This window comes from Rhodoferax ferrireducens, from assembly GCF_003347515.1.
GTDB lineage: Bacteria > Pseudomonadota > Gammaproteobacteria > Burkholderiales > Burkholderiaceae_C > Rhodoferax.
In genome coordinates, this window is record NZ_QEII01000272.1 from 111,188 (window position 1) to 167,926 (window position 56,739).

The following is a 56,739-nucleotide window of genomic DNA, read 5'->3' on the forward strand; positions in this document are numbered from 1 at the left end:
GCCGCGCCAGCGCCTTTATTTTGTCGATCGATGATGAGGAGTTCACCCCCGGCCCCGATCTGGACCCGGCGGTGCTGAACCTGCGCCATTTCATTGAAGAAGTTCGTCGCAAAAATCTGGATGTGCCTATCTACATCTATGGCGAGACCAAGACCTCGCGCCATCTTCCCAATGACATCCTGCGCGAGTTGCATGGTTTCATTCACATGTTCGAGGACACGCCCGAGTTTGTGGCGCGCCACATCATTCGCGAAGCCAAGAGCTATCTGGAGGGCGTGCAACCTCCTTTCTTCAAAGCCTTGCTGGACTACGCGGAGAACGGTTCGTACTCGTGGCATTGCCCGGGGCACTCCGGCGGTGTTGCCTTTCTGAAAAGCCCGGTGGGTCAGATGTACCACCAGTTCTATGGCGAAAACATGCTGCGCGCCGACGTTTGCAACGCGGTGGAAGAACTCGGTCAACTGCTGGACCATGACGGCGCCATTGGCAAGAGTGAACGCAATGCAGCGCGCATCTTCAATGCCGACCATTGCTTTTTTGTGACCAATGGCACCAGCACCAGCAACAAGATGGTGTGGCACCATACCGTGGCGCCCAATGACATCGTGGTGGTGGACCGTAATTGCCACAAGTCGAACCTGCACGCGATCATCATGACCGGGGCGATTCCCGTGTTCTTGAAGCCCACGCGCAACCATTTCGGCATCATCGGACCGATTCCGAAAAGCGAGTTTGAGCCGGCCGCCATCAAAGCGAAAATCATGGCCAACCCCTTGATTCGAGAGCACCTGCAGGGCGTGGACGTCAGCAAAATCAAACCCCGCATCCTGACCCTGACCCAGTCCACTTACGACGGCGTGTTGTACAACACCGAAACCGTCAAAGGCATGCTCGATGGCTATGTGGAGAACATCCACTTTGACGAAGCCTGGCTGCCGCACGCCGCGTTTCACCCGTTCTACGGCACCTACCATGCCATGGGCAAGAAGCGGACGCGCCCCAAACACGCCATGGTGTATGCGACGCAGTCGATCCACAAGCTGCTGGCCGGCATCAGCCAGGCCAGCCAGGTGCTGGTGCAAGACTCGCAAACCGTCAAGCTGGACAAGCACCTGTTCAACGAGGCGTATCTGATGCACGCCTCGACCTCGCCGCAATACAGCATCATCGCCAGTTGCGACGTGGCCGCCGCCATGATGGAACCCCCCGGCGGCACTGCGCTGGTGGAAGAAAGCATTGCGGAGGCACTGGACTTCCGCCGTGCCATGCGCAAGATCGATGAAGACTACGGTGACGACTGGTGGTTCAAGGTCTGGGGCCCGGACAAACTGGTAGACGAAGGCATTGGCCGTGCGGACGACTGGATCATCAAGGGCGAGTCCGCCAAAGCCAAGGCCGGTGTGAACTGGCATGGTTTCGGCAAGATGGCGACCGGATTCAACATGCTGGACCCGATCAAGTCGACCATCGTGACGCCCGGCATGGACTTGAACGGCAAGTTCGCCAAGACCGGCATTCCGGCCAGCATCGTGACCAAGTTCCTGGCCGAGCACGGCGTGGTGGTCGAGAAGACCGGGCTCTACAGCTTTTTCATCATGTTCACCATCGGCATCACCAAGGGCCGCTGGAACAGCATGCTGACCGCCTTGCAGCAATTCAAGGACGACTACGCCAAGAACCAGCCCATGTGGCGCATCCTGCCGGAGTTTTGCCAAAAGCACCCGAAATACGAAAACATGGGCTTGGCCGACTTGTGCCAGCACATTCACCAGCTTTACGCCAAATATGACATTGCGCGCCTGACCACGGACATGTACCTGAGCGACCTGACGCCGGCCATGAAGCCCAGCGATGCCTACGCCCACATTGCGCTGCGCAAGACCGAGCGCGTGGAGATTGACCACCTGGAAGGCCGCATCACGGTCGGCTTGGTGACGCCGTATCCGCCCGGCATTCCATTGCTGATTCCGGGCGAAGTGTTCAACAAGAAAATCGTGGACTACCTGAAGTTCTCACGCGAGTTCAACGCGCAATGCCCGGGTTTCGAGACCGACATCCATGGACTGGTGGAAGAGGAAGGCGTTGACGGACAGTTCCGCTACTACGCAGACTGCGTCAAGGTCTGACGCAGTCACTATTGTTTTAATAGCTTCTAGCGCTCTGTTTACGAGGGCTAGCGGCATTTTTCATCAAGAATTAGGCGATTCCACCACGGCCACGGCGGTCTGGCTGACGCCGCAGTCCACATAGGAAATCTGGCCGGTCACGCCGGAGGCCAGATCGCTCAGCAAAAAGGCGGCGACGTTGCCCACTTCTTCAATCGTCACATTGCGTTTGAGGGGCGACGCGTTGGCGGAGATGGCCAGCAGGCGGCTGAAGTCCTTGATGCCGCTGGCGGCCAGGGTCTTGATCGCGCCTGCGCTCAGGCCGTTAACGCGCATGCCACGGGAACCAATGGCATCGGCCAGGTAACGCACCGACGATTCCAGCGAGGCCTTGGCCAGGCCCATGGTGTTGTAGCTCGGCACGACGCGCACGCCACCCAGGTAGGTCAGGGTGAGGAGGGAGGCCTTGTCGCTGAGGTAGGGCAGGGCCGCCTTGGCCATGGCGGGAAAGCTGTAGGCGCTGATGTCGTGGGCGATTCTGAAATTTTCGCGCGTCAGACCGTCCAGGAAATTGCCGGCAATGGCTTCGCGTGGCGCGTAACCAATGCTGTGAACAAAGCCGTCGAAGGTGGGCCAGTGCGCTGACAAGTCCGTGAACAGCTTTTCAATCTGCGCGTCGTCACCGACATCGCAGTCAAATATCAATTCCGAGCCGAAATCCGCGGCGAACTCGGTAATGCGTTCCTTGAAGCGCTCACCGACGTAGCTGAAGGCCAGCTCGGCACCTTGCTCGTGGCAAGCCTGCGCAATGCCGTAGGCAATGGAGCGTTTGGACAAAACACCGGTTATCAGCAGTTTTTTTCCTGTCAGGAATCCCATATCGTCTCTCTTTTATAAGCAGGTGGATCACCGCCTTATCGGCGGCGGAAGTTGATGCAGAATTGTCGCATGCGAAGTCTGCTATTTTTTCTGCTCTGGGGACTATCCGCTCCGTTATGGGCGGCGCATGGTTACGCCCTGTGGGGCGACGTGAAGTACCCGGCCAATTTTTCGCACTTCGACTACGTGAATCCCGATGCGCCCAAGGGAGGCGAATTGCGGCTGGTCAGCAATCTGCGGGTCTCTACTTTTGACAAGTACAACCCCTTCACCATCAAAGGCACGTCGCCCGCCTATCTGGCAGATTTGATGTTCGATTCGCTGCTCACCGGCTCGCTGGATGAGACCGGCTCGGGCTACGGCCTGCTGGCCAATGATGTCGACGTGGCGACCGACGGCATGAGCGCCACCTTCCGCTTGGCACCGCAGGCGCGCTTTCACAATGGCGACCCGGTGCTGGCCGCCGACGTGAAATACAGCTTCGACACCTTGATGGGGCCCTACACCTCGCCCGCGTTCAAGACTCTGCTGGCCGATGTGGCGGGCCTGGATGTTGTGAACGAGCGAACCGTGCGCTACCGTTTCAAGAAGCCCAATCGCGAGCTCCCGCTCACCGTGGGCGGCCTGCCGGTTTTCAGCCGTCAGTGGGGCATGGAAAACGGCAAGCGCAAATCGTTTGACCAGGTGGTGACGGATATCCCGATTGGCAGCGGTCCCTACAAAATTGGCCCGGTTCGCTTCGGCAAGGACATCACCTATGTGCGCGACCCCAACTACTGGGCGCGGGACCTGAATGTGAAGCGCGGCAGCAACAACTTTGAACGCATCACAGTCAAGATTTACAAGGACGGTACCGCCCGGCTGGAAGCCCTGAAGGCCGGTGAGTTCGACCTGATGCGGTTTTTTTCGGCCGGCGACTGGGCGCGGCGGGTCAATGGCAAGCGCTTTGACACCGGTGAGCTGGTCAAGAGCGAGTTCCAACACCGCTTGCCTTCGGGCTTCCAGAGTTACGTGATCAATACGCGGCGCGACAAGTTCAAGGATGTGCGCGTGCGTCAGGCGCTCGGGCTGGCGCTGGATTACGAGTGGATGAATCGCCAGATGTTTTACAAGGCCTACCAGCGGGTCAATGGTCTATTCGGCAACACCGATTGCCAGGCCACGGGCGTGCCCGGCCCGGAAGAGCTCGCCTTGATGGAGCCCTGGCGCAAAGACATTCCTTCCGCCGCATTTGGGCCGATGGCGGTGGCGCCGCGCACCGACGGCGACTCCTCGCTGCGGGCCAATCTGCGCCAGGCGCATGCCCTGTTGCAGGCCGCCGGCTGGACGGTACGCGACGGCGCCTTGCGCAATGCGCAGGGCCAGGCGTTCGAGATTGAGTACCTCGACAGCAATGAAGGCAGCGCGCGGGTGATCGCGCCCTGGGCGCGCAACCTCGAAAAACTCGGTATCCAGCTGCACTTTCGTCCAGTGGACTTCGCCCTGTACCAGCAACGCCTGCAAAAATTCGAGTTCGACATCACCTCGCTGGCCTACGGTGGCACGCATAACCCGGGGCAGGAATACGCTGACATCTTTGGTTCGGCAGCGGCAGATATTGAAGACTCCGGCAACCTGGCGGGCGTGAAAAACCGGGCCATCGATGCCTTGATCGGCAAGATAACCGGCGCCAAAACCAAGGCCGAGCTGTTACCGGCCTGCCGCGCGCTGGAGCGGGTTATCGCCCACAGCCACCTGCTGATTCCCCAATGGACGGCCGGCACCCACCGTATCGTCTACAACAGCTGGCACCTGCAAAAGCCCGCGACCGTGCCGCCTTACGCGCAGGGCGAGGGTTGGGCGATTGACACCTGGTGGGCCAAATAAATCATGCTGAGCTATATCCTCAAACGACTGTTGCTGATGGTGCCCACGTTGCTGGGCGTGTTGCTGCTCACCTTTGTCGTGGTCCAGTTCGTGCCCGGTGGCCCGGTGGAGCAGTACCTGGCCGAGGCCAAGGCCGGTGCCGGCAGGAGCGCCGAGGGCGGTGGCCTGAGCTACCGGGGCGCACAAGGCGTGGACCCGAAACGACTGGAGCAGATCAAGGCCTTGTATGGTTTTGACAAACCGGCCCACGAGCGTTTCTTTCAAATGCTCGGGCAGTTCGCCCGCTTTGACCTGGGCAAAAGCTTTTTCCAAAACAAGGATGTTTCACAGCTGCTGTGGGAGAAGTTGCCGGTCTCCATCAGCCTGGGACTGTGGACGTTTTTCATCAGTTACCTGATTGCCGTGCCGCTGGGCGTGGCCAAGGCGGTGCGGGCCGGGTCGCGCTTTGACTTCGTCACGACCTTGCTGGTGCTGGTGGGCTATGCCATTCCCGGCTTCGTGCTGGGCGTTGCCTTGCTGGTCATCTTTGGCGGGCAGTTGCAGTGGTTCCCCTTGCGGGGTTTGACCTCCAGCAATTGGGACGAGTTGAGCTGGGGCGCCCGCATCGTGGATTACCTCTGGCACATCGCCATGCCGGTGACGGCCATGGTGCTGGGCAGTTTTGCCGTGACCGCCATGCTGACCAAGAACGCATTTCTGGAAGAGATTCGCAAACAATACGTGGTGACGGCGCGGGCCAAAGGGCTGGATGAGCGCCAGGTGCTGTGGAAGCATGTGTTTCGCAATGCGCTGATTCCGATCATCACGGGTTTTCCGGCCGCGTTTATTGGTGCATTTTTTACCGGCTCGCTGTTGATCGAGACGCTGTTTTCGCTCGACGGGCTTGGACTGCTGAGCTACGAGAGCGTGATCCGGCGTGATTACCCGGTGGTGCTGGGCACCTTGTATTTCTTTACGCTGATCGGCCTGGTCACCAAGCTGATTTCCGACTTGTCCTATGTCTGGGTGGATCCGCGTGTCAAGTTTGATTAAGCCCCCCGAAGGGGCGTCTCCATCGCCCGGCCGCCGGGCTTGGATGCGCTTCAAGCGCAACCGGTTGGGTTATTGGAGCCTGCTGGCCTTTTGCACGCTGGTTGTGCTGAGCCTGTTTGCGGAACTCATCTCGAACGACCGTCCGCTGCTGGTGCGCTACCAGGGCACGACTTACTTCCCGATGCTCAAGGACTATTCGGAAAAGACTTTTGGGGGTGACTTCGACACCGCAGCCGATTATCTGGACCCCTACATCCGCGAGCGCCTGTCCAGGGACGACAACTGGGCGCTGTTTGCCCCCAACCCCTACGGCCCGAAAACCCTGAACTATTTTGCCAAGGAGCCGAATCCGTCGGGCCCCAGCCGCGACAACTGGTTTGGCACGGATGACCGCGGCCGCGACTTGTTGGCGCAACTTATTTACGGTTTTCGCATTAGTGTGCTGTTTGCGTTGGCGCTCACCGCCACCGGCGTGCTGCTTGGCGTGATGACAGGGGCGGTGCAGGGTTTTTTCGGTGGCAAGACGGACCTGGCCTTTCAGCGCTTCATCGAAATCTGGAGTTCCATGCCCGAGCTTTACCTGCTCATCATCTTCAGCGCGGTGTTCGCGCCCAGCCTGGCCCTGTTGTTGATCTTGTTGAGCCTGTTTGGCTGGATGGGTTTATCGGACTATGTACGCGCTGAATTCCTGCGCAACCGGCAACTCGATTTCGTGCGTGCGGCGCGGGCGCTGGGGGTGAGCAACTGGCAGATCATCGTGCGCCACTTGCTGCCCAACAGCCTGACTCCGGTGGTCACGTTTTTGCCCTTTCGCATGAGCGGGGCCATTCTGGCGCTGACCTCGCTGGATTTTCTGGGTTTGGGGGTTCCGCCCGGTACGCCGTCTCTTGGGGAACTGCTGTCCCAGGGTAAAAACAATATTGACGCCTGGTGGATATCGCTTTCCACGTTTGGCGTACTGGTGCTTACCTTGCTGTTGTTGACCTTCATGGGCGACGCCCTGCGCGACGCGCTGGATCCGCGGAAGGCAGAACAATGACGGCCCCCATGCGTGGCGTGCGGCTCCCCAATGTAGGCCAAACACTTGGGGGCGGCCCGTCGTCGTCTGATCCATTGCTTATCGTCGCGGACTTGCGTATCTCGTTTGCCGGCAGGGACGTGGTGCATGGCATCAATTTCTCCATCGCACCCGGTGAAAAACTGGCGTTGGTGGGCGAGTCGGGCTCTGGAAAGACGGTGACCGCGCTGAGCCTCTTGCGCCTGGTGCAGAACGCTACCCTCAGCGGCCGGGCCGTGTTCATGGGGCGTGACCTCCTGTCGATTCCAGAGCGCGAGTTGCGCGGCCTGCGCGGGCAAGACATTGCCATGATCTTCCAGGAACCCATGACGGCACTCAACCCGCTGTTCACGGTGGGCGATCAAATTGCCGAAGTTTTAGAGCTGAAACAGGGCCTGGCCCGCTCGCACTGTGCGCAAGAGGCTATTAGATTAATAGCGGAAACCGGTATCACCGAGCCTGAGCGGCGTGTCAAAGCGTATCCGCATCAACTCAGCGGTGGCCAGCGTCAGCGCGCCATGATTGCCATGGCCTTGGCCTGCCAGCCCAAATTACTGCTGGCGGACGAGCCCACGACCGCGCTGGATGTGACCCTGCGTGGGCAAATACTGGACTTGCTGGCCAGTTTTCAGAAAAAAAATGGCATGGCCGTGCTTATGATCACCCATGACTTGAACCTGGTGCGACGCTTTGCCGATCGCGTCATCGTGATGGAAAACGGCCATATCGTGGAGCAGGGTGCGGTGGCCGAGGTTTTTGCCCATCCGCAACACAGTTACACGCGCCGCCTGATTGACAGCAAGCCGGTGCGCGATGTGGCAGAGGGCGAGCTTGATGCTGGCGCGCAACCCGTCATGCAGGCGCGCGCACTGCGGGTGGCCTATCCCACGCCTCGGCCGGGTTTCAAGGGCTGGTTCAGCCACGGGGAGTTCGTCGCGGTGCAGGGTGCTGACTTCCAGCTCCAGGCAGGGCAGACCCTGGGCGTGATGGGCGAATCAGGGTCGGGCAAATCCACGCTGGCGCTGGCCGCCTTAGGGTTGTTGCCTTTTACAGGTGAAATGCAGGTCACAGGACAGGCTTGGGGTCTCAGCGCGGCGCATAACAAATCCATGCGGCGCGTGGTCCAGGTCGTGTTTCAAGATCCATTTTCGTCCCTGTCGCCGCGTCTGACCGTGGAGGAAATTGTGGGCGAGGGATTGCTGGTGCATGAACCAGGTCTGTCGCAGGCGCAGCGCCGCGCGCGGGTGTTGCAGGCGCTGCTTGACGTCGGCATGGGTGTTGGCCTGGATGAGGCCCGGTTTTCGAGCCTGATCCAGCGTTACCCCCATGAATTTTCGGGCGGACAGCGCCAGCGTCTGGCCATTGCCCGGGCGCTCATCGTCCAGCCCCGGATACTGGTACTGGACGAGCCGACCAGTGCGCTGGATGTCACGATCCAGAAGCAGGTGCTACAGCTGCTGCAGCGCCTGCAGCGGGAACGTGGCTTGAGTTATCTGCTCATCACCCACGATGTGGACGTTATTCGGGCCATGGCCCATCACATCGTGGTCATGAAAGACGGTCATTTTGTGGAGACCGGGCAAGCCGCGGAGCTTCTGGCTGCGCCCAAGCACAAATACACCCGAACGCTGCTGGCGGCCGCTGGATAAATCCTTAGGAATCAAGGCACTTAAGCCAGTTTTGGGATACAATCCAAAGCTCACGACCAAACGGGCGGGTATCTACCGCCCGTTTTTTTTGGTCGATTGTTTTTGAACGTTTTTTGAATTGCATCTGAACACACGTGGCACTGAAAGAAATTGTTGAGCAAACCGTGGCCGGTCTGGGCTACGACCTGGTGGAAACCGAGCGTTCTGCCGCTGGGTTGCTGCGCATCACGATTGACCTACCTTGGACGCCGCAGGCCGAAGGTGCCGGTGCCGAGCAATTCGTGACGGTTGAAGACTGCGAGAAGGTCACCCGCCAGTTGCTGTTTGCGCTGGAGGTGGATGGTGTTGAGTACAAGCGGCTTGAGGTGTCCTCGCCGGGTATTGATCGCCCCTTGCGCCATGAAAAAGATTTTGAACGTTTTGTAGGGCGCGAGATTGATGTCACGCTGAAGGCGCCCATTGGTGCGGCGGCGGCAGGTCAAGTCAGTGCCACGCGGAAAAAGTTTCGCGGCACGCTGGAGCGTACCCAAGTTGAGGGTGGGGCGTTGGGCTGGCAAATCGTCTGGAGCGATGCGCCGGTGGGCAAGCCGGGTCAAAAAATAAGCAAGAAGCGGCTACCGGCGCCGGTACAGGCTCTGGGGTTTGCGTTGGATGAGCTGCGCGAGGCGCGACTGGCACCCATCGTCAGCTTCAAAGGTCGTGGCACCAAGCCCGACTCAGAAACAAATTTGGATTGAATTGAAACAGGAGAGTTATGGCATGAATCGCGAAATGTTAATGCTGGTAGAAGCCATCTCACGCGAAAAGAACGTGGAGCGTGATGTGGTGTTTGGCGCTGTCGAGGCAGCGCTGGCACAAGCGACGAAGAAGCTTTCCCAGGGCGATGTGGATATCCGCGTCGCCGTTGATCGCGACAGCGGTACCTACGAAACGTTTCGTCGCTGGCATGTGGTTCCGGACGAGGCTGGCCTGCAATTGCCGGACCAGGAAATCCTGTTGTTCGAAGCCAAAGAGCAGATCCCCGATATTGAGGTGGACGAGTACATCGAGGAAACGGTGGAATCCGTGCCGATTGGCCGTATTGGCGCCATGGCAGCCAAGCAGGTCATTTTGCAAAAAATTCGCGATGCCGAACGTGAGATGTTGCTCAACGACTTCATGTCGCGCGGTGACAAGATTTTCGTCGGCACCGTCAAGCGCATGGACAAGGGTGACCTGATTGTCGAAAGCGGCCGTGTCGAAGGCCGTCTGCGCCGCAGCGAGATGATCCCGAAGGAAAATCTCCGCATGGGTGACCGCGTTCGCGCCATGATCATGGAAGTGGACTTGACCCTGCGCGGCGCGCCGATTATTCTGTCGCGTTCGGCGCCTGAATTCATGATTGAGCTTTTCCGTCAGGAAGTGCCCGAGATTGAGCAGGGCCTGCTGGAGATCAAATCCTGCGCCCGTGATGTCGGCTCCCGCGCCAAGATTGCCGTGTTGTCGCATGACAAACGGGTGGACCCCATCGGCACCTGTGTTGGTGTGCGTGGCACGCGTGTCAATGGCGTCACCAACGAGCTGGCCGGTGAACGCGTGGACATTGTGCTGTGGAGCGAAGACCCCGCCCAGTTTGTGATTGGTGCCCTGGCCCCGGCCAACGTGACTTCCATTGTGGTGGACGAAGAGCGTCACGCCATGGACGTGGTGGTGGACGAGGAAAACCTGGCCATCGCGATCGGTCGCGGCGGTCAGAACGTACGCCTGGCGTCGGAGCTGACCGGCTGGAAGATCAACATCCTGGATGCTGCTGAGTCGGCACAGAAGCAGGCCAGCGAGACAGATTCTGGCCGCAAGCTGTTCATGGAAAAGCTGGATGTGGACGAGGAAATCGCCGATCTGCTGATTGCAGAAGGCTTTACCAGTCTGGAGCAGGTGGCCTATGTGCCGCTGGAAGAAATGCTCGAGATCGAGAGCTTCGACGAAGACACGGCCAACGAACTGCGCACCCGCGCCAAAGACGCGTTGTTGACCATGGAAATTGCGCACGAAGAGAGTGTTGAAGAGGTTTCGCAGGATTTGCAAGACCTTGAAGGCCTCTCACCCGAACTGATCGGCAAACTGGCAGATGGCGGCGTTCACACGCTTGACGACCTGGCCGATTTGGCCGTTGACGAACTCACTGAAATCACCGGCCAGTCTGCGGACGAGGCCAAGACCTTGATCATGAAGGCGCGCGAACATTGGTTTACCAATGACGCCGCTTCTCAAGAGTAATGGTCATGAAAGGTTACACAACAAATGTCCAGTACGACCGTCGCCGAGTTTGCAACAGAACTCAAAAAATCAACCGATACATTGCTTGATCAGCTGAAATCGGCAGGAGTGGCCAAATCGACCGCTTCTGACAAGCTGACAGATGCTGACAAGCAGCATTTGCTGAGCTATTTGCAGGCCAGCCATGGCACTGCCAGCGCTGAGCGCAAGAAAATTACCCTGGTCAAGAAATCGACCAGCGAAATCAAGCAGGCCGACTCCACCGGCAGGGCGCGCACCATTCAGGTGGAAGTGCGCAAGAAGCGTACGTTTGTGCGTCGTGAAGACGGCATCGAGGTGGCTGTCGAGGCGCCTGAGCCAGAGCAGGAACAAGAGACCGCGCCGCTGATCGATAACGCCGAACTGGCGCGCCGCGAAGAAGAGGCTCGCCGTCAAGCTGAATTGATTCGTCGCCAGGAAGAAGAACTGACCGAGCGTCGGCGTGTGCGTGAAGAGCAGGAAGCCCGCACGCGTGAAGCGACTGAAAAGGCCGCCGCCAAGGCCGCTGAAATCGCAGCAGCCCAAGCGGCCGAAGAGAAAAGCAAGCCAGTAGCGCCCGTTATACAAGCGCAAGACGCTATAGATAGCGCAGCAGTCAAAGCTCAGGAAGCCGCGGAAAAAGCGGAAGGCGTGGCCAAGGCCCAATTGGTAGAGCGTGAAAAGGCAGCAGCCGATTCAAAGGCGCGGGCCGCCGAAGACGTCGCACGTGCGGCTGATCTGGGTGACCGCAGGCGCAAGGCCGAGGCGGAAGCCGCTGCCATTCGCTTGATGATGTCGTCCCCTGCCAAGAAAGCACCGGTCGTCAAAAAGCCGGAAGAAATCAAGGCCGAAGCCGCTGCCAAGGCGGGCATGAAGGGCACGCTGCACAAGCCGGCCGCTGGCACGGTCGCCGCAAAACCGGCCAAGCCCGGCGTTGCCGGCGCACCCGGCACAGCCGCCGCGCCCGCAGGTGCAGGAAAAGAAGTCAAGTCAGCCAAACTCTCCAGCAGTTGGGCGGGCGATCCGGCCAAGAAGAAGGCCATTCCAACCCGTGGCGCCACCGGTGCTCCCGGCCGTACCGGCAACTGGCGTGCCCCGGCACGCGGTGGCCGACGCGGCAGCAACGATAGAGACCGTGATGACAACCGGGTGCAGGCAGCACCGGTCGAGGCACGCATCATTGAAGTGCATGTGCCTGAAACCATTACCGTGGCCGAGTTGGCGCACAAGATGGCCGTTAAGGCTTCGGAGGTGATCAAACACCTGATGAAGCTCGGCCAGATGGTCACCATCAACCAGCCGCTGGACCAGGACACCGCCATGATTCTGGTGGAAGAAATGGGCCACAAAGCCATCGTGGCAGCGCTGGACGATCCGGAAGCCTTTACCGATGACGAAGTGTCACAGCAGCAGTCCGAATCGTTGCCACGCGCACCGGTGGTGACGGTCATGGGCCACGTCGATCACGGCAAGACTTCCTTGCTGGATTACATCCGTACCGCCAAAGTGGCGTCGGCCGAAGCCGGTGGCATTACCCAGCACATTGGGGCCTACCATGTGGAAACGCCACGCGGCATGATTTCCTTCCTCGATACCCCGGGTCACGAAGCCTTTACGGCCATGCGTGCCCGCGGCGCCAAGGCCACCGACATCGTGATTCTGGTGGTCGCGGCGGATGACGGCGTGATGCCGCAAACGAGAGAGGCCATCAAGCACGCCAAGGCGGCTGGTGTTCCTATCGTGGTGGCGATCAACAAAATCGACAAGCCGGATGCCAATCCAGAGCGCGTGAAAAACGAGCTGGTGGTGGAAGAAGTGGTGCCCGAAGAGTTCGGTGGTGATTCACCTTTCGTCACGGTATCGGCCAAGACCGGTCAGGGCATTGACGCCTTGCTGGAACAAGTGCTGCTGCAAGCCGAAGTGCTGGAACTGCGTGCACCGATTGATGCCATGGCCAAGGGTCTGGTGATCGAGGCGCGTCTTGACAAGGGTCGCGGCCCCGTGGCCACCATTCTGGTTCAGTCCGGTACCCTCAAGACTGGCGATATCGTGCTGGCAGGTTCCACCTATGGCCGTGTGCGCGCCATGCTGGATGAAAACGGCAAGACCATCAAAACCGCAGGTCCTTCGATTCCGGTCGAAATTCAGGGTCTGACGGAAGTACCGCAAGCCGGTGACGAGTTCATGGTGATGTCGGACGAGCGCCGGGCTCGTGAAATTGCCACCTACCGTGCCGGCAAGTTCCGCCACACCAAGCTGGCCAAGCAGCAAGCTTCCAAGCTGGAGAACATGTTCACCGACATGGCGGCAGGCGCGGTCAAGATGGTACCTATCATCATCAAGGCCGACGTGCAGGGTTCGCAGGAAGCGCTGGCGCAGTCGCTGCTCAAGCTGTCGACCGACGAGGTCAAGGTGCAGCTGGTTTACACCGCCGTGGGCGCGATCAGCGAATCGGACGTGAATCTGGCGATTGCCTCCAAGGCCGTCATCATCGGTTTCAACACCCGTGCCGACGCCGGTGCGCGCAAGCTGGCCGAGAACAACGGCGTGGACATCCGCTACTACGACATCATCTATGACGCCGTGGATGAGCTCAAGCTCGCCATGTCGGGCATGCTGACGCCGGACAAGAAGGAAGAAGTCATCGGTACCGCCGAGATCCGCCAGGTGTTCAAGGTGTCCAAGATCGGCTCGATTGCCGGTTGTATGGTCACCGCCGGTATCGTCAAGCGGACTGCCCGTCTGCGTCTGCTGCGCGACAACGTGGTCATCTTCACCGGTGAACTCGAATCGCTCAAGCGTTTCAAGGACGATGCCAAGGAAGTCAAGGAAAGCTTCGAGTGCGGCTTGAATATCAAGAACTACAACGACATCCAAGAGGGTGACGTGCTGGAATTCTTTGAAATTCGCGAAATTGCCCGTACGCTTTAATTCCCCTTCGATGGATCAGAGATAAATCGTGCGACTCAAGTCAAAAACCCCTAACCGCGCTTTCAAGGTAGCCGATCAGATCCAGCGTGATCTGACCGAGCTGATTGCGCGCGAACTCAAGGATCCGCGGGTGGGCATGGTGACGATTCAGGCCGTGGAGGTCACGCCTGACTACGCGCACGCCAAGGTGTTCTTCAGCCTGCTGGCGGGAGACCCAAAAGCCTGTACCGAAGGTTTGAACCAGGCGGCCGGCTTTTTGCGGGCCGGCCTGTTCAAGCGTCTGCATATTCACACCGTCCCGACGCTGCATTTCCTGTTTGACCAGACCACCGAGCGCGCCGCCGACATGAATGCCTTGATTGCGCGGGCCGTGGCCTCGCGGGCCAAAGAGGACTGAGCCGATGAATGCGCCGCGTGCACGGGTTGCCAGGCGCCCCGTGCATGGGGTGCTGCTGCTGGACAAGCCTTTGGGCTGGTCCAGCAATGATGCTTTGCAGAAAGTCAAATGGCTGTTGCGCGCCGAGAAGGCGGGCCACACCGGAACGCTGGACCCGCTGGCCACCGGCGTGTTGCCCCTGTGTTTTGGTGCGGCAACGAAGTTCAGTCAGCTCCAGCTGGATGCGGACAAAACGTATGAAGCGGTGGCGCGACTGGGTCAGAAAACCAGTACCGGGGACGCCGAGGGCGAGGTGATTGAAGAGCGGCCCGTCAATGTAACCGAGGCAGACCTCGGCAACGTGGTGGCCCGCTTCAGCGGGTTGATCCGGCAAATCCCGCCGATGCACAGTGCATTGAAGAAGGATGGCAAAGCCCTGTACGAATATGCGCGTGCCGGCATTGAGGTGGAGCGGGAAGCCCGCGAAGTGACAATTTATGAGCTAAAACTGGCTCTAGTCCCCGTGGATATTGCGCAACCAGCTATTAAAATGATAGTTAAGTGCAGCAAAGGCACGTACATCCGTACGCTCGGGGAGGATATTGGTGAAGCCTTGGGCTGCGGCGCCCACCTGAGCGCGCTGCGCCGGGTGGAGACCGGGGGCTTTCATGTCGCGCAGTGTGTGACGCTGGAAGCCCTGGAGGCCATGACGGAGGTCGAAAGATTGGCCTGCCTGATGCCGGTGGACTCGCTGCTGCGCGAGCACACGGTTGTCATGCTGGACAGCGAGAATGCAGGGCGTTTCCTGAGTGGCGTGCGCCGCCGGGGAAGTTGGCCTGATAACGGGCAAGTAGCCGTCTATGGCGAAAAACCTCGTGCCCTCTTGGGCACAGCCCATGTGGTGGCCGGTGAGTTGATACCGGGGCGGCTCTTGAGTCCGCTTGAGATTGAGCAAATATTGGGAGATTGCGGATCGGAGTCCAGCGTGTTGCACGCAGCCCCGCCTTCAGCCACCCAGAAAACAGACTTTGACGAGATTTAAGAGAAAGTGAATCATGAGCATTAAGCAAATTCGTAACATCGCCATCATCGCCCACGTCGATCATGGCAAGACCACCATGGTCGACCAATTACTGCGCCAGTCCGGCACCTTTGCCGAGCACGAGAAAGTTGTCGACACCGTGATGGACAACAACGCGATCGAAAAAGAGCGTGGCATCACGATTCTGGCCAAGAACTGCGCCGTGACCTGGGAAGGCACGCACATCAATATCGTTGACACCCCTGGACACGCCGACTTCGGCGGCGAAGTGGAACGCGCACTCTCCATGGTTGACGGTGTGGTGCTGCTGATCGATGCGCAGGAAGGCCCCATGCCCCAGACCCGCTTCGTGACCAAGAAGGCGCTCGCCTTGGGCCTGAAGCCCATTCTGGTGGTGAACAAGGTGGACAAGCCCGGTGCGCGCCCTGACTGGGTGGTCAACGCCGCGTTTGATTTGTTCGACAAGCTTGGCGCCACGGATGAACAGCTGGATTTCCCCGTGGTCTACGCCTCGGGCATCAACGGCTGGTCGTCGATGGAAGAGGGCGCACAAGGTGAGCAGTGGGGTCCCGACATGTCGGCCCTGTTCAACACCATCCTGAACCACGTGCCTCACCAGCAAGGCGATCCGGCAGCACCGCTGCAACTGCAGATTTCCGCGCTCGACTTTTCGACCTTTGTGGGCCGGATCGGTGTCGGCCGCATCAGCCAGGGCACGATCAAGCCCATGATGGACGTGGTGGTGATGGAGGGCCCGGACGGCAAGGCGATCAAGGGTCGCATCAACCAGGTCTTGACGTTCCAGGGCCTGGAACGCGTGCAGGCCACGGAAGCCGGTCCCGGCGAAATCGTGCTGATCAACGGGATCAATGAAATCGGGATTGGCGTGACCATCACCGATCCCGTGAATCCGACGCCGCTGCCCATGCTCAAGGTCGATGAGCCCACCCTGACCATGAACTTCTGCGTCAACACCAGCCCGCTGGCCGGCCGTGAAGGCAAGTACGTCACCAGCCGCCAGATCTGGGATCGTCTGCAAAAAGAACTGCAACACAACGTGGCTTTGCGCGTCAAGGAAACCGACGAGGAAGGTATCTTTGAAGTCATGGGTCGCGGCGAACTGCACTTGACCATTCTGCTGGAAAACATGCGGCGCGAAGGTTTCGAGATGGCTGTGTCCAAGCCGCGCGTCGTGATGAAAGACGTGAACGGCGAAAAGCACGAGCCGATCGAAATGGTGACCGCCGACATCGAAGAGATCCACCAAGGCGGCGTGATGCAGGCTTTGGGCGAGCGCAAGGGCGACCTGGTCAATATGGAATCGGACGGCCGTGGCCGCGTGCGCCTGGAGTACCGCATTCCGGCACGTGGCCTGATCGGCTTCACCAACGAATTCCTGAACTTGACCCGTGGTTCCGGCCTGATCGCCAACATCTTCGACAGCTATGAGCCGCACAAGGGCGACATCGGCGGCCGCAAGAATGGCGTGCTGATTTCCATGGATGCGGGTGAAATCTTCACCTACGCGCTGGGCAAGCTGGACGAACGTGGCCGCATGTTTGTCAAGCCCAATGACCCCGTGTACGAAGGCATGATTGTCGGTATCCACAGCCGTGACAACGATCTGGTGGTCAACGCCACGCGCACCAAGCAGCTGACCAACTTCCGCGTTTCGGGCAAGGAAGATGCCATCAAGATCACGCCGCCGATTGATGCGACACTGGAATACGCAGTGGAGTTCATTGAGGACGACGAGTTGGTCGAAATCACGCCCAAGTCGATCCGTCTGCGCAAGCGCTACCTGACCGAGAGCGAGCGCAAGCGCGCTGGCCGCTAAAACCTTCAACGCGGTCGCTCAGGCCGCGAAGTTTGGCGAATCCCGGACTTGATCCGGGATTTTTTTTGTTGTGTGCCGAGAATCTTTTTATATGAAGCTAACCCACAACCGAGCGGTCTTTCTGATGGTTGCCGTGGCCCTGATGTGGTCAACGGCAGGTGTTGTCACCCGGCATCTGGAGTCGGCGCGCAGCTTTGAAATCACCTTCTGGCGCTCCGCGTTTACCGCCTTGTCGCTGCTGGTGATCTTGCCGTTTTTCCAGGGCCGTCAGGTGTTTCGGAAAATCCGCCAGGGCACGGCCGCGTTCTGGGTTTCCGGGGTCTGCTGGAGCGTGATGTTTACCGCCTTCATGGTGGCGCTCACCCTGACCAGCGTGGCCAACGTGCTGGTCACCATGGCCATCGGACCCTTGCTCACCGCCCTGATCGCACGGCTATTCATCGGCCACCGCATTCCCGCACGCACCTGGGTGGCCATTGTGGCGGCCGGTGGCGGCATTGTTTACATGTATGGCGCGCAGCTGGCGGATGCCTCGCTCGCCGGCACCCTGGTCACGCTGTGCGTGCCCCTGGCGGGCGCTGTGAACTGGACCTTGACGCAGCATTCCCACGCCCAAGGCCACGAGGTGGATTTGATTCCGGCGGTTCTGGTGGGTGCGCTTATTTCCTTGGCCCTGACATTTCCCTTGGCCTTTCCCTTTCAGGCGACCGCCCACGATCTCTACCTGCTGGCTTTTTTGGGATTGGGGCAACTGGCCATCCCCTGTGTGCTGTCGGTGATGTGCGCACGCGTTCTCAAGGCGCCGGAAATCTCCCTGCTGGCTTTGCTGGAAGTGATTTTTGGCATTCTGCTGGCCTGGGTCGGCGCGAATGAAGTTCCGGCCGCGTCGGTTCTCATCGGTGGCGCGGTGGTGATTGGCGCACTGGTCCTCAATGAATTTATTGGCTGGAGAAGCAGACCGTGACAACACAAAGCACAAGCACCGGGGATGATGCCGAAGAAGTCTTGACCGAGATTCGCGGGCACGTTGGCCTTGTCACGCTGAACCGGCCGAAAGCGCTCAACGCCCTGTCGTTGCCGATGATTCGCGCGCTCACCGCCTGCCTGCTGGCCTGGCGCCAGGACGATCGGGTCAGGGCCGTGGCAATACGTGGCAGCAACAAGAGCGGACCTTTCGGCGCCTTTTGCGCCGGGGGTGACATCCGCTTTTTCCATCAGGCGGCGCTGGCGGGCAACCCTGAGCTGGACGATTTTTTCACCGAAGAATATGCCCTCAATCACCTGATTCACAACTTCCCCAAGCCCTACATCGCCTTTCTGGCCGGCATCGTCATGGGCGGCGGCATGGGTTTGAGTGGGCACGGACGGCAGCACGCCGCCGCGACCGGGCAGGGCAGAACCACCCTGCGCATCGCCACCGAGGCAACCCGGATGGCCATGCCCGAGACGCACATCGGCCTGTTTCCCGATGTGGGCGGTGGCTATTTCCTGAGTCGTTGCCCGGGGCGCATCGGCGAGTGGTTGGCGCTGACCGGCGAATCGCTCGGGGCAGGGCAGGCCATGGCGTTTGGCTTGGCCGATACGTGTTTTGACGCGGCCCGATTGGCCTCGGCATGGGATGCTTTGGCCAGCCTGGACCTTGATCAACCCGATGCCATCAATCGCTGGAATGCTATTTATTCAGTAGCTACTTCCGCTTATTCAACGGGGGCTAGAGGCCAAATTGATCATTATTTTTCAATGAACACCGTGTCCGACATCGTGCAGGCACTGGAGGCCGATGGGGATACGTGGGCGCAGCAAACTGCCGCCACCTTGCGCAAACGCTCGCCCTTGATGCTGCATGTGGCGCTGGCCCAGATTCGCCGGGCGCGCAGCCTGTCGCTGGCCGACGATCTGCGCATGGAGCGCGACATGGTTTACCACTGCTTTCATCCCCGGCATCTGGGCCGCAGCGTCAGCCAGGGCGAGACGGTGGAAGGCATTCGCGCCTTGGCCGTGGACAAGGACAGCAGCCCGCGCTGGAACCCGGCCCGCATTGAAGAGGTCACCCCGGACATGGTGGAGCCCTTCTTCAGCAGCCCCTGGACACCGCAGACGCATCCGCTGCGCGACCTGAACTGAACTGAAGTTTGCCGGGCTGATCAAAGCTGGCGGTAAACCGCTTCGGCCAGTTTCATGAGCGCGTCGCGCGGTACCGGACCTGCCAGCGCATAGCCAAAGCCCTGGTCGATCCAGTAAAAGCTGGGGATCGGCCCGTCAGTGGAAAAGTGGAAACCGGTCTCACGGCTGTTCGCTCCACCTGGCACGGTGTCCAGAGCCCCGAGATACAGCGTGATGCGGGTGCCTGCCGTGTTTTGGAACATGAATTGCGCCCGCGCACCGGCTTCGCCCGGCAACAGGCGTCCACCCATCAGCTCATAGCCCTGAGAAGCCAGATTGGGGACCTTGAGCGGCTTGCCGACGCGCTTGGACAACCATTGCACCAAGTGCTCCTGCTCGGCGGCCGTGACCTCCACCGGATGACGAGTCTCGGGGGAATACACCACATGGGCAAAGCTTGCCTGACGGACAAAATCCCGCTCGGCCCGGGCTTTTGCCAGCCCTGCTGCGGGCGACCGGAATGGCGAATCGCCTTGCCAGGCTGTGTGCGAGAACCAGCCCACGCCAAATGCCAGCATCACCCCGGCGGCCATGCCGCCCCAGCGCCACCATTGATTGAGCTCCTGCTGCGAGGCGGCCGTTTGACTCGCTGCGGACCTCAGCACGGACGGTACCGGCTCGTCCAGCACATGCTGGTGCAAACCGCGCAGGGCGTCACGCTGTTGCTGCCACTTCAGCACGCTTGCCTGGGCGTCAGGGTCCTGCGCCAGACGCGCCTGCAGGGCGGCCAATTCGCCGGCTGCAAGTTGACCATCCACCAACGCGTGGATCTGGTCTTCGGTGAGCGGCTGGGAAGTGTTGCTGTCCATGGTTGTATTCCGGGGGCTCATTTCAGGCGATGCAAATTGCTGACCGGGGTGCAGGCGACAGGCGGCTGACCGGCAGCTTTGGCCGGGGCATCCAGCAGTGCCTGCAGGCGGCTGCGCCCCCGCGAGAGACGCGACATCACGGTGCCAATGGGAACGCCGGTGATTTTGGCGACATCGGCATAGCTCATGTCCTCCACGCTGACCAGCAGCAAGACAGCGCGCTGGTCGGGTGGCAAACGCAGCAGGCAACGCTGCAAATCCATGGCCTGGCCAGGATGGGTATCGGGTGCGACCAACTCGTGCGCTACCTCGTCGATGTCCACCGTGCCGCCCGATGCCTGTCGTGTAGCGCGGCGCATCTGGTTGGCAAACAGGTTGTGCATCACGGTGAACAGCCAGGCCCGCAGATCGGAGCCGGCGGCCCACAAACGCCACTTGCTACAAGCGCGCTCCAGCGTGTCCTGCACCAGGTCGTCAGCGGCCCATGTGTCGCCCGTCAGCGCCCGCGCATAGCGGCGCAGCGCTGGAATTTGGTCGACGATGGGCTGGCGATTCACAAAGATGCAATCAGGTCAATAGCCGCTCATCCGGGGCGCGGGCTTGGCAAGCTGCCACACCTGATTCACGCCATCACCGGTCTTGTCGCCGGGCTTGCTGTCCTTGGACCAGTAATACAGGGGCTTGCCCTTCATGGCCCATTGCTTCGTGCCATCGTCGCGCGTGACAATGCTGTAGTCGCCTGACGCTTTGTCAGACGCGGCAGCCATCAAGGGCGGCCAGTTGGTCGCGCAGGGACCATTGCAGACCGATTTTCCGCTGCCGGCAACGTCTCGGTCAAATGTATACAGCGTCATCTTGTTGGGGCCCACCAGCACGCCGTCGGCGACCGTGGCCGGGGCCGCATACATGGATGCGCAAGCGCCCAAAAGGACAAGCGTCAGGGAGAGGGCCAAGGGTGCACGCGAGACAAGTTTCATGATGGACTCCTGAGTTAATGAAGGCAAACAAGTATTTGCACCCACATAAACACGGGCAGCACCCCGTTTATTCCCCGCTGGGCAAAAAATTACCGGCGGTGCACCTTCATCGCTCGCTCGACTTCGCGTTTGCCCTCGCGGTCCTTGATGGTGTCGCGCTTGTCATGCTCAGCCTTGCCTTTGGCCAGGGCAATCTCGCATTTGATCTTGCCAGCTTTCCAGTGCAAATTGATCGGCACCAGCGTGTAACCCTTTTGCAGCACTTTGCCCGTCAGACGTTTGATCTCTTCCTTGTGCAGCAAGAGTTTGCGCGTGCGCACCTTGTCGGGACTGATGTGGGTGGAGGCGGTGTTCAGGGGATGAATCTGCAGACCGATGATGAACAGCTCGCCATTGCGCACGACGATATAGCCGTCGGTCAGCTGCACCTTGCCTTCGCGCAGCGACTTGACCTCCCAACCTTCCAGCACCAGACCGGCCTCCAGGCGTTCTTCAAAAAAATAGTTGTAGGCGGCCTTTTTGTTGTCGGCGATGCGGGTAGCGGTTTCGGGTTTCTTGGCCATAAGGTAAATGTGGGGGTTGTCAGGGGTGCGTACAAGGCTTGTCTACAATCCCGCGCAGACCCCCATTCTATGAAAACCATCGCGAAGTCCGTCCTGCTCTGGTACAGCCCGCAAGAAATGTATGTTCTTGTGACCGAAGTCGACCAATACCCCAAATTTCTGCCCTGGTGCGATCGCGCCCGCGTGGTTAGCTCGGACGCGGGTGGCATGACGGCGGAAGTCGGTATTTCTTTCAGCGGCATCCGCCAGACCTTCACCACCCGCAACGAACACACGCCGGGTCGCACCGTGGCCATGAAATTGGTGAACGGTCCTTTTTCACGGCTGGATGGCGAGTGGAACTTCGTGCCGCTGGGGGATGGAACGCAGCGCGCCTGCAAAGTGGAGCTGACGCTGCACTACGGCTTTGACAACGCCACGCTGGGCAAGCTCGTCGGACCGGTGTTTGACAAAATTGCCGGCAGCCTGGTTGACGCCTTCGTCAAGCGAGCGGTTCAGGTCTATGGCGAATGACATGCGTATTCAGGTGACGGTGGTTTATTCGCCGGTTGCCCGGGATGTGCGGGAGGTGGTCTTGAACCTGGCGCCCAACAGCACGGTGCTGGACGCCCTGCAGGCCAGCGGCCTTTTGACTCTGTTCCCAGCGATTGATCAGCCCGCGACAATACTTGGCGTGTGGGGCCGCAGGGCGAGCCTGGATCAGACGCTGCGGGAAAATGACCGCGTGGAGATTTATCGCCCGCTCACCGTGGACCCCAAAGTGGCACGCCGGGAGCGTTTTGCCAAGCAGGGAGCGCGGACGGCCGGGCTTTTTGTCAAGAAAAGGGCAGGCGCCAAGGCCGGCTACTAAGCGCTTATTTGCAGTCGGCGTCGATGATGGACTGGATACGTTTCACCTCGGTGGTACGGGCCACCTCATCCATCACTTCGCGTTCGCCCTTGTCATTGGTCCGGGCAATCCGCACGCCGGAGTCAAAGCCGGCTTTGGCCTGTTTGGCGCGCGTGCAATTCTCGACTTTTGCTTTTGCGACCCGTTCTTCTTCGGCCTTGCGCTTGAGCGCTTCGGCTTCTTCGGTTTTCTTTTTCTTTTCGGTCAAGTCTTTGTCAACGCCGCTCAATTTGGGGGCACTGGCTGCTCCCTGAGGTGCCGAAGCCGCCATCGCGACGCCAGCCACAGCGGACGCCTCCGTCGGACGGGCCGTTGCGCCTCGCCCGCCGGGTCGTTTCAGAATATTTTTTTCCAGAATGTCGGCGGGTGGCGCACGGTCGCTGAAGACCTTGCGTCCATCCTTGTCAGTCCATTGCCACTGGGCGGACGCCGCCATCGAGATCAGGCAGGCGGCTCCCATCAAAAAATTGCGGATTCGATTCATGGCTGGAGTTTAGCCCGCGCCAGACTGATTACTCAATTGCGCACCTCCATGGGGCCGCACCTCAAGGCCATTCCCACACGGTCGACGTGTCCGTGGCGCGGGTACAATCCGCCATTTGGAGCTTAGACATGCGCCTAATCGGCAAAGCGCTCACCTTCGACGACGTCTTGTTGGTGCCCGCGTTCTCCCAAGTCCTGCCAAAGGACACATCCCTCGCCACCCGTTTCTCCCGCAACATTGCACTGAATTTGCCCCTGGTGTCTGCCGCCATGGACACCGTCACCGAAGCCCGGCTGGCGATTGCCATCGCGCAAGAAGGCGGCATCGGCATCGTCCACAAAAACATGTCGGCCCAGGAGCAGGCCGCGCAGGTCGCCAAGGTCAAACGCTATGAATCTGGGGTGTTGCGTGACCCAGTCGTGATCACGCCCCATCACACCGTGCGCCAGGTCATGGACTTGTCAGCGCAACTCGGCGTGTCGGGCTTTCCGGTATGCGATGGCGGCAAAGTGGTCGGCATAGTCACCGGACGCGATCTGCGCTTCGAGACCCGTTACGACCTGCCGGTGAGCCACATCATGACGCAGCGTGACAAGCTGGTCACCGTGCCGGACGGCACCACGCTGGCCCAAGCCAAAGTCTTGTTGAACCAGTACAAGATCGAGCGCCTGCTGGTAGTCAACGACGCGTTTGAGCTCAAGGGTTTGATCACCGTCAAGGACATTACCAAGCAGACCAGCTTCCCCAACGCGGCGCGTGACGCCCAAGGCAAACTGCGCGTCGGTGCTGCCGTCGGCGTGGGCGAGGGCACGGAAGAGCGGGTTGAAGCGCTGGTGCGTGCCGGTGTCGACGCCATCGTGGTGGACACCGCCCACGGCCATAGCAAGGGCGTCATTGAGCGCGTGCGCTGGGTCAAACGAAATTATCCGCAGGTTGACGTGATCGGTGGCAACATTGCCACCGGCGCCGCAGCGCTAGCCCTGGCCGAAGCAGGTGCCGATGCGGTCAAGGTTGGTATCGGCCCTGGCTCCATCTGCACAACGCGCATCGTGGCCGGCGTGGGCGTACCCCAGATCATGGCCATTGACAGTGTGGCCACGGCGCTCAAAGGCAGCGGCATCCCCTTGATTGCCGACGGCGGCATTCGCTACAGCGGGGACATCTCCAAGGCATTGGCCGCTGGCGCCAGCACCGTGATGATGGGGGGCATGTTTGCCGGCACCGAAGAGGCGCCTGGTGAAGTCATCCTGTTTCAGGGTCGCAGCTACAAGAGCTACCGTGGCATGGGCAGCATTGGCGCCATGCAGCAGGGCAGTGCCGATCGTTATTTTCAGGAATCCACCACCGGCAACCCCAACGCCGACAAGCTGGTGCCCGAAGGTATTGAAGGGCGAGTGCCCTACAAGGGCTCCATGGTGTCCATCGTGTACCAGATGGCCGGTGGCGTGCGCGCCAGCATGGGCTATTGCGGTTGCGCCACGATTGAGGCCATGCAGAACGAGGCTGAGTTTGTGGAAATCACCACCGCCGGTATTCGCGAAAGCCATGTGCACGACGTGCAAATCACCAAAGAAGCGCCCAACTACCGAGCCGACTGATGCACCAGAAAATCCTCATCCTTGACTTTGGCTCCCAGGTCACCCAGCTGATTGCGCGTCGCATCCGCGAAGCGCATGTGTTTTGCGAAGTTCATCCCTGTGATGTGAGTGACGACTGGGTGCGCGCTTATGCGCGCGACGGCAAGCTCAAGGGCATCATCCTGTCCGGTAGCCACGCCAGCACCTACGAAGAACACGACCTGCGGGCGCCGCAGGTGGTCTATGAACTGGGTATTCCGGTGCTGGGCATCTGTTACGGCATGTTCACCATGGCGGTGCAACTCGGTGGGCTGGTCGCGCCCAGTAGCAAACGCGAGTTTGGTCACGCCGATGTGCGGGCGCATGGACACACCCAGTTGCTTGAAGGCATTCAGGACTACAAGACGCCCATGGGCCACGGTATGTTGCAGGTGTGGATGAGCCACGGTGACAAGGTGACCGAGTTGCCGCACGGCTTCAAGCTGATGGCCAGCACCGACAGTTGCCCGATTGCCGGCATGGCCGATGAAGAGCGCCGCTTCTACGGTGTGCAATTCCACCCGGAAGTGACGCACACCAAGCGCGGTGCGGCGATTCTGGAACGCTTTGTGCTCGATATTTGCGGCACCCGGCCCGACTGGATCATGGGTGATTACATCAGCGAAGCGGTGGAACAGATCCGCGCCCAGGTCGGCACGGATGAAGTGATTCTGGGTCTGTCCGGCGGGGTCGATTCATCGGTGGCGGCGGCGCTGATTCACCGCGCCATTGGCGACCAGCTCACTTGCGTGTTCGTTGACCATGGCTTGCTGCGCCAGGACGAAGGCGACATGGTGATGGAGATGTTTGTCGGCAAACTGCACGCCAAGGTGATCCGGGTCGATGCCGCGGACCAGTTCCTGGGGCATCTGAAAGGCGTGAGTGAGCCTGAAGCCAAGCGCAAGATCATTGGCCGCGAATTCGTGGAAGTGTTCAAAAGCGAGGCCGGCAAACTGAAAAATGACCAGTCGCGCCATGTGGCCTGGCTGGCGCAGGGCACCATCTATCCAGACGTGATCGAGTCGGGCGGTGCCAAGACCAAAAAAGCGGTGGTCATCAAGAGCCACCACAACGTGGGTGGCTTGCCGGAGCTGCTGGGCCTCAAATTGCTGGAGCCGCTGCGCGAGTTGTTCAAGGACGAAGTGCGCGAACTGGGTGTGGCGCTGGGCTTGCCCTACCACATGGTTTACCGCCACCCGTTCCCGGGACCGGGCCTGGGCGTGCGGATTCTGGGTGAGGTCAAAAAGGAATACGCTGACCTGTTGCGCCGGGCCGATGCGATCTTCATTGAAGAGCTGCGCAACTTCATCGACCCGGACAGTGGCAAGAGTTGGTACGACCTGACCAGCCAGGCCTTTACCGTGTTCTTGCCGGTCAAGAGCGTGGGCGTGATGGGCGATGGCCGCACTTACGATTACGTGGTGGCCCTGCGCGCCGTGCAGACCAGCGACTTCATGACCGCCGACTGGGCCGAGTTGCCGTATGCACTGCTCAAGAAAGTCTCCAGCCGCATCATCAACGAGGTTCGTGGTATCAACCGTGTGACCTATGACGTTAGCAGCAAGCCACCTGCCACCATTGAGTGGGAGTGATTCCCGGGCGCCGTCACGTTCCTTCGACGGCATGACGGCGCCATAAGCCCAACGGCCATGAATGACGCCCATTTCATGGCGCTCGCACTGGCGCAGGCCCATGTCGCCATGGCGGCCGGTGAAGTGCCGGTGGGCGCTGTCATGGTCTGCGAGGGTCAGGTGATTGCCGTCGGCAGCAACGCCCCCCTGGGTCGTCACGATCCGACCGCCCATGCTGAAATTGTGGCTCTGCGGGCCGCGGCCCTGGTCTTGGGCAACTACCGCCTGACGGATTGCGAGTTGTTTGTCACGCTGGAGCCCTGTGCCATGTGTGTTGGCGCCATGCTGCATGCACGCCTCAAGCGCCTGGTGTTTGGCGCCTCAGACCCCAAAACCGGTGCAGCCGGCTCGGTTCTGGATTTGTTCTCCAACCCCCGATTGAATCACCACACGCTCGTGCAGGGAGGGGTGATGGCAGTTGAGTGTTCAGTTCTCTTACAGAACTTTTTCAAACAAAAGCGCGAGCAGATTCGCAGTAGCACCAGCCCGGTGCGCGATGACGCCGTGCGAACGCCGGACGCGCAGTTTGGAAAGCTGCCGGATTACCCCTGGCCCCCTCATTACCTCAGTAATTTGCCGACACTCGCCGGGCTGCGGCTGCATTACCTCGATCTTGACCCCGAGCCCAACACTGGCAAGGCAGCGCGGACCTACCTTTGTCTGCATGGCAGTTCGGCCTGGAGCTACCTGTTCCGAAAAATGATTCCAGCCTGGCTGGCAGCCGGGAGCAGGGTGGTTGCGCCTGACCTGATCGGCTTTGGCAAGAGTGACAAACCCAAGAAAGACGTTTTTCACCAACTCAGCTGGCACCGCCAGGTTCTGCAGGAGTTGGTGGAACGACTGGATCTGACAAACGTGGTCCTGGTGGTGCAGGATGGGGACGAATGGCTGGGCCTGACGTTGCCCATGACCGATGAACGCCGTTACTGTGGCCTGCTGGTGCTGAATGCGGCCGTGGATGCCGGTGACCCAGCGTACGAAGCACCCTTTCCAGATCGCGGCCACCGCGCCGCCGTGCGGGCCTTCCCGCGCATGGTGGCAGAATTCGTGAATGCCAATGGTGCCGCCGTGGCACAACAGACCCGCGAATTCTGGCAGAAGCGCTGGCCGGGCCAAACCCTGACAGCGCCGCCGGGCACCTTCATGCAAGACCAGGGCGAATCCATCGCCCGGACTGCCATCGAGTATTTTGTATCTCCCCAACCTGTCTGACGCCTTCGTGAAAAAACACATTTACATTTATTCCCCTTCCGGCGCCGTGCGCGACAAGGCCGCTTTTCGTCGTGGCGTGGCGCGTCTGAAAACCTTGGGACATGAGGTCGAGATTGATGAGGCGGCGCTGGCCAGCCATCTGCGCTTTGCGGGCGACGACGAGACCCGGCTGGCGGCTATCCATCGTGCGGCCGCCAGCGGTGCCGATGTGGCCCTGGTTTCGCGGGGCGGCTATGGCCTGACCCGTATTCTGGGCGGCATTCACTATAAGCAAGTCGCGAAAGCGATCGATGCGGGCATGCTGTTTGTTGGCATCAGCGATTTCACGGCGTTTCAGAACGCTGTGCTGGCCCGCACCGGCAGCGTGACCTGGGCCGGACCGGCGCTGTGCGAAGGTTTTGGCGTCGGCGGCAAGGCGGACGTGGCCGATGGTCAAGATAGCGGCGAGAAACAGTTGCCAGATGACATCATGGAAGCCTGCTTTGACGATCTCGTCCAGGGACAAGGGGAGGGCGCAGGCTGGCGGCAAAACCGTGAGACAACCCGGATTGCTTCAAATTCAATAGCTGCTTCCGCAATCAATACGGGGGCTACAACCGAATTTAGTGTAAAAAAAGCAGTCATGTGGGGTGGCAACCTGACGGTTTTGAGCGCCCTGGTGGGCACGCCTTATTTCCCGGATATCAAAGGTGGCATCCTGTTTCTGGAGGATGTGGCTGAGCACCCCTATCGCATCGAACGCATGCTCACGCAACTGCTGCACGCCGGTGTGCTGGGGCGTCAAAAAGCCATTCTCATGGGCCAGTTCACCGAGTTCAAGCTAGTGCCGCACGACCGCGGTTACAAATTGCAGAGTGTGGTGGACTGGCTGCGCCAGCAGATCAAAGTGCCGGTACTCACCAACTTGCCCTACGGTCATGTCGCCACCAAAGTGATCTTGCCAGTGGGGGCCAAAACCGATCTGCTGGTGGAAGGGCGCGATGCCTTGCTCTTTTGGGGCCACAGCTGACAGGCTGGGGATATGCCCTAAACTGTGCCCATTTTCAAGAAACGGACCCGTTGGGAATGAGTGTTCACACTACGGTCGTATTTGCCGATCTGTTTGGCAGCACAGGGGCTTTTGAAGCCTTGGGCAATGTCCGTGCGACGCAGGCCGTGACGCAGGTAACGACGTGGATTGCAGGGGTTGTTGAATCACATGGCGGACGCGTTGTCAAAATGCTCGGCGATGGGGTACTGTCCTTGTTTGGGGACAATCCGTCCGCCATCAATGCCGTGGTGGAGATGCAGCGCACCCACCAACAACGCATCACCCAGATACCGCTGGCCCACCGCATGCCCATCCGTATTGGCGTTGCCGGCGGAGATGTTGAAATTGTGGATGGTGACTGCTATGGGGATGCCGTCAATATCGCATCGCGTCTGAGCGATCTTTCTGGTCCGCACCAGATCTGGGCCAACAGCGCGGCGCTAAAGGGCACCGATGAAGCAGAAGGCGTGCGCTTTCGTATGTTGGGTCCCATCAGCATTCGGGGCCGAGCCGAGCCATGTACGGTTTACCAGGTTGAGTGGCAAGAAGACGTCACGTCGGATTTTCTGACCGTGCAGGCAGATCTTGATTCCCCGCTGGAGGGTGTTCAGACAGATGTGTTGGGTGGGCAGGTCGAGCTGACCTGTCTGGAGACTAGCAAGACTTTCAAAGCATTCGAACTTCCGATTCACATTGGTCGAGCGCATCAAGCTGAGTTTGTGGTCAGTGAACCTCGCGTATCCCGCATGCACGCGCGCATCGACTGGCGCAATGGCAGCGTCATGCTGGTCGACGTCAGCTCCTATGGCTGTTGGGTACGGTTTTCAGGCGGCGGCTCAGACTTGCTGCTGCGGCGGGAAGAATGTGTCTTGCATGGACACGGGGAAATTGCCCTCGGCTCATCGTTTGCTGATCTGAGCGCGCCTACGGTACGCTTCAGCGTTTCCTGACTCAGGCATAGACGGATCTGGCCTGCTTCAAATCAATCAAGCCAGCCACTACTTTCTCCAGCGCATCCTGGCGCAAGGTGCGCATGCCCGCCCTGGAGGCCTCGGCAAAAATCTCTGAAGTCGGTGCACGCGCCTGTATTTTGTGTTTCATGTCACCCACGTTCTCCAGGACTTCATAGATGCCTGTCCGGCCTTTATAGCCCCGGCCACCGCAGTGTTCGCAACCCACCGCGTGACAGGTGGAAACTTGCGATGCGGACGGGGCGCCAGATGTTGACGGGGCCGCAGCCAGCAGTCGCTTATGTCCTTCTTCAGGTGTCAAAGCCGTTCCGCCGATGTATTCATGCACCAGCGATTCATACTCGCCACGCAAAAGCACCTTCGACATGGCGCAGTGTTTGCACAAACTTCGAACCAGTCGCTGGGCGACGATACCGATCAGGGAGTCCCCGAAGTTCAATGGATCCATGCCCAAGTCCAGTAGACGGATCACACTCTCCGCCGCACTGTTGGTGTGCAGCGTGGACAGCACCAGGTGACCGGTGAGTGAGGCTTCGATGCACACACGTGCCGTCTCTTCGTCACGCACTTCTCCAATCATGATCACGTCCGGATCTGCGCGAAGGAAAGCCCGCATGGCCGTGGCGAAGGTGACGCCGATTTTTGGATTGACCTGGAGCTGCCGCAGACCTTTTTGGGTGATTTCAATCGGATCCTCGGCGGTCCATATTTTCCGGTTGTCGGTATTGATATGGGCCAGAAGCGAGTGCAGGGTGGTCGTTTTTCCCGAACCGGTGGGCCCGCAGGCCAGGATCAGACCGAACGGACGCTCGCTCAGGCGTTTGATAATCCGGTCGTCGCGAACAGAAAACCCGAGTTGCTGCAACGGGATGGGTTTGCTGGACGCCAACAGGCGCATGACGACATCTTCCAGGTTGTCATGCGTCGGCAATATGGCCACGCGTAATTCAAGCTTGATGTCGGAAAACTCATTGAAATTGATCTTTCCGTCTTGCGGCCGCCGCCGCTCGGAAATATCCAGCCGGCTCATGATCTTGATTCGCGACACCACCGCGGCCCGCAGGGAAAACGGCAGCAGCAGATAGTCCTCAAGGTCACCGTCTTTGCGAAACCGGACGCGCGAAATATCGTCACCCGCATTGGTTTCGATGTGAATATCTGACGCCTTTTGCTCGTACGCGTCAATGATCATCTGGTTGACCAGTTTGATGACGCTGGAGCTTTCGTTCACCGCGTTGACCTGCTCCTGGTCGCCTGCGCTTTTCATTTCGATCAGCGCCTCAGTCAGCAGGGCGTGCACGTCCAGTTGCGGGTGCTCCGACGTGTCCGTGTGTGTGTCGCGCGCATTGTCTGGCCCGCCATTTTGCGGAGCCTGAGCGTGACTTTCCAGCGCCAGTCGTCGATCAATCTGGGCTTTTGGAGCCCACACCAGCGACACGATGCAGTCCGCGATCACATTCAGCTGTAACTCCAGTTCACGCTTGAGGGGCGTCGGGGAAGCCGCATAAAGAACGCCATGGTCCAGCCCCAAAGGCAGGACGTGATGCTTGAACGCCACCGACCATGGCAGGCGATCCAGCGCTTCTGGTTCAACCTGGAAAGCGAGGGCATCAACCTCGGGCGTGCTCAGCATGTGCGAACGGGCATGTTCAAGCTCCAGCTCTGTCACGAGTCCTGACTCCCGCAGCGTGAGCTCGGCAGCCCGATTACCGTCCGATGCTTTGAGGTGGAGCTTGGCGAGGGATTCGACATCCGCCATCTTCAGATCAACCAGTGATGTGGCAAGACTCGTAAACGGTGCGATCCTGGCCTCCAAAAGCAGCACACCCAATTCGTTCATGTTTTTGGCTGGCACAAGAACGGGGGCTGACTCTGTGTCCGACTGCAGTCAGTTTGACCATGGCTGAATTCACCTAACCTATTGAGTTTCATGGGAATTTCAAAACCTGGTGGCCATCCGCTCTTCACGAGGTCCAGAAGTTGCATTAACCAGTTCCTAGCGGATAGAAGTCCCGTTGGCCGGGCCGTAACCAACAGTATGTCTCGGCAACCATGATTCATCCATCAGTCATTCAATCTGACCAGCATTTGATCGACGACCGCAAGCAGTGTCTCACACCGGTGGCCTGTAAGGACGCTGAAATCCAGATCAAAGTTCCAGTCAAGGTAGATCGGGTTATAAATCATGGGCGGGCGCCTGGATTTCAGAATAGGCACTAGCATCGACCAATATACGTTCGTGCCACGTTTCATGGCAGTAACGAAATCCTCGCTATACCCATTGGGGCAGGATCGAACCATTGGCTCAAAGAGTCCACATGGCACATAGTGGCCATAGAAGTTCAGCCACCGACACATATTCTCCGCTCGATCCTCAAGGTACATGGACCCAGAGCGCATTCCGTTCGGGTCCACAAAAGCGAACAGGTTTACGAGCATCGACATGCGAGCCATGCTGACCGCGGTCTCATCAAGCATTTCGCCCCAATAAATCGGTAGGATGTGTTCGACGAAAAATGGGTATAACAGGTAGCCAATTCCCCGCTGCTGAAGCTCTTCACCCAGCAGCAAGAGCAACTGAAAGATACTGTGCGAAATGGTGGACATTGCATCCACACAGTCGAACTTTTTAGCTTCTCTTAGAAGCAAGGTAAAGACGGCGAGTGTAGTCAGTCCCGGCTCATTGCGGAGGCAATCTTGACACCAAGTATAGATTTCCGAGTCATTGGGAACTGGGCGGCGCTGAATCTTGGTGAATATTTTGAAAGCCTTTTTCCGAGTCTCAACACTCAGGGATTTCAGCATGGCCATCGTCTTCTCCCCCTTAAGGGGAACGGTAACGTCCAACGAAAACCATAGCATTTGGTTCACTTCATGCCTCAGCTTAACGCCGCAAATTGCCTCGACCTTGGCTATGGTACTTTGACGGGGCATATGCAGTCCCCTTGCGTAGCCGCGCCATTTTTTGCTGTGATTGAGTTTGCCGAATTCGTCAAAGTGAAATGAATTTGGTTCGAACATGCGCTGAAGGCTGTGGTGCGTCGTGCCCCCCGCCAAGCGCCGCACACAGCCGTAAAAGTTCTGAATCTGCATTCGCTTGATGCAAGCATGAACATCGCTGACGTCGAAGTCGGGTGATGCGGCACAGGCCTGACAGAAGTCCAAGGCGCTCGAGAAAACTTCTTTGTAATCAAGCAGTTGCAAAACTGGTGAAGCATTTTTGAGGGGTAAATTGCTTCTTGAATTTACCGGTTTGTACATTGTGGTGGGACTGACTACCATGCTTCGATGAAGAACAGTGACTGGACGAAGATTGAAACAACGACGAGCCTGCCCGCGTTAGCACGTGCGTTGGAGGAGGATTTGCTAACGTTGCATGGACCTATTCTGAGCGGAAAAGCCTTGAGCGCGGCGCTGGGATATCCAACAAACAATGCCTTCCGCCAAGCTTTGGCGCGTAACACAGTTCCAGTGGCCGTCTTTTCAATTGACCACAGACGAGGTAAGTTTGCGTTATCCAAGGATGTGGCAATTTGGGTGGCAACCCAACGGCAGGGGGCAAGTACGGTTGCTTGTGGACCGTCATGCAGCCAGAAGGAGATGCCCATGAAGACTTGACCAAAGATTCGACCTGGTAGAACGACAAACGGCCCGTTGTTGTAGCAACGAGCCGCTGCCTGCCCTATCGGGCAGGATTCACTCAAATCATCGATAAGAAGCGATGCGTTCATTGTGAATGTCCAACGGCTGACTGTCAAGTGGTCCGCCCGGTCCTGCTCAACTCGCTGAGCTACCTCCGGCGAGTTGCTGCCTCAAGCACAAGCGGAAGACTGCTGTGTGTTTGATCATTTTAGTTCTTAGCATGAGGATTTTTACAATGAAACGACATCTCGGGTCGTTCGCTGTTGCGCGTCATCACGCGCGCAGCGTTGCGAACCTTCATTTAGGGGGCTGCCATGTGGGCCGCGCGTGACATCCGCTACGGCGGGCTCAACAAACGGTACAAGGCAAAAAAAGGTCGTCTGATCCGAATGATCGACCCATTCACAGCTCAACCAGTCGAATTTTCAACGACTTTGCGTGCAGACAATTGGCTGATGCGCAATTTCTGCCCCGGTGTGGTTCGCTGTGTTGTCCAGCCCGACACCCTTGGTTTTTTCGAAAAGGGTGTGGCCCATCGGACGAAATGCGACACGCTCACGACATTCAAGGACGGCACGCGCGTCGCTGATTTGGTGATTACTGAACTGAGGTCGCCGTCCCCTGACGCTTGGCAGATTCTGCAGAAGGCCGCAGTGATACATAAGTTGTCCGCCAGTTTGCGAACCCGCGATGAAATTCGTGGCAATCCCACCTTGCTTGGGAACCTGGACATGATGCGCCAACATTTGGTATTGCACACCGATCGATGCATCGACGAGGTGAAAAAAATCGTCTGCGAATTTGTGTCTCAGCACAAACAGCCTTTAAGCCCAGTTGAAGTCGCGCTAGAACTCGCCAAACGAAACGTCAGCGAAAAAAGTACTGACAGTGCCCTTTTCCGCCTCCATCGGGAGGGCGTTCTTTCAATAAACATTGAGGAGATCCCATATGGATGCGATTCACGTATTGCCCCCGCATGAGGACGGTTCCATGTCACCTGCACGTCACAAGGGTGGTCGTAGAACGCTCTCTGAATGCTATAGAGATATGAGCAAATGGCCGGGCTTTGACGATGCCACTCTGAAGGGAGCCCAAAAAAAGCGCTACTGCCAACTTCGCGACGCTACAGCATTGTATTTGGCGTATCGGCCGATGCGCGAAGTCCTTGAGGTGGCCAATGTGACCGAGCGGAGGTTCTTGCGGATTTTTGCCAGGTGCCTTCGGCGCGATTCGTCCGGAGAAATATTGGGCTGCCGCGCGTTTGTGAAAAATTCGTTTGCATCGTCTCCTGTTCGAATTACACCATTGAAAGCAAGTGTGGATGGAAAAGGCGGCTTCTTTGGCATGTTCCGAAAACTACTTCGCGATCACCCCAAGATCGCCGAAAAACTGGTCACCTTGCTGAATGGATATGGGCTTAAAGGCTTGCGTCCAAACCGCCTGATGTTTCGTGGTGTTCATCTAAGCTTTTGTAAGTTCTGTGAGGCGGAAGGGCTGGGCATACATGAGTATCCTCTCAACACGGGTGAACGGGCACGACGAGCACTTCGCGCCTGGATCGACTCGGACTATCTGCCGAAATTTGCCACGCGGTTCGTCACTCTGGAGCATGGTATTGATGCTGGCGGCCTTGCCGCGTATGGGGAAGGCGACGGGCAAGCCGATCGGCTGGCAACAGGTTATGGCGCTTGGATCATCGACGCCAACACAATTGACCTGTACGCTCGCTACGAAGTACCGAACGCCCAGGGAGACTGGGAACAACTGGAACTACGCCGCTTCCAGGAACTCCGTCTAATCCACAAGGGAACCAGCGCCAATTTGGCCAATCGGCAGGTCTACTCACCACAGGTATCCGCCGAAGACGTTGCCATGCTGTTGTGGGACGGAGTTGCTGGCCCATCGCCCGTGCGAGAGGTCATTCAGGGCCTCAGGGAAGAGGAGGGCGCGGGCTATCCAGCAAATGTGATTCCCGAACTGAGGTTCGCGATTCCTGCTGTCGTGTATTTGGACAACGCGCTGGCACACCTGGCGGACCACGTTCAGCATATCGTCAGTCATCTTTTTGGTGCGAACGTCATTCTTGGCAGACCTAAGACGCCCCATGAACGCGCTGCGATTGAAAGCAAGTTCAGTTTACAGGCCCGCAGGATTCTGCACCAGCTTCCCAGCACCGCGGGCAGTGGCCCTAAGGATCCTCGGCGAAAGGGAAGCAGCGTTCCGATTGAAGGGCGAGTGCGCGCGGAAGAGTTGGAACATGTGCTCGATGTCTACGTGATGAACGAGAACGCAGTAGTGGCGGCGGGCGCGCACAACGTGGCGCCGCTAGTGCGGCTGCGCCGCCAGCTTGTGAGTGGCGCCTTAAAGCCGCAATACCTTCCGATGGACAAACGCAAAGCGCATTACTTCAACCGACCGATACGAGTGACGGTGAAGGTGGACCCGTCAACCGGCCGGCGGCCTTACATCAACTACCTGTATCAGCGGTACTCCAGCAACGCACTTTGCCGGCGCTTTGACTTAAAAGAGCGAACCATGTATGTACGCCCGGATTTTCGCAATCTGCGCACGGTCATGCTGTTTACGGAAGACGGCTGTGAGTTTGGGCCCGTGCAAGCGTTGGGCCACTGGGGAACTTTCCCGCACGACGTTCGAATCCGACGACTGTTTGGGCGGCTCAAACGGGATGGGGAGCTAGACGCCAGGGCCGAGGATAGACCGCTGGAGGCTTTGTTCACACATTTGCGAAACAAGGCGCCACGAAATACTACGGCCGCTCTTCAGCTTGCCAACCTCTGCGAATATCTCAAGAGAAATGATTTTCAAATGGGGCCGATGCTGGAGGATGCCTCCAGGGAGTGGGCTGCTGCTTCTGAGGCCATCGATGCTATAACGCTCCTTCCGATGGCGCAGCTGTCGGCCGAGGCGAACGACGTGCAACCGAATGCTGGACCGTCGCTTCCGGCTTCCATTCCAAGCGCACGGACCTTCAAAGTCGATACCGTAGAAATCAACGCTCCAGTGATGCCCGAACGATGGGTACTGCCCCGGCGCAAGCTGCGGCAATAGCACGAGGGTTTGAAAGAACTGGCATCAGTCCACACTCTTGAGCTCTCCCTACTCACTCTTCATTGAAGGATGTGCACATGATTACCGCAGACGAAGTATCTGATAAAAATGTTGGATCAAATGGGTTGCTTTTCACCAATGTCACCGTCTGGACACCGGAAATAGATCGATTCGGCCAGAGCGTCGCCCGCTGGATTCGCATGGGTCAGCCGGGCGGGGCCGTATATGGGCAGCAGCGCAATGGTAAAACCCGAGCATGCTCCTACCTGGTGCGATTTCTCCCCGAAGTCCTGGGCTATCAAATAGCCGTGCTTCATTGGAGCATTCCTGAGCAAATCGAATCCAAGCAAACCGAACGTGAATTCATTCAGGAAATGATGCATCAGTCCAACTGCGCCCGGGTAATGGGGCGGGACTTGGCCGTGCTGCGCCGGCGATTCCTCACACATCTGGCCGAGCTGGCGTTAGGTGCTGGATCGAAGCGCATTGTTGTCATTATTGATGAGGCACAAAATCTTTTCCGCGCGCAATATGGCTATCTGATTCATTGCTTCAATTCGTTGGAGAATTTTGGCGTTCAACCGTTTTTCCTGCTGGTAGGTCAACCAGAGCTGCAGAACACACCGGTTGGCTGGGCGGAGGCCAGTGGTATGCAGGTTTTGGGCCGCTTTTTTGCTCGGGAACATCGATATCGTGGCGTCGACCGAACTGAAGTGGAAGCGGTGTTGGATGGTTTCGACATGCCTACAGATGGCGAAGCCTGCAGTGATTTAGCCAAACGCTACCCGGCAGAGTATGAAGCTGGTTGGTGCCTGCGAAAGCTCGCCCCATTCTTTGTCGAAGCCATGGATATGGTGATGCAACAACATAATATCCAGTCAGGCTTAAGACTACCGATGCAATACTTTCATTCGACACTGTTGGACCTGCTGTACCGCGTCAAGGATGAAAATATTTCCTTATTGCAAGTCAGCACCCCGATGGTCTTGACCTCGTTGAAAGAATCCGGATTTTTGAGTGTTTTGGCCTACTATGTGGACCCATCGTCCGGTGATTCTGGCACGCACCGGGCAGTCAGGGGAATGATGTGAGAGGCCCCGTAACGCGGGGTTCCCCAACTGGATTGATCCCCAGAATATGTTCGTCGTTGAGCAATGAATCGCTGTATGGGGTATGGACAACTCATGGAATTGTCCGAAATTTTGAACTTGGGAAAAACAGTCCATTGAATCCAGCACTGATGGTGAGGCCAATATTTGCTCGTCTAACCGACCCGAAATTGCAGCTGGAAGTGATTGGCAAGGCACTGGGAATGAGTCCCACGCAAGTGAAAAACCTGAGGGGATTCGACATTACTGGCGACTGTCCCGACACGAGGGTGTTCCACCAAGGACTACGGTTTTGTCAACCGTGTCTTCACTTGGGATATCACTCCATTTTGTTTCAGCATGTGGGGGTGGCACGATGTCCCCTACATTCGATTCCATTTCACGATTTTTGTCCTATGTGCAAGCGCGTGATCGTTCCCACGTTCGCCTCGGCACTTGCGCATCCGTTCGAGTGTCCCCACTGCCTAACATCACTTGCAAGTACGGTATATCGGCCTCAAGACCGACAAACTGCAATGTTGGCCGATCAAATGGCAGGAGGTCGCCGTCCAATATTGGCATCTAGCAGTGCTGCCAGCAAGCACCACCTCTATTTCGATGACCGCCCTTATACGATGCAGACGCCCAGCACACCTGCTGCATCCAGACTTTATCAACGTGTGACGATTTGGGCCGAGCCAGGTGACTCTCATTGGACAAAGTTTCCGGAGGAACGAATGTCATCGCTTGTGCAGAGGCATATTGGCACAGAAGTAAATAGTGCCGACAGCTTGGACCTCGGCCTCGCGGCTGAGCGAGTGCTTATTTTTCTCTTCTATTACTGCCGCGCGCATGAAAAGACTGTATTGAGGCTTGCCCAACGGTTGGGACGATACCCCCGTGGCCTGAGGCTCAACGCACATGCCAGTGTGATCGGAACAGCACTTTACAAGCTGATAGCTGCCTATGATTTAGTGCAGGAGGCGCAGATAATTTTTGATATTGGGGTGCCAAATATGAACTCCAAGGCGATCGCCTGCCACGGAAAAATCATGCCTCGATACGGCCCCGATGAACCGGATTTTCCGAGACTGAATTTCCGGCTGCTGCAACTTGAGATGTTTGGAATGTTTGCGAAGCTCCTGGCGAGGCTCAAGAGTCATTCCCCCTTGTCAGAAGTCAGTTGGCTGGACATTCCCCACGCCATAGAGTTTGCACCCACCTGGTTGCTCACGAAAACAGTTGACGACGTATCGGTCAGGATTCGAGCCCGTGTCAACGAGAAGACGCTAGTGCGGCTCATCAAGCGACGGTGGTTCGATCAGTTGGTGTAGTAGCCATTTGCGATCTGCCTTCTCCAAATCTGACATGCAATTTTCGCACTACTTCAGAAAAGACCGTGCTCAATCGTCATTTTTTTCGCGCAATCAAACCGCCGCCAACACGTGCAACCAGCCAAGTGATTCTTGTTTGAGTTGGTCTTCAGTCATTGCGTCACTCCCTGAATGGCGCTTAGTTACGCTGCCTTTTTCTCAAATACAGGAAACCCGATTGGAAGTGTTGTTTGCTCCGAATCAATTAGAACCTGATCCGTTAGATCAAAGGGAAGAACCCACAATTTCATCCCATCGCCATAGTCAAAAACTGGCAGGGACTTTGCAAACGAATCGGTTGCCGGGTAGATAGGGGACATTGGCGGCGAGATGCTGCAGATGCGTGGATGTCGGTTATCTGCGCTGAGTTTGGCGGTCGCTATGACTGCAGTGATTCGGAACCACCAGAGCTTGGTACCGGTAAAAATCGCTTGCCAGATTTTGATCAGGCCGTCATATCGCAGCTGTTCTATCCAATTGCACAACCTTTGGCCTGTTTTGATGAATTTCAGTTAGCGAGTTTAAACTTTCCCGCAGTGGCCAAGGGTGCTCGGCACGGCATCCGTGACTAGGGTGAAGACGACTATATGCGGGCACAGGAAGGCGTGGACCACGCGTGTAACTCAATCTCGAGATGCGTCATTGACTGGGAATTACACCCGGTAAAAACTCAATCCCGGTATTTTTGACCAGTTCGGCATAGCTGATCGGCCTTGATCCATGTGTCGAGTCATCGTTCAAGTGCCAATGTACCCACGCCCGGTTCTTGTTCTGCTCGTACACAAGCTTAAACAAATACTTGGGAACATGCACGTGACCGGGACCGATGCTTTCACTTTGGGCAATGCTTGGTTCAAAAACAGGGCCAGTGATCACATACACGTCACCAGTCGCACGCCCAGCATATTTACGGGTTGCCGCCTCGACGGTGGTTCTCCAAGCACCTTGGTTATGTTTAGGTGCTTGTGGCACCATATTGGCAAGCGAAAAGCTTTGGACCATGGCTTGCGCGGTAGGCATATCATCATTGTGTGTTGTCGCAATTGCCAACATGCCAGCCCAATTGATTACTCGCTTCACTCGGCATGGTCATAGCGATTTCTCAAAGTCAATCTCCTTGATGACAGTGACCACACTGTCTTCGTCGATGTGCACCAATTGTCTGCGGCCATCAGGGTACTCTTTGACGATTTGGCCAGGGTATTGCGGGTCGCCATAATAAATTGCACGGCCAGCCGCCAAATGCGCTCTTGCGGCCAAACCATCATCACAATGGGCACTGACTTTCATTCGATTCTCCAAATCTTCTCCATGAACTGACGCCAGGCACGGTAGCCCGCCATCAGCGCCCGCGCATCGGCAAGGGCATGGTGCGGGGGCCAGTCCTGGGTGTATGTGTTGTTCTGTGCCCGCTCAAAGATCGGGTGCGTGATGCTTGAGTTCCCCAAGTGCAGCGGTTCGCCAAGATTGGCGGGTGGATTTCTGTAAGCACGGCCAAGAATGGCATTCACCAGCAACAGCCAGTCGCCTTCAAAGTCGTAAATGATGGTGGCAGGCTCTGGCAACAATTCGAACCACGCATGCAGGCGTTGCGTTAATTCTGTACGGCTGCAGGCTGCGCCAGGCACTCTGCCCAGCAATGGCAACACGGTTTCGCGCACAAAATCATTGCATGCGTCCCGGTGATAGTCGGTGCGTTCGGCGTAGAACTCGCGGCCATCTTCGCTGACAAGCGCAAGACTGATGAGGTCGGGACGGACGAAATCCGTGAATTCGGTATCGAGGAAAACTAGCATGGTTCTGGATTTCTACTGTGCGTACACCACGCACGGTAGCCCGCCATCAGCGCCCGCGCATCGGCCAGCGCATGGTGTGCGGGCCATTCTGGCGTGTAGGCGGCATCCAAGGCCGCTTCAAAGGCCGGCTGGGTAATGGCGTAGCTGTCCAGGTACAGTTGTTTGGCGAAATTACCGGGCGGCTTGCTGTGGGGTCGTCCCAGCATGGCGACGGCCAGCAACAACCAATCTTTCTCGGAATCGAAAACAACAGTGGCTGGCTCTGGCAACTGTCCGAACCAATCTCGCACGCGGTCGGTCAGTTCTGTCCGGGTACAGGCCGCACCCGGCACGCGGCCCAGTAAGGGCAGCACGGTTTCGCGCACGAAATCGCTGCACTGTGTCTCGAAATAGTCGGTGCGCTCGGCGTAAAACTCCCGGCCATCTTCAGCCACCATACCAATGCTGATGAGGTCGGGCCGGACGAATGCCGTGAATTCGGTATCGAGGAAAACTAGCATGGCATTGACTTTCTGGCATCCATCCAAGCCAGCCAGCCCAGCCGGTAGGCTCTCGCGTCGTGCAGGGCGTGGTGCTCGGGATGTCCCTTGGCAAAATAGGCCGTGAGCGTATTGTTGTAAATCGCGGTGTCGATCAACGGTGCCAGGTCATGGCGCTGGGGAGCAAGGTTCTCGGGGCGCTCGCCCAGCAGTCCCAGCAGAAAGCGCCAGTCTATTTCTGCGTCGCAAGCGGCTTGCACGCGGCGCGGGCGCGTAGCGAACCAGTCTTGCAGTGACGCCCTTGCGGCATCACGCGACAGACTCGGGCCAATCATGAGCGGCACAACATGGCGTTGCACCCAAGGGTCGCAATCGACCAGTTCCCAGCCGTCCAGCTCGGCGTACCACTCCGCGCTGCCGTCTTCGGCCACCACCGCAAGCGATAGCAGTTTTCTGGCATCGGCCGGGTGTGACAGGCCGGTGTATTCGGTGTCAAGGAAGATCAGCATCAGAGGCAATTCAGGGCGTGATTGATGTCCCAGCCGACGTTCATGTACTTGACCATCAGCGTGGATGGCAGCGTTTTTTCATGCAGGTGGCCGTGGTAGTTCAGGATGGGTGTGTTTTTGTAGGTTTCGGGAACAAGGATGGGGTAATGACTCACCACCACCAAGCGGCCCTGATAACCCAGCCACGCGAGAAATGGAACCACCGCCTCGAACAAGTGTTCTTCACACGCCAATTTGCATTTGCCGTCACGGGTCAAGTCATGGTTTCCGGCGATCAGAATCTTTCGGCCCGGAAGTAGCCGGATGAGCTCGACGGTTTTCTCATAGTTGCCCATTGCCATGTCGCCGCCAAAGAGGATGAGCTCATCCTTGGGTACTTTTTGCAAAGTAGCCATCAGCGCGTCCGTCATGCTGTCTACATTGAAAAACGGTCGGTCGCAGTAGCCGATGATGTTGGTGTGCAGGAAGTGCAGGTCTGAGGTGATCCAGACCCGCTCACCTGCTGCGAGTGCATCGCTGACTGTTTGGCTGGTCAGTTCAATCAAGTCTTGATTGATAAGGTCGGTGAGTCCTGAATTGATCGCTTTTGACATGCCTTTTTCTGAATCAAGCGTGTGCTTGAACAATCCGAGTGCAGTATTGAACATAAGAGTCCTGTGCTAGGTTGAACGTGCGTGAGCCAGCGCCGCCGCCTTCACGTCGATGTAGGCCGCCCGCAGCGCCAGTGCATCGGCCAGCGCATGGTGACGCTTGAGTCCGCGCCCGCCGCGTTGCCCCAGCGCCCGAAAACATTCTTCGGCCGCCAGTTCTCCAGTGATGGTGCCGGTGATTGGGTTGACGTTGACGGGAAGTACAACGTCGCGAACCTGATCCCAAAGCCCGGAGTCCCGGATGGCATATTCCATCAGTTCATAGTCAGTTGAGTAGTCGAATGCGACCTCAACTTTCGCCCCTGACTCTGCTGCCAGTCCCAGCAGCCAGTCACCCGTGCGGCGTCCCATTTCCCATTCGGTGCCGGCCGCACCCGGCACCAGACCCCACATTTCGAAAATGCCGCTTTGCACGAAAGCGCTGGATGCCTTGGCGCGATCTTTACCGGCGTCGGTGGTGAGGTCCAGTTCGGCGTAGTGCTCCCGGCCATCGAGGGTCACGAGGCCGAGACTGAGCAACTCCGGGTTCAGGAGGTCGGTAAATTCGGTATCGAGGAAAACTAGCATGGTTCTGACCTTCCAAGGACTTCCAAGCGTTCCGCCAGCAGTGCCAGCACGACCGGATCTGACAGCCCAGTCTCGCTATGGGTCTGCACCAGCTTGTCCAGGTCGTCGGCGCCCCAGCCTTCCGGCTGGTCGTCAATGGCGACCCAATCAGTTAGCCCCGCGCGGCCGGCGTAGCGTTTGATTTGCTGGTAGCGCGTCGCCTCGTCCCACCAGGTAGAGAGACTGTGAAAGCCCTCGCGTTTGAACGACATGGCGCTGTGCCAAGTTGCACCAATGACGCGGGTACGCAACTCCTCCGGCAACCAGCGACAGGCGCGGCTAAACGACAACTCTCGCGCCCAGCTCGTTGATAAAACGATCTTCACCTCGGGGAAATCGGCCAGCGTTTTAATAAGCAGCGGTGCCCACATGAATAACTCACCTTCTGCTTTTAGCGTGGGGCGCCCCTTAACCAAAAAGGCTGCGTCCGGGTGCAGAACACCGTCGAAGTCAAGAAATAGGATCACAGCCAGCACCCGATAGGCCAGGCGTTCAGCGATGGACCTTTGAACATCCCATCGGTCAGTGTGCCAGTACGTGTTCGGATCGCGCTCAACAGGAGGTCCGCCAACAGAACGGCCCCACGTCTTGCCATACGCCACCTCGCAATCGAGCCGCCGCCATCGCAGTGCAGGGCCATGAGAAATTTGTTCATTTAACGAGCAAGGCCTTTCCGCACATAGCACTTTCGCCACCCACGTGATCGTTCGCGCAGGCCTGGAGAATTGGAAACAATACCAACATATTTTTGAATTTATCGTAGAACACACTCGCCGTGCGCTTTGATTTCGTCATACATCGCATCGGGTGCCAGGTCCAGCTCTCCCGGCCACGTCACAACACTAATTTCCAAACGCGCCTGATTGAAGAACGCCGGGTCTTTCAAGACCGCAAAAGCACCGGTCAGGTAAGTAGGTTCAAACTTAACGGTGCCTTGCACCCCGTCGGCAAAGCGTACCTGTAGGATCAATTCCGCTGCCACCTGAACCTCCACCACTCGCCAAGGTTCCGTCAGGCGACTTCCCAGGGATGCAATGCGCAAGTCGCGTGCGTTGACGAAATCCGTGGGATTACGCATGCAGTAGGCCCAGATGGATTGTTTGGCGGAAGCCACCGTTTCTGCTCCCAACATCCAGCCCGCCATCAATGAATTGGAATGGTGCCGCCACACCGCCGCCGCCACGGCAACGCTCACATCTTGTCCGAGTTCATGGAGCGCGATTTGCACGTTGACCGCGTCCTTGCGTTCATCTGGATCAGAGGGGTCTTCACTATCTTGACAAGAGTCGCTGCATTCATCAAAAAGGCTGGACAGATTCGACATGAAATTTTCGTGATCCTGCTGCATCAATCGGTCGTAGTCAGGGCTGCCAAATTCCCGACCGACGGGAGCCATGTTCTCCCATGCTCGCTCCTCGGAGGATCGCCAGAAAAACCTGGCGCTATGAAACCGCTCATGGAAAAGTTGATTGATGCTTCGTTTTCGTTTTGTGCTGTTCACATCCCGCCTCCTGCGAAAGTTTTCTGTAAGGCTTTCGGCTTCGACGTGTGCCTGCCTGGTACAAATCGTATTGCAATTGCATGCCCGCCCATAGTTCAGGACTGGTTCCAAAGGCATCACCGAGTCGACAAGCCATGTCGACCGAAATGCCGGAGGCACCCGACACAATTCTCGACAGTGTCATTCGAGTCACACCAAGCCTTGCAGCCGTTGCGGTGACGGTACTGTCGCCCAGGTATTCCTTGAGCACCCTGCCAGGGTGGGGTGGGCTGTGCATACGTGTCACGTTCATACTCGTGATGACCACTGGGGTCTACATGGTCGTCAAAATTCCCTGTTCAATTTCATTCATAAGATCGTCTGAGTCGAACTGGCATGGCATTTTGATGGCGCGGGATACGATTTCACGTTCAATGTAAAACATATACCTCTGCAGCCAATGCTGTAGGCTATCTTCAGCCAATTGAAATTTGGCTTTACCCTTCAGCTTCTCGGACTGACTTTGCATCATGTGCAGAATGAGGTACATCGGACCGGCAAGAGGCGGCTCGATGCTGTCATCCACTGTGCACGAAAGTTCTATCAGTCGCAGATCCCTTGCGATTTGATGAAGGATGGCATCATCAAGGCTGGAAGGAAGCGCTGCCTCTGCTGGGCGCGATTCAACTGCTTTAACGATAATTGAGAGATTGGTTACGGGTATGCTCATGATGGAAATGCTACTTTAAGTCTGTAGACTCATAAGCATCATACCAAGAAGCTACCTGCATGAAAAAGCAGGTAAAAACTTCTTTGTCCGCCAGAGCGCGGCTGGCGAAAAACTTGAGATTACTGCGGGCACGAGGCGGCTTGTCACAGGAGGCTTTGGCAGACTTGGTTGATTTACACCGAACCTATGTGGGCTCAATCGAGCGCTCAGAGAGGAACGTGTCGCTGGACAATGTGGAAAAGCTGGCAACGGCGCTAAAGGTCGATATCTGTGTACTGCTTTCTGAGTCCTTGACTCTCGATCAAAGCAACGCCAGTGGTTGATTTTTGATTTCTGAAGTCGATGTTTGAGGGGTTCAAAAGTACCTATACGAGCCTTCGGGAAGTTCGAACTGCTTGTAATGCCAGGCGAACCCCATCCTGACCTGGTCCAGGTTGGCGTCAAGCTGCTTCACCATGGCTTTGCCGACGGTGCGCCCGAAACGGTCGGATTTCCCGGCCTGCACCTTCACCTGTTGTCCGAACACCAGGCCGGAGAGGTGCTCTTTGGCACGCTGTCCGAACGGCTGCGCTTTTTCAGGGGCGTCGATGCCGCTTAGCCGGATTCGGTGGGGTGTCTGGCTGATGTCCAGTTGTCGATGGTGTCGCCGTCGAGAACGCCGATGACCTTGCCGCCCAAGACTGTGTTGGCCGCCGCAACGTTAAAAACGCAAAGTAAAAGCAGCAGGGCCAGCGACGTTGCGATCTCTCTGAGGATTACCGGTGTCGCTTGGCGGAACTTGTGGCGGTTGGCACACAGCGGATCATTTTCGCCCACGACCAGAGCCGATTCGCATGCCCAGGTCTCTCATCGTTGTCAAGCGGCGGGTGCCGGCAATCCTCACCATGTGAGCTTGCGCAACCGCCGCACATCGATCGCCGGCACGGAGCGTTCTCTGCCGATAGCGGTTGATGTTTGGAGGGCACGTTTGGGCCAACTGAAGACCATTGATATGAACGTAACGCTGAGTCACTTTTCAAGCTTTTCAGCTGCGTTCCAGTGCTTCCTGCTCGGCGACGAAGCCGGCCTCAAGCACTGATCGTCCAAGGTCGGGCCAGTCGGCTGCGCAAGCGAAGTGGTGGATCCGCTCAAGGGTCCGAGCAGAAGCCTTAACCCGCATCGCAGTGGGTACATCGTCAGGTGACATCGCATAGGGCTGAAGCTTAAATCCCGCCGCCTTGGTAACGGCCGCTATCGTCGAGGCAATCCGAAATCCCCCCTCATCGACATCTCCCCAGTGAAAAATAGGGGTAGCCGGCGACAGGCTCACCAGCAGCCGCATGTACATGGCGCGCCAGGCCGGCGAAGGCATGCCGGCTGTGTAGATCAGAAGCACCTCATGGTCTTGGCGCCTCTTCGCCTCACTGTGAAATGTGGTCTTGTTCTCAATGGTGATGACTTCAGTAACCTTGCTTGCCACCCCCTGGATGGTCCCAGCGGGTAACCCCATGTAGGGCGCGTCAATCAAACCGGCGGAGCGACCGCGCGTGATGTGCACGAGGCCGGCCAACAGCACGGGATGCTCCTCCCGGAACAACCCCAGCTCCTGCCACACCTGAGCCGCGGTCCTGGGGCTCTCCTCGATGCTGCCACTCAGCAGGACGTCGAGCTGGGCGGGGAGGGCCTCAATCCGCTTGCTGTCGAGAAACAGGCGCGCGCTGAATTCACGCACCGGGGTGGCAATCGCATCCTGGCTGCGTGATGCGCAGGCCCGAATGGTCTTGGCAGCATCAATCCAGGCACCTGCGTCTTGTGGGCCCAGACCTCGCACCTTGGCCATGCCGGTCCAGCGCCCAATCATCTCCAGGATCACAGGGAAGTCAGCCTTCAGTGGCTCCAACTGGGCAACGGTCTGGGCCAACTGGTCGGCATAGGTGCTGCGCCCCAGAAATCGGGCAAGCGCCTGCACTTCCACCAAGTCAATGCGCTCAAACAGTCCATCCTTCGGATTCAGCTTGTCACGCTGCAAAGTGACGGCACCGGCGTCGCGCGCGGCCAGGAAGGTCTCATCACATTCCTGTTTGTGCTGCCAGCTTCGCAGTTCGCTGTAGGGTTTCAAGTGCGTGGCTGTCAGAGCTGGGGCGCGCGCACGTGCGCCGGCGGCGTGCTTGTTGCCCGCATCCAGCAGCTTGGCCAGCAAGTCCCTGGCGATGGCGCCCGCGCTCATGGTGCGGGGGCAGCTACAGGTCGCGCGATGGGTTCCTGGCGGACGGACAGCAGCTCCGCCTCCAGCAGCTCGGGGTGGTATTCCCACATGTCCTCGCGGAACTGCTCCCGCATGGCTTCGCTGACGCGGCGTTCCTCCACCTGAATCACATGGCGGGTTTCGTCCTTCATGATTTCAAAGTAGCGGTGCAGGAAGGCGGTCAGTGTCGGCAGGTTCTCACCCGGGCTGGCCAGCAGCACCTGCAGGCCGAGTTTTTCGAGGTAGCGCATGGTGGCCACGATGTTGGGCGTGTCCATCTTGTCGAAGGCCTCGTCCAGGAGGATGAGTCGCAGCCCGTCCTGGTTGTTCTCATCCATGCGGTAGGCCGAGGACAGTGCGGCACCCGCAATCACGTACAGCGGCGCGCGGTGCTCGCCACCGGACCCCGGGCCAATGCGCTTGCTCAAATGCCCGATGGTCTTGGTGACACCAGTGACCGGATCGTCGGTTTCAATCTCGATGTCGAACTCGAAGAACTCCCGGTAATCATCCAACGGGCTCTTGACTGCGGCATTGCCGGTTGTGGTCTTCTCGCGCAGCAGCTCCGCGAACTGGGCAGGGATTTCCCCGGGCTCTCCAAACAGCCCGCCGTCGGCGCCGAAGTCAGCGATGTTCTCAATGAACTTCTTCAGCGGCAACAGGTCTGGACGGACTTTGGCCTGGAACTGGTACCGCTCCCCATTGGTGAAGGCGGGGGAGGCCTTGAGCGCATCGTTCAAGCGCTTGAAGGTGGTGGTCTGGTACTTGAGGTTGGCGTGCAGGGCCAGCGCCACGTCCTGCCGGAAGGTGTTCTGCGACGCAAGGTAGGCTTCCTTGGCCTGGTCCTTGTACTGCGGCAGCTCCGTGTTCTGCAGCCTGGCGACTTGCTGCTCCATCCAGGCCTTGGCCTTGCGCCAGTCGGACGTCACTTCCTCGCTGACGGCTTCACGGTGGTCGGTCAGAAAGGTTCCCAGCAGCGTCTGTGCCGGGCCCAGGTGGCGCACCATGGCAGAGTTGCAGCGCCTGGATTGGTTTTCGCAATGGTCGGCCATCGCTTGGTACTTCTCGCCGAATTGCTCCAGCAGCGAGTCCCAGCGATCAGACGCGTAGCCCGGGTCATAGTCGGCATGGCCACGGCAGGTCTCGTGGACCGATCGTTTGCCTTGGAGCTCCAGCAGCTTGGCTTGGCATTCTCCAGTCAACCTGTCCAGAATCGTCTGAGCGCGAACAACGGCGTCCCGAGCGTTCCGGGCATCGTTTACAAGCTGGGGATTGCCCTCCTGCAGCGCCAACAACTTTGCGCAAATGGCCTGGTATTCGGCGCTAGAGCTGCCCGAGATACGCTGGTTGGCGAGTTCTTTTTCGGTGAGCGCCTCATTCAGCTGGTCGGCAAATCCCAGCAGCAGGCGCAGGGTCTCCGGCGACGACAAACTCTGCACTGCCTGGCGGATGCGGACGATGGAGCCTTCGCGTTCCTGCAGGTCGACAACCTTCCTGTTCAAGTCACGGGACTCAGCCCTGAGCCCGTCTAGCTGGCCTTTGGCGCCGGCGCCGATCTGCAGGTCCGCTTCCGGCACCAGCCTCAGCCGCTCAAAGTCTCCGGGCCCCACCAGCATGCCGTCCAGAGTCAGCGTCCGTTCGCCGTGCAGCGCCTCTTGGGCGCTATTCGCACGCTTGAGATTGCCCAGCTTTGCGCGCAGGTAGGCCACGGCGACCTGGTTGCTGCCCTGTATCAGGCTGGCCACCGTGTCGGCGGCCGGCTGGCCCAGTCCAGGGCGTGCTTTGTCCGAGCGCACGATCTTGACGCCATAGATGGTCCGCTTGCCCTGCAAAGACCGATAGATGCCGAAGGCTGTGTCCTCTTCTTCCTTGTCCCGCAACAGGATGGCTTCCACATTCCTGCCCAGGTAGGCTTCGATGGCTGGTTGCCATTTCGGATCTGTCACCTTCACCAGGTCACAAACGGGGGTGGGGTGCAATCCGTGGTCCGCGAACTCATGCATCAGCCGGGCCGTCGGTTCGCTGACCTGCGTGAGGTTGGTGTTGGCGCGATCCATGCCCAGGCCAATCGTCGAGAGCCGTTCTTTGGCGAGCCGGATATCCTCCTTGACGACGTCGTGTTCGTTACCAAGGTGCTTAGCCGCGGCCTTCAGCGTGTCCCCCAGACCGCGGATGATCTGCCCCAGCCCATCCTGGTCGACCCGGTTTTGCGCAACCGAGAACTGACTGAGCTGCTGCGCGGCCAGTGCAAGTTCCGGTTGCCACTGGGCCAGCAGGTCGTTGGCGCTGGCGTTTTGGAGCAGCTGCCGGAAGTTGCGCAGTTCCCTCTTCAGTTCATCCTCCCGGCGGGTGGTTTTTTCTTGCGCCTGCGCCAGGGCCTGCTGGGCGCCCGCATTCTCGGTATGGTCCGCATGGGCGCGCTGTAGGCCGGTCAGTTGACCCACTTCGAGAGTCCTGGCCGCCAGCGCTTCGTCGGCGCTCGTGCTGGCTTCATCGCACTTCCGGACCACCTCTTCCTGATCAAATTTTTCGGCCGTCAGTTTTTCGTGGGCCGAATTGCACAATTCGTATGCCGCGGAGGCCTGCAACCCGGTCCACGTGGCGGATTTGCGGGCCTCGACCAGTGCGAAGTCAAAGTTCTTGCTCACCTCCAGGCCTTGGTTAATTTTTTGCTCGACCCCCTCGACCAAAAGGTTGATCCGCTTGAAGGTCTCCACCAGCTGCTTGAACCTGGCGATGTTGGTAGGCCGGTCTTCGAGTACATCCTGGCGAACAATCTGGTCCACCGATTTGGAGAAGCTCATGCGCAGCGCAAAGCGGAAAGCGCGCGCAAACGCGTCGTAGGACGCCGGACCCGCCTTGCCGCGCAGCATGAACAGCACCTGTTTGACGTAGCTGGCACCATCGTCAAACAGCGGCTCCTCCCCCGTAACTTTGGACTGCTCCTGCAGCCGGTGGCGGAAGCTGGTCCAGGGCAGGGGCATGATCGCCCCGTCGACCGTCTGCAGGTGCTCGGACATGGACAGTTCCACGCCCCGGATGACGTAGCGCCCCAGCACCTTCTCCGCCTCATTGCCCAGCGAGGCCTCAATGCAAACGCCCATGGAGACCGGCTCATTGGTCTCGGTGTCCCGCCAGACCAGCGTGACGTAGGTGGTGGCCTGTGGCCGCGCACACTGTTCAATGGTGTCGCCGTACTGGCCAAGGCAGTAGGACCGCAAGGTGCGGCTCTGGTGCGACTTGGCGTCGGCCTGGGCATTGAAGTGCATCAGGTTCTTGTTGGCGCCCATCATGGCGATTTGCACGGCATCGAGCGCCGAGCTCTTGCCGCTGCCGTTGCGGCCGAACAGACCGGTGATTTCTTCCAGACGGAATTCCTGCTGCTCGTACAGCAGGAATTGCACCAGCTTGACGCTCTCAAGCCTCTTCATGGTTCACCCCCTGGTTATCGTCGATCGCCACAGACTCGCCGGCAACGGCGCCATCCGCATGCGCCTCATCCCTGGCTGCGCCCCACTGCGCCAGCCGCATCAAGGCAGTCTCGCCGAGCACATCGACAATGGCCGGACGGATGGCCACACCGCCAGCCGACTGTTCCTGCAAGGGCGTGAGTTGACCGTTGTCATCGTCTTCCAGCCTCCTGGCGATGCCCCAGCGCTTGACAGTGCGCAGCAGCGTATCTAGCTCACCGCGTGTAGGCAGGTCACGTCCGGTCATGAGGAGGAACTTCTCCTGCAGCTCGATGTAGTCGCACAGGACCTCGCCATCTTCCGTGAGCCCGCCGGCGCGCACGCCTTCGTCATAGAGGCCGCGCAGCACCAGGCCAAACAGTGTCTGGGCCACGGTCGCGGTACCGGCTTTGGCGTGCTGCGGCAGGGCAGTGACGTAGCGCAGCTGCCGGTTGATCGAAAGGGACACTCCGAGTGGGGCCAGGATCTTGGCGAACTCGCGCTCGTAGAGGTCCAGGATGGCATAGGTCACCCGGCTGCTCCGGTCGGCGTGGTAGATCACCTGCTCGGCCACCAGCCGGTAGGCGGCGGTCTCGAAGTGTTCGACGGTATAGATGCCGTCCAGCCGGCTGGCCAGATCCTCCCAATCCCGTGGGTTGCTCATTTGGTCTCCCTGTTTTTAGTCTGGCGTTTGCGCCAGCTCAGTGTGAATGGCTTGCCGCTCAAATACGGATGCTCGGCGGCTTCGTCGCTGGTGTAGCGCAGCTCCATGCCCGGGGCGGATGACCGGCCTTCCATTTCCAGCCTGGCGATCCTGGAGTTGGTGGCCATGGCCACGCTGGTCAGGGCCTGGAAGGCCCGCAAGTCCTCGATGGATCCGCAAGGCATCGCGTCACTGCCAGCGGTGGCCGTGTCCTGCAGCACTTTCTCGGCATAGGCGCGCAGCTTCATGGGCGTGATCGACCGGCGCTCCTGGGCGCGGCGCACCAGATTGCCAATGGCGCGCGTGCGGTCGGAGATGATGACCTGGCGCAAGGGCATGGGCGCCAGCCACGGCACCTCCTTGCGTGGCTGGGCCAGGCGAGCACCAGCCATCAGGGCGTCAGGCGGAAACACGGGGGCGACATCGAGGTCGGGATTGGCAATCAGCCGGTCCAGGGTCTGCCGGAGCAGGTTGTCGATGGGGCGTATGGCGCGCAGCTTGTATTCCAGGAAGGCCAGCGCGCGCCGGTTGGCGCTGCGGATCTCTTCATCCAAGCGCTCCAGGTACTCCTCGATCCGGTCAAGCTCATAGAGGCGCTGCAGGTCGCGCTGGAACGCGGCCTGGCCTTTTTTATCGTCCCCGCTGCACAGGCGGTTCACATACCAATCCAGCAAGCGACTGCGATGCTCTGGCTGGGTGTCTATGTCTGCGACGGCATCCAGAATCTGCTGGCGCTTGGACAGCGGATGCTCCCGTGTACGCAGCTCCTGGTAGTCCCCGATGAAGACCTGCTGGATGTAGTCCTGGAAGAAGGTTCGGACATACTGGGCGGTGGTCGGCTGTGCACCGATGGCCGCCATGAGGTCGCGCACGTTGGTCCCGGTGTTTCGGATGTAGACCAACAGGTTGCGACACTGCTCGGCCGCTTCCCGAAGGAGGTCGCCGCTGGCCTCGCCTTTGCGCACTTGCGATACGGCGGCGTCGATCGAGCGAATCTTGCCCGAAACGAACACGGGACCTGTCTCGGCGAAGTTGATAAGTTGGGTCAGCAGTTGGCCCACGGCCGGCGCCATGTTGACGGTTTTTTCAATCCCGTACTTTTCCAGGCGAAACCAGCCTGCGTCGAGCAATCTGTTGAAGATCCCGATGACTCGAATGTTCAGGGGCGTTTCGGGCTGCTCGCCAGACTCTGGCTGCCATTCGTCGGCATATTTGAGGTGGTCCTCAATCTCCTGGGTGATCTCGCGCTGCAAGAAGCCATAGCTGGGCGGCAGGGGCGCGTCGGGGCCAAATCGCCTGCGATGCAGGTGGCACAGCAGTGCCCAATATCCGTGCCGGTTTTGGGATGCCAGCGGACCGAACAGCCGGTCCGGGATGCGCTGGAACAGAGCGATCGAAGCGGGGGCTACGCTGGAAACAGCCATTTGCGCACCTCCTCGACGTTTTCGACAGCCATTTGGTACTCGGGCGGCAATTCCTTGGACACGTCCAGAGCCAGTCTCAACTCCTGGATGAGGTAGGGCAGCAGGGCACCGCGGCAGCTGTGTACGCGTGCGGCAGTCCCATCGAAATACTCGCTTCGAACAAGGTCCTGTTGCCCAGGCGTCAGCTTGGGATGCGCTTGGATGCGCACCTTTACCACGGCAGACCATTTGGCGTCTTCCGCTGACGAGGTCTCGGCCTTGTGTTCCAGCATGGAGATCTTCGCGATGCGCCCCAGCACGAAGTCCCTGAAATCATCTGTTTCCAGGCAATAGCCGCGGATGTGCCAGCGCCGACCGGCCTGGACCAGACTATGCGGCTCAACCGTTCTCAAGTGTGGCTCGGGTGTGCGCATGGAACGGTACTCAAGCATCAAGCGAGTGCGCTGCTCAATAGCCAGGCGGATGCGCGAGAAAACGTGTGGGTTTACGTGGGAGAAGCCCCAGGGGGCCACCGTGACTGGGCCCGCACCAGGGGCGAGGTCCGCGTAGATATCAGCTTCGGCCAAGTAGGCCGCCAGACTCAGTTCAGACGTACCAGCCTTGAGCTCAACATTGGTCTTCCGGTAAGCGGCGTTGGTCACATAGTAGGACTTGGTCTTATTGTCCCATTCAAGCCAGTTAGGGTTCTCCTCGCGCACTTCCCTGAGTAACTGGCTTGCCCGTATGCCACTGAGACCCAAGACGTCCATCAGACGGCCGCGGCTCAGGCGCCCCTCCCACAAAGCCATGCGACGAATGACTTTGTGTCGGTTTTTTTCCAGCAAATTCGCTTGCTTCATCTCGTTTGTCGCTGACATAATATATTTAAATATATCATATATAAAACTATATTATGTAAAAATTATAGTGTCTTCGGTGAAGACCGTAACACCTCGGAGTGTTGACAGACGGAGGGGGGAAGGCCGTGCATGTGGCTAGAACTGTGAGTCACCGCCTGGCTAAAACCGAGCGCATGCGCTGTATAGCCAACTCGTTTCCCGGCTATCTATTTTTTACAGGTGAGATGTCCACTTTGTGGATTTGAAGTCAAAGTCGCCAACTTCTGCTTTGGGTCGATGTCCACTGCCGCGAACGCTCAAACGTTGATATCTGAATCAACGTATTGATGGGGACCAGCAGATGACGCGATACATCCAGGGTAGTGACCGTAGCCAAGTCACATTGCTGCTGGAATGCCTGGATTTCTACACCAATGAAGACAAACGCCACGTGCGGGTCGTATGCAATCCATGTAGGATTTCGCGTGGGTGGCCGGGCGGCGACGCGGAGAATTCAAGGTTTGATCCGAGGTTGTTGACTACGCAACTATCATCAAATGGCAATTGGGCTGAATTTTATGAACGTGGGTTTTGACGTCGATTTTTCTTTGAGGTGTTTGTAAAAATGGACTTGAACGAATTCTTGGTCTGGGAAGAGCATCAACCCGAGAGGCATGAGTTCTTTCGCGGGGAAACCTTTGCAATGGTCGGAGGAACTGCCCGGCATAACCGCGTGATCCTGAATTTGGCCAGCCACATCGGTGACCACCTGGATGGCACGCCATGTCAAGTTTTTGCATGGAACATGAAAGTGCAGATTGCTGATGGGGTGCTGTACCCAGATGTGATGGTGACTTGCGGCAAAGCTGAAGCCGGTGATGAACAGACCATGACTGAACCTAAGCTCATCATCGAGGTCTTATGCCCCAGCACCAGCGGCTATGACAAGAGAGATAAGTTCATCCTCTATCGCACCTTGGCATCGTTGCGCGAGTGCGTTTTGATCGATCCAACGAAGCGGCACGTGGAGGTTTTCACCTTGGCAGATGGAGGCGCGTGGTTGCTGACAGACCAGACCACGGCTGATGTGCTTTCGCTTGCCAGTATTGATTGCAAACTGCCAATGGAACTGGTTTTCAAAGGCCTGCAGCACTGAAAGCGGTTCACCCTCTAGGCAAATCGCCGGTCATCACCGATGGCAATCAGACCCAGAGATCTCTGCGACCACGAGAATTACGGCGTCTGCGCGCTAGATGCCATCAAAAAAATCGAGGCGCGTACGAACTTCAGGCATATGTCATATCGCAGCTGTTGCTTCCAACTGCACAGCCTTTGGTCTGTTTTGATGAATTTCAGATTGCGAGTTTAAACTTTCCCGCAATGGCCAAGGGTGCTCGGCACGGTTTCCGTGAGTAGGGTGAAGACGACTACATGCGGGCTCAGGAAGGCATTGACCAGCATCCAAACCACACTCCGGATGCTTCATTGACTTGGACTTACACCCGGTAAGAACTCAATCCCGGTACGTTTGACCAGTTCGGCATAGCTGATCGGCCTTGATCCACGTGTTGTGTCATCGTTCAAGTGCCAATGTGCCCACGCCCGGTTTTTGTTCTGGTCGTACACAAGCTTAAACAAATACTTGGGAACATGCACGTGACCGGGACCGATGCTTTCACTTTGCGCGATGCTTGGTTCAAAAACAGGGCCGGTGATCACATACAGGTTTCCCGACGCTCGACCAGCATATTTACGGGTTGCCGCCTCGACAGTCTTTGCCCAGGCACCGCGGTTGTGTTCAGGAGCTTGAGGCACCATATTTGCAAGTGAAAAGCTTTGCGCCATGGCCTGCGCTGTTGGCATATCACCAGCGGGAGCAAGATGGCCACGATCAAAACCACTCCCCTTGTAATCATCCAATGTCGCACGCTCGCCTGACCGAAGTCGTGCATCGGGGAAAAACTTGTTGGTTCGTTTCTCATCGGCATCGGCTATGGATGCCCGATTGAGTTTTTCTGCGACATACACGGCAGTTTTGCTTTCCCCAGAATGCAGTATGGCAAATGCGTCGTAACACAAGGCTCGGTTTGTGGGGCGATGTACCACCACAGGCGGCTGTCCATTTGCAAAGAACTGTGGGCAAGCGGCAAAAATTTCAGCGTTATTGCCTGTTCGTGTCGTGGAGGATGGGTCTGGGGTTGCGGCAGATGTACCTGCATGTTCCCGCATAGCAGTGCCCAGCTCCTTAGCGAACTCCTCCAAGCCATTTGCAGCCACTCTCACACGATCCGTAGGGATGTTGGTACAGGATTGGCTGGACAGCCCAATCGCCAGCGCCAGCAGGATGCTGATCAGGTGGGGCTGGCTTCGGGGTTGGGAGCGCTTGGATGTTGTTCTTTTTTTCATCTATTTGGCGTGAGACGCAGACTGATGGGTGAAATCAGGCTACGGAAAAATCATGATTTTGGTGAGTGCTGCCTTGCATGAGGGCATAAAGAGCATGCACGCAGAGAGTCGAAGACGCTACATGTCGGCCAGTGCAGACGTTTGCACTACTTTTATGCCAATGCCAACATGGCTTTTTCGAACATGATGCCAAGGCGATAGCTTAACAACGCGTGGGCCGCCTGCTCCCGTGTAACTCCACCCATTTCGATCTGCCGGGTGTAAGCCCGCACCTCTGCTGCGAGGCGAAATCTTCGTGAAACCAGATAAAGCAGCACCCACACCGGCATGATCCACGCTTGCTCACGGTAATGAACCAATTCGTGTTCGATCAGTGCGATGTCGCCGCGATGTTCTGGCCGAACCAGAATGAACGGCCACACGCTGCTCGTGGTGACCCGCTTCGTGCCCTTATGAACAGTTACCAGTTATGGGCAGTTGCCGCCTGGAGCGAACTGTCTGTCATTGGTAAATTCATCCCATGCATTGTTTCGTTCTCTACATAATTTCATTGGCCGACTGTTGACCAAGCCTTCGAACGGTGAGCCAATTGTCAATCCGGTTTTATGTGTCTTGAGTGATTATTTGACAGTCGCCCCATTGGGCGGGAGATGACACTCGACAGGAAAACCTGACATGTACGCACTGCGGCAGAAACGCACTATCAGAAGTCTCAGAGGCATACAAGGCAACCGAATTATGGTGAGATGCAACTTTGAGACATCCGAACAAAGGTATGCGATCTATTAACCGCACACCTTGCGCGAAGCCGCCAAATGGGATGGGGATTCAGGGGGTGGGGATGACCAGCCGACTGATCAGTCGACTGGCATCGCGATAGACCACGGCAGCAATGCCTCG

Annotated in this window: 55 protein-coding genes and 1 pseudogene (1 of these 56 running past the window's edge); 27 read left to right on the forward strand and 29 right to left on the reverse strand. The window is 58.2% G+C overall.

Features of this window, described 5'->3' with window-relative positions; translation table 11 throughout:
• Positions 1-2,126: the 3' portion of an Orn/Lys/Arg decarboxylase N-terminal domain-containing protein gene (locus C5P05_RS13490; RefSeq protein WP_114970359.1), read on the forward strand. Its footprint begins 163 nt before the window's first position; 2,126 of the gene's 2,289 nt are visible here — the last part of the coding sequence; its start codon lies beyond the left edge, outside the window; its stop codon occupies positions 2,124-2,126.
• Between the two features lie 63 nt (positions 2,127-2,189).
• Here C5P05_RS13490 and fabI read toward each other — a convergent pair whose 3' ends face one another.
• A complete protein-coding gene (gene fabI, locus C5P05_RS13495) occupies positions 2,190-2,984 on the reverse strand; it encodes an enoyl-ACP reductase FabI (protein ID WP_114970360.1) in 795 nt (264 codons plus the stop codon).
• 69 nt (positions 2,985-3,053) lie between these two features.
• Here fabI and C5P05_RS13500 point away from each other — a divergent pair, with 69 nt between their 5' ends.
• The 12 genes from C5P05_RS13500 (at position 3,054) to C5P05_RS13555 (ending at position 19,172) form a co-directional block, all read left to right on the forward strand.
• Positions 3,054-4,850 carry an extracellular solute-binding protein gene (locus tag C5P05_RS13500; RefSeq protein ID WP_114970361.1) on the forward strand — a complete coding sequence of 599 codons (1,797 nt, stop codon included), beginning with the start codon at positions 3,054-3,056 and terminating at the stop codon, positions 4,848-4,850.
• A gap of 3 nt (positions 4,851-4,853) precedes the next feature.
• Positions 4,854-5,882, forward strand: a complete 1,029-nt coding sequence (locus C5P05_RS13505; RefSeq protein WP_114970362.1) for a microcin C ABC transporter permease YejB — start codon at positions 4,854-4,856, stop codon at positions 5,880-5,882.
• Positions 5,848-6,921: an ABC transporter permease gene (locus tag C5P05_RS13510; protein WP_114970363.1), complete on the forward strand. Its 1,074-nt coding sequence runs from the start codon at positions 5,848-5,850 to the stop codon at positions 6,919-6,921. Before C5P05_RS13505 ends, C5P05_RS13510 begins: the two co-directional genes overlap by 35 nt.
• The gene (locus C5P05_RS13515; protein ID WP_232834480.1) at positions 6,918-8,588 is read left to right on the forward strand and encodes an ABC transporter ATP-binding protein; all 1,671 of its coding nucleotides are present in this window, start codon (positions 6,918-6,920) and stop codon (positions 8,586-8,588) included. The genes C5P05_RS13510 and C5P05_RS13515 overlap by 4 nt, the downstream gene beginning before the upstream one ends.
• Before the next feature lie 134 nt (positions 8,589-8,722).
• Positions 8,723-9,325, forward strand: a complete 603-nt coding sequence (gene rimP, locus C5P05_RS13520) for a ribosome maturation factor RimP (protein ID WP_114970364.1) — start codon at positions 8,723-8,725, stop codon at positions 9,323-9,325.
• A gap of 22 nt (positions 9,326-9,347) precedes the next feature.
• Positions 9,348-10,844, forward strand: coding sequence for a transcription termination factor NusA (gene nusA / locus C5P05_RS13525; protein WP_114970365.1), 1,497 nt, complete (start codon positions 9,348-9,350; stop codon positions 10,842-10,844).
• A gap of 24 nt (positions 10,845-10,868) precedes the next feature.
• A complete protein-coding gene (gene infB / locus C5P05_RS13530) occupies positions 10,869-13,793 on the forward strand; it encodes a translation initiation factor IF-2 (RefSeq protein WP_114970366.1) in 2,925 nt (974 codons plus the stop codon).
• A 28-nt stretch (positions 13,794-13,821) separates the two neighbouring features.
• Positions 13,822-14,190, forward strand: a complete 369-nt coding sequence (rbfA, locus tag C5P05_RS13535) for a 30S ribosome-binding factor RbfA (RefSeq protein WP_420130750.1) — start codon at positions 13,822-13,824, stop codon at positions 14,188-14,190.
• A gap of 4 nt (positions 14,191-14,194) precedes the next feature.
• Positions 14,195-15,211, forward strand: a complete 1,017-nt coding sequence (gene truB, locus C5P05_RS13540; protein WP_114970368.1) for a tRNA pseudouridine(55) synthase TruB — start codon at positions 14,195-14,197, stop codon at positions 15,209-15,211.
• A gap of 13 nt (positions 15,212-15,224) precedes the next feature.
• Positions 15,225-17,048 carry a translational GTPase TypA gene (gene typA / locus C5P05_RS13545; protein WP_114970369.1) on the forward strand — a complete coding sequence of 608 codons (1,824 nt, stop codon included), beginning with the start codon at positions 15,225-15,227 and terminating at the stop codon, positions 17,046-17,048.
• A 91-nt stretch (positions 17,049-17,139) separates the two neighbouring features.
• Entirely contained in the window at positions 17,140-18,012 is an 873-nt protein-coding gene (locus C5P05_RS13550) for a DMT family transporter (protein WP_114970370.1), read from the forward strand.
• Positions 18,009-19,172 (forward strand): enoyl-CoA hydratase/isomerase family protein, encoded by a 1,164-nt coding sequence (locus C5P05_RS13555; protein WP_114970371.1) that lies wholly within the window; start codon positions 18,009-18,011, stop codon positions 19,170-19,172. Before C5P05_RS13550 ends, C5P05_RS13555 begins: the two co-directional genes overlap by 4 nt.
• 20 nt (positions 19,173-19,192) lie before the next feature.
• On the opposite strand, the gene C5P05_RS13560 is transcribed toward C5P05_RS13555, so the two are convergent.
• The 4 genes from C5P05_RS13560 to smpB all read right to left on the reverse strand — a co-directional run bounded on the left by C5P05_RS13560 (position 19,193) and on the right by smpB (position 21,560).
• A complete protein-coding gene (locus tag C5P05_RS13560) occupies positions 19,193-20,020 on the reverse strand; it encodes an anti-sigma factor family protein (RefSeq protein ID WP_114970372.1) in 828 nt (275 codons plus the stop codon).
• A gap of 17 nt (positions 20,021-20,037) precedes the next feature.
• Entirely contained in the window at positions 20,038-20,577 is a 540-nt protein-coding gene (locus tag C5P05_RS13565; RefSeq protein WP_114970373.1) for an RNA polymerase sigma factor, read from the reverse strand.
• Positions 20,578-20,592: 15 nt separating this feature from the next.
• The gene (locus C5P05_RS13570; protein WP_114970374.1) at positions 20,593-20,997 is read right to left on the reverse strand and encodes a hypothetical protein; all 405 of its coding nucleotides are present in this window, start codon (positions 20,995-20,997) and stop codon (positions 20,593-20,595) included.
• Positions 20,998-21,086: 89 nt separating this feature from the next.
• Positions 21,087-21,560 carry an SsrA-binding protein SmpB gene (gene smpB / locus C5P05_RS13575; protein ID WP_114970375.1) on the reverse strand — a complete coding sequence of 158 codons (474 nt, stop codon included), beginning with the start codon at positions 21,558-21,560 and terminating at the stop codon, positions 21,087-21,089.
• A gap of 69 nt (positions 21,561-21,629) precedes the next feature.
• Between smpB and C5P05_RS13580 the strand changes: the two genes are divergently transcribed.
• Positions 21,630-22,073: a type II toxin-antitoxin system RatA family toxin gene (locus tag C5P05_RS13580; RefSeq protein ID WP_114970376.1), complete on the forward strand. Its 444-nt coding sequence runs from the start codon at positions 21,630-21,632 to the stop codon at positions 22,071-22,073.
• A gap of 1 nt (position 22,074) precedes the next feature.
• A complete protein-coding gene (locus tag C5P05_RS13585) occupies positions 22,075-22,410 on the forward strand; it encodes an RnfH family protein (RefSeq protein WP_232834481.1) in 336 nt (111 codons plus the stop codon).
• 4 nt (positions 22,411-22,414) lie between these two features.
• On the opposite strand, the gene C5P05_RS13590 is transcribed toward C5P05_RS13585, so the two are convergent.
• Entirely contained in the window at positions 22,415-22,933 is a 519-nt protein-coding gene (locus C5P05_RS13590) for a DUF4124 domain-containing protein (protein ID WP_114970378.1), read from the reverse strand.
• Between the two features lie 128 nt (positions 22,934-23,061).
• Between C5P05_RS13590 and guaB the strand changes: the two genes are divergently transcribed.
• Genes guaB through C5P05_RS13615 form a run of 5 tightly spaced genes read left to right on the forward strand, consistent with a single transcriptional unit; the run spans position 23,062 to position 29,372 of the window.
• Complete coding sequence (gene guaB, locus C5P05_RS13595; RefSeq protein WP_114970379.1) at positions 23,062-24,531, forward strand: IMP dehydrogenase; 1,470 nt, start codon at positions 23,062-23,064, stop codon at positions 24,529-24,531.
• Positions 24,528-26,141: a glutamine-hydrolyzing GMP synthase gene (guaA, locus tag C5P05_RS13600; RefSeq protein WP_114970380.1), complete on the forward strand. Its 1,614-nt coding sequence runs from the start codon at positions 24,528-24,530 to the stop codon at positions 26,139-26,141. Before guaB ends, guaA begins: the two co-directional genes overlap by 4 nt.
• 57 nt (positions 26,142-26,198) lie before the next feature.
• Entirely contained in the window at positions 26,199-27,392 is a 1,194-nt protein-coding gene (gene tadA, locus C5P05_RS13605) for a tRNA adenosine(34) deaminase TadA (protein WP_114970381.1), read from the forward strand.
• 7 nt (positions 27,393-27,399) lie between these two features.
• Positions 27,400-28,401: an LD-carboxypeptidase gene (locus C5P05_RS13610; RefSeq protein ID WP_114970423.1), complete on the forward strand. Its 1,002-nt coding sequence runs from the start codon at positions 27,400-27,402 to the stop codon at positions 28,399-28,401.
• Positions 28,402-28,457: 56 nt separating this feature from the next.
• A complete protein-coding gene (locus tag C5P05_RS13615; protein WP_114970382.1) occupies positions 28,458-29,372 on the forward strand; it encodes an FHA domain-containing protein in 915 nt (304 codons plus the stop codon).
• Between the two features lies 1 nt (position 29,373).
• Here the strand turns inward: C5P05_RS13615 and C5P05_RS13620 are convergent, their stop codons facing one another.
• The 3 genes from C5P05_RS13620 to C5P05_RS33700 form a co-directional block, all read right to left on the reverse strand.
• Positions 29,374-31,233, reverse strand: coding sequence for a GspE/PulE family protein (locus C5P05_RS13620; RefSeq protein WP_114970383.1), 1,860 nt, complete (start codon positions 31,231-31,233; stop codon positions 29,374-29,376).
• A gap of 224 nt (positions 31,234-31,457) precedes the next feature.
• Positions 31,458-32,654, reverse strand: coding sequence for a hypothetical protein (locus C5P05_RS13625; RefSeq protein WP_157979322.1), 1,197 nt, complete (start codon positions 32,652-32,654; stop codon positions 31,458-31,460).
• Positions 32,655-32,668: 14 nt separating this feature from the next.
• Positions 32,669-33,124: a hypothetical protein gene (locus C5P05_RS33700; protein ID WP_157979323.1), complete on the reverse strand. Its 456-nt coding sequence runs from the start codon at positions 33,122-33,124 to the stop codon at positions 32,669-32,671.
• Between the two features lie 225 nt (positions 33,125-33,349).
• Here C5P05_RS33700 and C5P05_RS13635 point away from each other — a divergent pair, with 225 nt between their 5' ends.
• The 5 genes from C5P05_RS13635 to C5P05_RS33705 all read left to right on the forward strand — a co-directional run bounded on the left by C5P05_RS13635 (position 33,350) and on the right by C5P05_RS33705 (position 39,137).
• Positions 33,350-34,015: a hypothetical protein gene (locus C5P05_RS13635; protein ID WP_114970386.1), complete on the forward strand. Its 666-nt coding sequence runs from the start codon at positions 33,350-33,352 to the stop codon at positions 34,013-34,015.
• Complete coding sequence (locus tag C5P05_RS13640; RefSeq protein ID WP_157979324.1) at positions 33,984-36,104, forward strand: hypothetical protein; 2,121 nt, start codon at positions 33,984-33,986, stop codon at positions 36,102-36,104. The genes C5P05_RS13635 and C5P05_RS13640 overlap by 32 nt, the downstream gene beginning before the upstream one ends.
• Positions 36,105-36,181: 77 nt before the next feature.
• Positions 36,182-37,195 carry an ATP-binding protein gene (locus tag C5P05_RS13645; RefSeq protein WP_114970388.1) on the forward strand — a complete coding sequence of 338 codons (1,014 nt, stop codon included), beginning with the start codon at positions 36,182-36,184 and terminating at the stop codon, positions 37,193-37,195.
• 533 nt (positions 37,196-37,728) lie between these two features.
• On the forward strand, positions 37,729-38,526 hold the full coding sequence (locus tag C5P05_RS13650; RefSeq protein ID WP_157979325.1) for a hypothetical protein: 798 nt from the start codon (positions 37,729-37,731) through the stop codon (positions 38,524-38,526).
• Positions 38,527-38,912: 386 nt separating this feature from the next.
• On the forward strand, positions 38,913-39,137 hold the full coding sequence (locus tag C5P05_RS33705; protein ID WP_157979326.1) for a hypothetical protein: 225 nt from the start codon (positions 38,913-38,915) through the stop codon (positions 39,135-39,137).
• Between the two features lie 67 nt (positions 39,138-39,204).
• Here the strand turns inward: C5P05_RS33705 and C5P05_RS13660 are convergent.
• From C5P05_RS13660 to C5P05_RS13715, 11 genes and pseudogenes are all read right to left on the reverse strand, one after another.
• Positions 39,205-39,588, reverse strand: a pseudogene (locus C5P05_RS13660) (DNA/RNA non-specific endonuclease); the annotation flags it as partial.
• Positions 39,589-39,654: 66 nt separating this feature from the next.
• Entirely contained in the window at positions 39,655-39,855 is a 201-nt protein-coding gene (locus C5P05_RS13665) for a hypothetical protein (protein ID WP_114970391.1), read from the reverse strand.
• The gene (locus C5P05_RS13670; RefSeq protein ID WP_114970392.1) at positions 39,852-40,361 is read right to left on the reverse strand and encodes a hypothetical protein; all 510 of its coding nucleotides are present in this window, start codon (positions 40,359-40,361) and stop codon (positions 39,852-39,854) included. The genes C5P05_RS13665 and C5P05_RS13670 overlap by 4 nt, the downstream gene beginning before the upstream one ends.
• Positions 40,355-40,861: a 3'-5' exoribonuclease gene (locus tag C5P05_RS13675; protein ID WP_114970393.1), complete on the reverse strand. Its 507-nt coding sequence runs from the start codon at positions 40,859-40,861 to the stop codon at positions 40,355-40,357. Before C5P05_RS13675 ends, C5P05_RS13670 begins: the two co-directional genes overlap by 7 nt.
• Positions 40,855-41,349 (reverse strand): hypothetical protein, encoded by a 495-nt coding sequence (locus C5P05_RS13680; protein WP_114970394.1) that lies wholly within the window; start codon positions 41,347-41,349, stop codon positions 40,855-40,857. Before C5P05_RS13680 ends, C5P05_RS13675 begins: the two co-directional genes overlap by 7 nt.
• Entirely contained in the window at positions 41,349-41,942 is a 594-nt protein-coding gene (locus C5P05_RS13685) for a metallophosphoesterase (protein ID WP_157979327.1), read from the reverse strand. The genes C5P05_RS13680 and C5P05_RS13685 overlap by 1 nt, the downstream gene beginning before the upstream one ends.
• A gap of 66 nt (positions 41,943-42,008) precedes the next feature.
• Complete coding sequence (locus C5P05_RS13690; protein ID WP_114970396.1) at positions 42,009-42,566, reverse strand: hypothetical protein; 558 nt, start codon at positions 42,564-42,566, stop codon at positions 42,009-42,011.
• Complete coding sequence (locus C5P05_RS13695; protein ID WP_232834487.1) at positions 42,560-43,081, reverse strand: HAD domain-containing protein; 522 nt, start codon at positions 43,079-43,081, stop codon at positions 42,560-42,562. The genes C5P05_RS13690 and C5P05_RS13695 overlap by 7 nt, the downstream gene beginning before the upstream one ends.
• A 278-nt stretch (positions 43,082-43,359) precedes the next feature.
• Positions 43,360-44,106, reverse strand: coding sequence for a DUF2442 domain-containing protein (locus tag C5P05_RS34495; RefSeq protein ID WP_232834482.1), 747 nt, complete (start codon positions 44,104-44,106; stop codon positions 43,360-43,362).
• Complete coding sequence (locus C5P05_RS13710; protein ID WP_114970426.1) at positions 44,060-44,392, reverse strand: HigA family addiction module antitoxin; 333 nt, start codon at positions 44,390-44,392, stop codon at positions 44,060-44,062. Before C5P05_RS13710 ends, C5P05_RS34495 begins: the two co-directional genes overlap by 47 nt.
• A 27-nt stretch (positions 44,393-44,419) precedes the next feature.
• Positions 44,420-44,815, reverse strand: a complete 396-nt coding sequence (locus C5P05_RS13715; RefSeq protein ID WP_114970398.1) for a hypothetical protein — start codon at positions 44,813-44,815, stop codon at positions 44,420-44,422.
• Positions 44,816-44,874: 59 nt separating this feature from the next.
• Between C5P05_RS13715 and C5P05_RS13720 the strand changes: the two genes are divergently transcribed.
• Positions 44,875-45,138 (forward strand): helix-turn-helix transcriptional regulator, encoded by a 264-nt coding sequence (locus C5P05_RS13720; RefSeq protein WP_114970399.1) that lies wholly within the window; start codon positions 44,875-44,877, stop codon positions 45,136-45,138.
• 32 nt (positions 45,139-45,170) lie between these two features.
• On the opposite strand, the gene C5P05_RS35285 is transcribed toward C5P05_RS13720, so the two are convergent.
• The 7 genes from C5P05_RS35285 to C5P05_RS13755 all read right to left on the reverse strand — a co-directional run bounded on the left by C5P05_RS35285 (position 45,171) and on the right by C5P05_RS13755 (position 53,472).
• Positions 45,171-45,446 carry a thermonuclease family protein gene (locus C5P05_RS35285; RefSeq protein WP_114970400.1) on the reverse strand — a complete coding sequence of 92 codons (276 nt, stop codon included), beginning with the start codon at positions 45,444-45,446 and terminating at the stop codon, positions 45,171-45,173.
• The gene (locus tag C5P05_RS13730) at positions 45,410-45,631 is read right to left on the reverse strand and encodes a hypothetical protein (RefSeq protein WP_114970401.1); all 222 of its coding nucleotides are present in this window, start codon (positions 45,629-45,631) and stop codon (positions 45,410-45,412) included. Before C5P05_RS13730 ends, C5P05_RS35285 begins: the two co-directional genes overlap by 37 nt.
• Before the next feature lie 208 nt (positions 45,632-45,839).
• Positions 45,840-47,021 (reverse strand): Wadjet anti-phage system protein JetD domain-containing protein, encoded by a 1,182-nt coding sequence (locus tag C5P05_RS13735; RefSeq protein ID WP_114970402.1) that lies wholly within the window; start codon positions 47,019-47,021, stop codon positions 45,840-45,842.
• Entirely contained in the window at positions 47,018-50,470 is a 3,453-nt protein-coding gene (locus C5P05_RS13740; protein WP_114970403.1) for an SbcC/MukB-like Walker B domain-containing protein, read from the reverse strand. The genes C5P05_RS13735 and C5P05_RS13740 overlap by 4 nt, the downstream gene beginning before the upstream one ends.
• The gene (locus C5P05_RS13745) at positions 50,457-51,152 is read right to left on the reverse strand and encodes a DUF4194 domain-containing protein (protein ID WP_114970404.1); all 696 of its coding nucleotides are present in this window, start codon (positions 51,150-51,152) and stop codon (positions 50,457-50,459) included. Before C5P05_RS13745 ends, C5P05_RS13740 begins: the two co-directional genes overlap by 14 nt.
• A complete protein-coding gene (locus C5P05_RS13750) occupies positions 51,149-52,615 on the reverse strand; it encodes a Wadjet anti-phage system protein JetA family protein (protein WP_114970405.1) in 1,467 nt (488 codons plus the stop codon). Before C5P05_RS13750 ends, C5P05_RS13745 begins: the two co-directional genes overlap by 4 nt.
• Positions 52,597-53,472 (reverse strand): WYL domain-containing protein, encoded by an 876-nt coding sequence (locus C5P05_RS13755; protein WP_114970406.1) that lies wholly within the window; start codon positions 53,470-53,472, stop codon positions 52,597-52,599. The genes C5P05_RS13750 and C5P05_RS13755 overlap by 19 nt, the downstream gene beginning before the upstream one ends.
• Positions 53,473-54,058: 586 nt before the next feature.
• Here C5P05_RS13755 and C5P05_RS13760 point away from each other — a divergent pair.
• Positions 54,059-54,589, forward strand: coding sequence for a Uma2 family endonuclease (locus C5P05_RS13760; protein ID WP_114970407.1), 531 nt, complete (start codon positions 54,059-54,061; stop codon positions 54,587-54,589).
• 326 nt (positions 54,590-54,915) lie between these two features.
• Here the strand turns inward: C5P05_RS13760 and C5P05_RS13765 are convergent, their stop codons facing one another.
• Both C5P05_RS13765 and C5P05_RS13770 read right to left on the reverse strand, forming a co-directional pair.
• Complete coding sequence (locus C5P05_RS13765; RefSeq protein ID WP_420130751.1) at positions 54,916-55,662, reverse strand: DNA/RNA non-specific endonuclease; 747 nt, start codon at positions 55,660-55,662, stop codon at positions 54,916-54,918.
• Positions 55,663-55,991: 329 nt separating this feature from the next.
• Positions 55,992-56,261: a hypothetical protein gene (locus C5P05_RS13770; RefSeq protein WP_114970409.1), complete on the reverse strand. Its 270-nt coding sequence runs from the start codon at positions 56,259-56,261 to the stop codon at positions 55,992-55,994.
• Positions 56,262-56,739: the final 478 nt, after the last annotated feature.

What these genes read in the sequence shown, in the direction of transcription:
- fabI (WP_114970360.1), bottom strand. Translation starts at nt 2,984, where the DNA reads ATGGGATTCCTGACAGGAAAAAAACTGCTGATAACCGGTGTTTTGTCC.
- C5P05_RS13500 (WP_114970361.1), top strand. Translation starts at nt 3,054, where the DNA reads ATGCGAAGTCTGCTATTTTTTCTGCTCTGGGGACTATCCGCTCCGTTA.
- C5P05_RS13505 (WP_114970362.1), top strand. Translation starts at nt 4,854, where the DNA reads ATGCTGAGCTATATCCTCAAACGACTGTTGCTGATGGTGCCCACGTTG.
- C5P05_RS13510 (WP_114970363.1), top strand. Translation starts at nt 5,848, where the DNA reads ATGTCTGGGTGGATCCGCGTGTCAAGTTTGATTAAGCCCCCCGAAGGG.
- C5P05_RS13515 (WP_232834480.1), top strand. Translation starts at nt 6,918, where the DNA reads ATGACGGCCCCCATGCGTGGCGTGCGGCTCCCCAATGTAGGCCAAACA.
- nusA (WP_114970365.1), top strand. Translation starts at nt 9,348, where the DNA reads ATGAATCGCGAAATGTTAATGCTGGTAGAAGCCATCTCACGCGAAAAG.
- infB (WP_114970366.1), top strand. Translation starts at nt 10,869, where the DNA reads ATGTCCAGTACGACCGTCGCCGAGTTTGCAACAGAACTCAAAAAATCA.
- truB (WP_114970368.1), top strand. Translation starts at nt 14,195, where the DNA reads ATGAATGCGCCGCGTGCACGGGTTGCCAGGCGCCCCGTGCATGGGGTG.
- typA (WP_114970369.1), top strand. Translation starts at nt 15,225, where the DNA reads ATGAGCATTAAGCAAATTCGTAACATCGCCATCATCGCCCACGTCGAT.
- C5P05_RS13550 (WP_114970370.1), top strand. Translation starts at nt 17,140, where the DNA reads ATGAAGCTAACCCACAACCGAGCGGTCTTTCTGATGGTTGCCGTGGCC.
- C5P05_RS13560 (WP_114970372.1), bottom strand. Translation starts at nt 20,020, where the DNA reads ATGGACAGCAACACTTCCCAGCCGCTCACCGAAGACCAGATCCACGCG.
- C5P05_RS13570 (WP_114970374.1), bottom strand. Translation starts at nt 20,997, where the DNA reads ATGAAACTTGTCTCGCGTGCACCCTTGGCCCTCTCCCTGACGCTTGTC.
- smpB (WP_114970375.1), bottom strand. Translation starts at nt 21,560, where the DNA reads ATGGCCAAGAAACCCGAAACCGCTACCCGCATCGCCGACAACAAAAAG.
- C5P05_RS13580 (WP_114970376.1), top strand. Translation starts at nt 21,630, where the DNA reads ATGAAAACCATCGCGAAGTCCGTCCTGCTCTGGTACAGCCCGCAAGAA.
- C5P05_RS13585 (WP_232834481.1), top strand. Translation starts at nt 22,075, where the DNA reads ATGCGTATTCAGGTGACGGTGGTTTATTCGCCGGTTGCCCGGGATGTG.
- C5P05_RS13590 (WP_114970378.1), bottom strand. Translation starts at nt 22,933, where the DNA reads ATGAATCGAATCCGCAATTTTTTGATGGGAGCCGCCTGCCTGATCTCG.
- guaB (WP_114970379.1), top strand. Translation starts at nt 23,062, where the DNA reads ATGCGCCTAATCGGCAAAGCGCTCACCTTCGACGACGTCTTGTTGGTG.
- tadA (WP_114970381.1), top strand. Translation starts at nt 26,199, where the DNA reads ATGAATGACGCCCATTTCATGGCGCTCGCACTGGCGCAGGCCCATGTC.
- C5P05_RS13615 (WP_114970382.1), top strand. Translation starts at nt 28,458, where the DNA reads ATGAGTGTTCACACTACGGTCGTATTTGCCGATCTGTTTGGCAGCACA.
- C5P05_RS13620 (WP_114970383.1), bottom strand. Translation starts at nt 31,233, where the DNA reads ATGAACGAATTGGGTGTGCTGCTTTTGGAGGCCAGGATCGCACCGTTT.
- C5P05_RS13625 (WP_157979322.1), bottom strand. Translation starts at nt 32,654, where the DNA reads ATGTACAAACCGGTAAATTCAAGAAGCAATTTACCCCTCAAAAATGCT.
- C5P05_RS33700 (WP_157979323.1), bottom strand. Translation starts at nt 33,124, where the DNA reads ATGAACGCATCGCTTCTTATCGATGATTTGAGTGAATCCTGCCCGATA.
- C5P05_RS13635 (WP_114970386.1), top strand. Translation starts at nt 33,350, where the DNA reads ATGTGGGCCGCGCGTGACATCCGCTACGGCGGGCTCAACAAACGGTAC.
- C5P05_RS13640 (WP_157979324.1), top strand. Translation starts at nt 33,984, where the DNA reads ATGGATGCGATTCACGTATTGCCCCCGCATGAGGACGGTTCCATGTCA.
- C5P05_RS13645 (WP_114970388.1), top strand. Translation starts at nt 36,182, where the DNA reads ATGATTACCGCAGACGAAGTATCTGATAAAAATGTTGGATCAAATGGG.
- C5P05_RS13650 (WP_157979325.1), top strand. Translation starts at nt 37,729, where the DNA reads ATGTTGGCCGATCAAATGGCAGGAGGTCGCCGTCCAATATTGGCATCT.
- C5P05_RS33705 (WP_157979326.1), top strand. Translation starts at nt 38,913, where the DNA reads ATGTCGGTTATCTGCGCTGAGTTTGGCGGTCGCTATGACTGCAGTGAT.
- C5P05_RS13665 (WP_114970391.1), bottom strand. Translation starts at nt 39,855, where the DNA reads ATGAAAGTCAGTGCCCATTGTGATGATGGTTTGGCCGCAAGAGCGCAT.
- C5P05_RS13670 (WP_114970392.1), bottom strand. Translation starts at nt 40,361, where the DNA reads ATGCTAGTTTTCCTCGATACCGAATTCACGGATTTCGTCCGTCCCGAC.
- C5P05_RS13675 (WP_114970393.1), bottom strand. Translation starts at nt 40,861, where the DNA reads ATGCTAGTTTTCCTCGATACCGAATTCACGGCATTCGTCCGGCCCGAC.
- C5P05_RS13680 (WP_114970394.1), bottom strand. Translation starts at nt 41,349, where the DNA reads ATGCTGATCTTCCTTGACACCGAATACACCGGCCTGTCACACCCGGCC.
- C5P05_RS13685 (WP_157979327.1), bottom strand. Translation starts at nt 41,942, where the DNA reads ATGTCAAAAGCGATCAATTCAGGACTCACCGACCTTATCAATCAAGAC.
- C5P05_RS13690 (WP_114970396.1), bottom strand. Translation starts at nt 42,566, where the DNA reads ATGCTAGTTTTCCTCGATACCGAATTTACCGACCTCCTGAACCCGGAG.
- C5P05_RS13715 (WP_114970398.1), bottom strand. Translation starts at nt 44,815, where the DNA reads ATGAGCATACCCGTAACCAATCTCTCAATTATCGTTAAAGCAGTTGAA.
- C5P05_RS13720 (WP_114970399.1), top strand. Translation starts at nt 44,875, where the DNA reads ATGAAAAAGCAGGTAAAAACTTCTTTGTCCGCCAGAGCGCGGCTGGCG.
- C5P05_RS13735 (WP_114970402.1), bottom strand. Translation starts at nt 47,021, where the DNA reads ATGAGCGCGGGCGCCATCGCCAGGGACTTGCTGGCCAAGCTGCTGGAT.
- C5P05_RS13740 (WP_114970403.1), bottom strand. Translation starts at nt 50,470, where the DNA reads ATGAAGAGGCTTGAGAGCGTCAAGCTGGTGCAATTCCTGCTGTACGAG.
- C5P05_RS13745 (WP_114970404.1), bottom strand. Translation starts at nt 51,152, where the DNA reads ATGAGCAACCCACGGGATTGGGAGGATCTGGCCAGCCGGCTGGACGGC.
- C5P05_RS13750 (WP_114970405.1), bottom strand. Translation starts at nt 52,615, where the DNA reads ATGGCTGTTTCCAGCGTAGCCCCCGCTTCGATCGCTCTGTTCCAGCGC.
- C5P05_RS13755 (WP_114970406.1), bottom strand. Translation starts at nt 53,472, where the DNA reads ATGTCAGCGACAAACGAGATGAAGCAAGCGAATTTGCTGGAAAAAAAC.
- C5P05_RS13760 (WP_114970407.1), top strand. Translation starts at nt 54,059, where the DNA reads ATGGACTTGAACGAATTCTTGGTCTGGGAAGAGCATCAACCCGAGAGG.
- C5P05_RS13765 (WP_420130751.1), bottom strand. Translation starts at nt 55,662, where the DNA reads ATGCGGGAACATGCAGGTACATCTGCCGCAACCCCAGACCCATCCTCC.